The 56174-nt window shown below is 59.9% G+C and carries 52 protein-coding genes and 1 pseudogene; 24 read left to right on the forward strand and 29 right to left on the reverse strand.

Translation table 11 applies throughout. The features are described from left to right. Both ACVWXC_RS06300 and ACVWXC_RS06305 read right to left on the reverse strand, forming a co-directional pair. Positions 1–185: helix-turn-helix domain-containing protein (locus tag ACVWXC_RS06300; RefSeq protein WP_457391703.1), on the reverse strand; the 185-nt coding region annotated here is incomplete at its 3' end. A gap of 173 nt (positions 186–358) precedes the next feature. Continuing rightward, positions 359–985 carry a nitroreductase family protein gene (locus ACVWXC_RS06305; RefSeq protein WP_099812400.1) on the reverse strand — a complete coding sequence of 209 codons (627 nt, stop codon included), beginning with the start codon at positions 983–985 and terminating at the stop codon, positions 359–361. Positions 986–1292: 307 nt separating this feature from the next. Between ACVWXC_RS06305 and dapA the strand changes: the two genes are divergently transcribed. Both dapA and ACVWXC_RS06315 read left to right on the forward strand, forming a co-directional pair. Then, entirely contained in the window at positions 1293–2213 is a 921-nt protein-coding gene (gene dapA, locus ACVWXC_RS06310; RefSeq protein ID WP_011429525.1) for a 4-hydroxy-tetrahydrodipicolinate synthase, read from the forward strand. Between the two features lie 253 nt (positions 2214–2466). Continuing rightward, on the forward strand, positions 2467–4317 hold the full coding sequence (locus ACVWXC_RS06315) for a ribonuclease J (RefSeq protein ID WP_011429524.1): 1851 nt from the start codon (positions 2467–2469) through the stop codon (positions 4315–4317). 17 nt (positions 4318–4334) lie between these two features. Here the strand turns inward: ACVWXC_RS06315 and ACVWXC_RS06320 are convergent, their stop codons facing one another. After that, positions 4335–5252 carry an SGNH/GDSL hydrolase family protein gene (locus tag ACVWXC_RS06320; protein ID WP_240527273.1) on the reverse strand — a complete coding sequence of 306 codons (918 nt, stop codon included), beginning with the start codon at positions 5250–5252 and terminating at the stop codon, positions 4335–4337. A 262-nt stretch (positions 5253–5514) separates the two neighbouring features. On the opposite strand from ACVWXC_RS06320, the gene ACVWXC_RS06325 reads away from it, so the two are divergent. The 4 genes from ACVWXC_RS06325 (at position 5515) to ACVWXC_RS06340 (ending at position 11135) form a co-directional block, all read left to right on the forward strand. Then, a complete protein-coding gene (locus tag ACVWXC_RS06325; RefSeq protein ID WP_011429522.1) occupies positions 5515–6804 on the forward strand; it encodes an HD domain-containing protein in 1290 nt (429 codons plus the stop codon). A 66-nt stretch (positions 6805–6870) separates the two neighbouring features. Beyond that, complete coding sequence (locus tag ACVWXC_RS06330; RefSeq protein WP_414401712.1) at positions 6871–8061, forward strand: glycosyltransferase; 1191 nt, start codon at positions 6871–6873, stop codon at positions 8059–8061. Positions 8062–8171: 110 nt separating this feature from the next. Further along, complete coding sequence (gene purD, locus ACVWXC_RS06335) at positions 8172–9467, forward strand: phosphoribosylamine--glycine ligase (RefSeq protein WP_457391707.1); 1296 nt, start codon at positions 8172–8174, stop codon at positions 9465–9467. A 474-nt stretch (positions 9468–9941) separates the two neighbouring features. Beyond that, positions 9942–11135: an RNA-guided endonuclease InsQ/TnpB family protein gene (locus ACVWXC_RS06340; RefSeq protein ID WP_457391709.1), complete on the forward strand. Its 1194-nt coding sequence runs from the start codon at positions 9942–9944 to the stop codon at positions 11133–11135. Here ACVWXC_RS06340 and ACVWXC_RS06345 read toward each other — a convergent pair. The 11 genes from ACVWXC_RS06345 to ACVWXC_RS06395 form a co-directional block, all read right to left on the reverse strand. Continuing rightward, positions 11132–11632 carry a nitrate reductase associated protein gene (locus ACVWXC_RS06345; RefSeq protein ID WP_011431713.1) on the reverse strand — a complete coding sequence of 167 codons (501 nt, stop codon included), beginning with the start codon at positions 11630–11632 and terminating at the stop codon, positions 11132–11134. The two genes, ACVWXC_RS06340 and ACVWXC_RS06345, sit on opposite strands and share 4 nt — an antisense overlap. A 24-nt stretch (positions 11633–11656) precedes the next feature. Further along, positions 11657–13792 carry a molybdopterin oxidoreductase family protein gene (locus ACVWXC_RS06350; RefSeq protein ID WP_457391749.1) on the reverse strand — a complete coding sequence of 712 codons (2136 nt, stop codon included), beginning with the start codon at positions 13790–13792 and terminating at the stop codon, positions 11657–11659. A gap of 86 nt (positions 13793–13878) precedes the next feature. Continuing rightward, a complete protein-coding gene (locus tag ACVWXC_RS06355; RefSeq protein WP_099812404.1) occupies positions 13879–14475 on the reverse strand; it encodes a Uma2 family endonuclease in 597 nt (198 codons plus the stop codon). Positions 14476–14492: 17 nt separating this feature from the next. Further along, complete coding sequence (locus tag ACVWXC_RS06360; protein ID WP_099812405.1) at positions 14493–15335, reverse strand: ABC transporter ATP-binding protein; 843 nt, start codon at positions 15333–15335, stop codon at positions 14493–14495. A gap of 38 nt (positions 15336–15373) precedes the next feature. After that, the gene (locus ACVWXC_RS06365; protein ID WP_099812406.1) at positions 15374–17365 is read right to left on the reverse strand and encodes an ABC transporter ATP-binding/substrate-binding protein; all 1992 of its coding nucleotides are present in this window, start codon (positions 17363–17365) and stop codon (positions 15374–15376) included. Between the two features lie 72 nt (positions 17366–17437). After that, positions 17438–18397 (reverse strand): nitrate ABC transporter permease, encoded by a 960-nt coding sequence (gene ntrB, locus ACVWXC_RS06370; protein WP_099812407.1) that lies wholly within the window; start codon positions 18395–18397, stop codon positions 17438–17440. 145 nt (positions 18398–18542) lie between these two features. Continuing rightward, positions 18543–19865, reverse strand: a complete 1323-nt coding sequence (locus tag ACVWXC_RS06375) for a CmpA/NrtA family ABC transporter substrate-binding protein (protein WP_457391713.1) — start codon at positions 19863–19865, stop codon at positions 18543–18545. A gap of 61 nt (positions 19866–19926) precedes the next feature. After that, positions 19927–21474, reverse strand: coding sequence for a ferredoxin--nitrite reductase (locus ACVWXC_RS06380; RefSeq protein WP_457391715.1), 1548 nt, complete (start codon positions 21472–21474; stop codon positions 19927–19929). 192 nt (positions 21475–21666) lie between these two features. After that, entirely contained in the window at positions 21667–22815 is a 1149-nt protein-coding gene (locus tag ACVWXC_RS06385; protein ID WP_099884223.1) for a CAP domain-containing protein, read from the reverse strand. A 16-nt stretch (positions 22816–22831) separates the two neighbouring features. Then, the gene (locus ACVWXC_RS06390) at positions 22832–22987 is read right to left on the reverse strand and encodes a hypothetical protein (protein WP_168173315.1); all 156 of its coding nucleotides are present in this window, start codon (positions 22985–22987) and stop codon (positions 22832–22834) included. A gap of 267 nt (positions 22988–23254) precedes the next feature. Further along, the gene (locus ACVWXC_RS06395; RefSeq protein WP_099813246.1) at positions 23255–23740 is read right to left on the reverse strand and encodes an ureidoglycolate lyase; all 486 of its coding nucleotides are present in this window, start codon (positions 23738–23740) and stop codon (positions 23255–23257) included. A gap of 210 nt (positions 23741–23950) precedes the next feature. On the opposite strand from ACVWXC_RS06395, the gene ACVWXC_RS06400 reads away from it, so the two are divergent. Further along, positions 23951–24709, forward strand: coding sequence for a hypothetical protein (locus ACVWXC_RS06400; protein WP_457391718.1), 759 nt, complete (start codon positions 23951–23953; stop codon positions 24707–24709). Positions 24710–24917: 208 nt separating this feature from the next. Here the strand turns inward: ACVWXC_RS06400 and ACVWXC_RS06405 are convergent, their stop codons facing one another. The 9 genes from ACVWXC_RS06405 to ACVWXC_RS06445 form a co-directional block, all read right to left on the reverse strand. Next, positions 24918–25688 carry an RNA polymerase sigma factor SigF gene (locus ACVWXC_RS06405; RefSeq protein ID WP_457391720.1) on the reverse strand — a complete coding sequence of 257 codons (771 nt, stop codon included), beginning with the start codon at positions 25686–25688 and terminating at the stop codon, positions 24918–24920. A gap of 512 nt (positions 25689–26200) precedes the next feature. Next, complete coding sequence (locus ACVWXC_RS06410) at positions 26201–27391, reverse strand: tetratricopeptide repeat protein (protein ID WP_457391722.1); 1191 nt, start codon at positions 27389–27391, stop codon at positions 26201–26203. Between the two features lie 24 nt (positions 27392–27415). Continuing rightward, positions 27416–27721 (reverse strand): hypothetical protein, encoded by a 306-nt coding sequence (locus ACVWXC_RS06415; RefSeq protein ID WP_011429496.1) that lies wholly within the window; start codon positions 27719–27721, stop codon positions 27416–27418. 96 nt (positions 27722–27817) lie between these two features. Beyond that, the gene (locus ACVWXC_RS06420) at positions 27818–28642 is read right to left on the reverse strand and encodes a hypothetical protein (RefSeq protein ID WP_041438096.1); all 825 of its coding nucleotides are present in this window, start codon (positions 28640–28642) and stop codon (positions 27818–27820) included. A gap of 49 nt (positions 28643–28691) precedes the next feature. Then, positions 28692–30005 carry a histidinol dehydrogenase gene (hisD, locus tag ACVWXC_RS06425; RefSeq protein WP_011429494.1) on the reverse strand — a complete coding sequence of 438 codons (1314 nt, stop codon included), beginning with the start codon at positions 30003–30005 and terminating at the stop codon, positions 28692–28694. A gap of 232 nt (positions 30006–30237) precedes the next feature. Beyond that, positions 30238–31026 carry a hypothetical protein gene (locus tag ACVWXC_RS06430; RefSeq protein ID WP_457391725.1) on the reverse strand — a complete coding sequence of 263 codons (789 nt, stop codon included), beginning with the start codon at positions 31024–31026 and terminating at the stop codon, positions 30238–30240. 173 nt (positions 31027–31199) lie between these two features. After that, positions 31200–32399 carry an LL-diaminopimelate aminotransferase gene (locus tag ACVWXC_RS06435; protein ID WP_457391727.1) on the reverse strand — a complete coding sequence of 400 codons (1200 nt, stop codon included), beginning with the start codon at positions 32397–32399 and terminating at the stop codon, positions 31200–31202. A 34-nt stretch (positions 32400–32433) separates the two neighbouring features. Then, positions 32434–33018, reverse strand: coding sequence for a TolB family protein (locus ACVWXC_RS06440; protein WP_011429491.1), 585 nt, complete (start codon positions 33016–33018; stop codon positions 32434–32436). Positions 33019–33071: 53 nt separating this feature from the next. Then, complete coding sequence (locus ACVWXC_RS06445; RefSeq protein WP_011429490.1) at positions 33072–33356, reverse strand: DUF427 domain-containing protein; 285 nt, start codon at positions 33354–33356, stop codon at positions 33072–33074. 170 nt (positions 33357–33526) lie between these two features. Between ACVWXC_RS06445 and ACVWXC_RS06450 the strand changes: the two genes are divergently transcribed. From ACVWXC_RS06450 to ACVWXC_RS06490, 9 genes and pseudogenes are all read left to right on the forward strand, one after another. Beyond that, positions 33527–34957, forward strand: coding sequence for a DUF697 domain-containing protein (locus ACVWXC_RS06450; protein WP_457391729.1), 1431 nt, complete (start codon positions 33527–33529; stop codon positions 34955–34957). A 109-nt stretch (positions 34958–35066) separates the two neighbouring features. Continuing rightward, a pseudogene (locus tag ACVWXC_RS06455) lies at positions 35067–35312 on the forward strand (peptidase); the annotation flags it as partial. Positions 35313–35357: 45 nt separating this feature from the next. Continuing rightward, positions 35358–36344 (forward strand): glycine--tRNA ligase subunit alpha, encoded by a 987-nt coding sequence (gene glyQ, locus ACVWXC_RS06460; protein WP_011429487.1) that lies wholly within the window; start codon positions 35358–35360, stop codon positions 36342–36344. A gap of 147 nt (positions 36345–36491) precedes the next feature. Further along, a complete protein-coding gene (locus tag ACVWXC_RS06465; RefSeq protein ID WP_011429486.1) occupies positions 36492–37016 on the forward strand; it encodes a low amplitude/bright protein LabA in 525 nt (174 codons plus the stop codon). Between the two features lie 266 nt (positions 37017–37282). Next, positions 37283–39094, forward strand: a complete 1812-nt coding sequence (lepA, locus tag ACVWXC_RS06470) for a translation elongation factor 4 (protein ID WP_011429485.1) — start codon at positions 37283–37285, stop codon at positions 39092–39094. Further along, positions 39087–39728 (forward strand): bis(5'-nucleosyl)-tetraphosphatase (symmetrical) YqeK, encoded by a 642-nt coding sequence (yqeK, locus tag ACVWXC_RS06475; RefSeq protein ID WP_011429484.1) that lies wholly within the window; start codon positions 39087–39089, stop codon positions 39726–39728. Before lepA ends, yqeK begins: the two co-directional genes overlap by 8 nt. Positions 39729–39740: 12 nt before the next feature. After that, a complete protein-coding gene (gene rsfS, locus ACVWXC_RS06480; RefSeq protein ID WP_041438093.1) occupies positions 39741–40112 on the forward strand; it encodes a ribosome silencing factor in 372 nt (123 codons plus the stop codon). A 581-nt stretch (positions 40113–40693) separates the two neighbouring features. After that, entirely contained in the window at positions 40694–41014 is a 321-nt protein-coding gene (locus ACVWXC_RS06485; protein WP_457391732.1) for a hypothetical protein, read from the forward strand. A gap of 49 nt (positions 41015–41063) precedes the next feature. Next, on the forward strand, positions 41064–41975 hold the full coding sequence (locus tag ACVWXC_RS06490; protein WP_457391734.1) for a histone deacetylase family protein: 912 nt from the start codon (positions 41064–41066) through the stop codon (positions 41973–41975). Here the strand turns inward: ACVWXC_RS06490 and ACVWXC_RS06495 are convergent. From ACVWXC_RS06495 to speD, 3 genes are all read right to left on the reverse strand, one after another. Beyond that, positions 41972–43123: an NAD-dependent epimerase/dehydratase family protein gene (locus tag ACVWXC_RS06495; RefSeq protein ID WP_011429479.1), complete on the reverse strand. Its 1152-nt coding sequence runs from the start codon at positions 43121–43123 to the stop codon at positions 41972–41974. The two genes, ACVWXC_RS06490 and ACVWXC_RS06495, sit on opposite strands and share 4 nt — an antisense overlap. Before the next feature lie 99 nt (positions 43124–43222). After that, the gene (locus ACVWXC_RS06500; RefSeq protein WP_011429478.1) at positions 43223–44161 is read right to left on the reverse strand and encodes a spermine/spermidine synthase domain-containing protein; all 939 of its coding nucleotides are present in this window, start codon (positions 44159–44161) and stop codon (positions 43223–43225) included. A gap of 28 nt (positions 44162–44189) precedes the next feature. Beyond that, positions 44190–44648, reverse strand: a complete 459-nt coding sequence (gene speD, locus ACVWXC_RS06505; protein ID WP_099812417.1) for an adenosylmethionine decarboxylase — start codon at positions 44646–44648, stop codon at positions 44190–44192. Between the two features lie 481 nt (positions 44649–45129). Here speD and ACVWXC_RS06510 point away from each other — a divergent pair, with 481 nt between their 5' ends. The 3 genes from ACVWXC_RS06510 to ACVWXC_RS06520 are packed head-to-tail and all read left to right on the forward strand — an operon-like array spanning position 45130 to position 46845. Further along, the gene (locus ACVWXC_RS06510) at positions 45130–45672 is read left to right on the forward strand and encodes a DUF3110 domain-containing protein (RefSeq protein WP_011429476.1); all 543 of its coding nucleotides are present in this window, start codon (positions 45130–45132) and stop codon (positions 45670–45672) included. Between the two features lie 41 nt (positions 45673–45713). Then, entirely contained in the window at positions 45714–46439 is a 726-nt protein-coding gene (locus ACVWXC_RS06515; protein WP_041438088.1) for a hypothetical protein, read from the forward strand. 31 nt (positions 46440–46470) lie between these two features. Next, on the forward strand, positions 46471–46845 hold the full coding sequence (locus ACVWXC_RS06520; RefSeq protein ID WP_457391737.1) for a hypothetical protein: 375 nt from the start codon (positions 46471–46473) through the stop codon (positions 46843–46845). Positions 46846–46869: 24 nt separating this feature from the next. Here the strand turns inward: ACVWXC_RS06520 and ACVWXC_RS06525 are convergent, their stop codons facing one another. From ACVWXC_RS06525 to larE, 3 genes are all read right to left on the reverse strand, one after another. Beyond that, positions 46870–47151, reverse strand: a complete 282-nt coding sequence (locus ACVWXC_RS06525) for a DUF1830 domain-containing protein (protein WP_011429473.1) — start codon at positions 47149–47151, stop codon at positions 46870–46872. A 280-nt stretch (positions 47152–47431) separates the two neighbouring features. After that, on the reverse strand, positions 47432–49258 hold the full coding sequence (locus ACVWXC_RS06530; protein WP_457391739.1) for a DUF3769 domain-containing protein: 1827 nt from the start codon (positions 49256–49258) through the stop codon (positions 47432–47434). 47 nt (positions 49259–49305) lie between these two features. After that, on the reverse strand, positions 49306–50130 hold the full coding sequence (gene larE, locus ACVWXC_RS06535) for an ATP-dependent sacrificial sulfur transferase LarE (RefSeq protein WP_011429471.1): 825 nt from the start codon (positions 50128–50130) through the stop codon (positions 49306–49308). A 288-nt stretch (positions 50131–50418) separates the two neighbouring features. Between larE and ebsA the strand changes: the two genes are divergently transcribed. The 5 genes from ebsA (at position 50419) to ACVWXC_RS06560 (ending at position 55968) form a co-directional block, all read left to right on the forward strand. Further along, on the forward strand, positions 50419–50790 hold the full coding sequence (ebsA, locus tag ACVWXC_RS06540; protein ID WP_414401301.1) for a type IV pilus biogenesis protein EbsA: 372 nt from the start codon (positions 50419–50421) through the stop codon (positions 50788–50790). Continuing rightward, complete coding sequence (cimA, locus tag ACVWXC_RS06545; RefSeq protein WP_099812420.1) at positions 50780–52447, forward strand: citramalate synthase; 1668 nt, start codon at positions 50780–50782, stop codon at positions 52445–52447. Before ebsA ends, cimA begins: the two co-directional genes overlap by 11 nt. 99 nt (positions 52448–52546) lie before the next feature. Continuing rightward, positions 52547–53239, forward strand: a complete 693-nt coding sequence (gene coaE, locus ACVWXC_RS06550; RefSeq protein WP_099812421.1) for a dephospho-CoA kinase — start codon at positions 52547–52549, stop codon at positions 53237–53239. A gap of 91 nt (positions 53240–53330) precedes the next feature. Continuing rightward, the gene (locus ACVWXC_RS06555; protein WP_187147164.1) at positions 53331–53804 is read left to right on the forward strand and encodes a hypothetical protein; all 474 of its coding nucleotides are present in this window, start codon (positions 53331–53333) and stop codon (positions 53802–53804) included. A gap of 88 nt (positions 53805–53892) precedes the next feature. Next, complete coding sequence (locus ACVWXC_RS06560; RefSeq protein WP_457391742.1) at positions 53893–55968, forward strand: DNA polymerase III subunit gamma/tau; 2076 nt, start codon at positions 53893–53895, stop codon at positions 55966–55968. Positions 55969–56174: the final 206 nt, after the last annotated feature.

Genomic DNA, 56174 nt, shown 5'->3' on the forward strand with positions numbered 1-56174 from the left:
TTCAACACAGGCAGATGGCAGACTGTCAACGGGCAAGCGTGGCTGTTGCAGCGATTCTGCTCCCACCCGTTGAACCGTTCTGCCAGGCGATAGTTATACTGCCTACGTAGCAGCTGCAGCCATTGCTCCATTAGAGCTATCTGGCTAGTGGTAGGACGCAAGCGGTACTGGTAAGCGGTTCTCATGATGAATGCATTGTACCTGTTGAACGCTCCCGCCTCTCATCCTGACTCTGGCCGGCCCGCCCCCCTATATCCCCCCGTATACGGGGGGACTGGGGGGCTGGGGGGCTGGGATATAGGGGGGTACAGAGCGGGGCTTCCAGGACTACGTCCCGCTAGCGCGAACGGCGGATTAGCTAAAACTCCCGCCCTCGCCCAAAGGCCAGAACTTCATCCACCCCCAAGCGAGGCTTGCGCGGCAAGTTGCCGGGCGCAGGGTAGCCCACCGCCAGCAGCATCACCGGCACGTAGCGATCGGCAATCCCAAACTCTCGCTTGACCCCTTCAGGGTCAAAGCCGATCATCGGCCCGCTCACCAAACCCTTCGCCTGCGCCGCGATCATCAGTGCCATGGCCGCCAGCGCCCCGGAGCGAATCGCCTCGTCCCGCGCCAAGGTGGGGTTGTTGGCGTAGGTGGCTTGGGCCATGCTTACCCAACTTTCCGCCCGCTCAGGAGGGAGGATCCCGGCGGCAACGGCCCTTTGGGCGATCTCAGGCAGCTTCTCATAGCCCTTCAGATCCCCCAAGATGATAAACACCACCGCCGCATCCGCCACCTTCTGCTGGTTGTAGGCCAGGGCCTTGAGGCGCTCTTTATCTGCAGGATCGGCGACGGCAACAAACCGCCAATGCTGGATGTTGAAGGAAGAGGGGGCTTCCGTAGCATAGGCAACCAGCTCTTGGATCTCCATCTCCGATAAAGAGCGGCTGGGATCGAACTTGTCGGCGGAGATGCGCGCTTTTAGGGCGGCTAGGGCGTCCATCGCAATCCTCGAAGCTCAAAGGTCGAAAGCAAGAAGGCTGCTGACCCCACGACTGGAGGCAGAGTTGGTGAGCAGCCGTACATTCTGGGTTCAAACGGTCTGCCCTCTCTAGGTTATCTCCTTTTTAGCCGGTCTGAAGCAACCGGTGAGCCGGGCCTTGGCAAGCAGCCCCCTCGGCCAAACGGGATCCCTGGCCCAAAGGCAGCTATGATAAGGGGATAATCAAGGCTCTAGCCCGCAGCATTGGATTTTGCGGGGTCACAGACCGGCGATGGCGAGCGGTGTGGTTGATGGGGAGAGGCAACCTGTGAATTTCGGTCGCGTGCTGACGGCAATGGTGACTCCCTTTACACCTGAGGGGGAGCTTAACTACGAAGAAGCCGCTCGTTTGGCCGATTACTTGGTAACCCATGGCAGCGATGGTCTCGTGGTCTGTGGCACCACCGGCGAGTCTCCCACCCTAACCTGGCAAGAGGAGTACGAACTGTTCCGCGTGGTGCGAGATGCGGTGGCCGGTCGGGCTAAAGTTATCGCCGGGACGGGATCCAACTCCACCCGCGAAGCCATTGAAGCCACCAAAAAAGCTGCCCAATTGGGCTTGGATGGCTCTTTACAGGTGGTGCCCTACTACAACAAACCCACCCAAGCTGGCCTCTATCAGCACTTTAAGGCGATCGCCCAAGCCAGCGACCTGCCCATCATGCTCTACAACATTCCTGGTCGGACGGGGGTGAGCCTGCAGCCGGAAACTGTGGCGAAATTGGCGGAGTTGGAAACGATTGTCGCCATCAAGGAAGCTAGTGGTATAATGGACGCAGTCTCGGAAATTCGGCGGCTCACTCCCTCACATTTCGGCATCTACTCAGGAGATGACTCTCTGACATTGCCGATCCTATCTTTGGGAGGCAGCGGTGTGGTCAGTGTAGCTAGCCACTTAGTTGGGCCGCAACTGCAGGAATTGATTCAAAGCTACAGCAGGGGACAACACGACCAAGCCTTGACTTATCATTTGCGTCTGTTTCCGCTGTTTAAGGCTTTGTTTATTGAGACCAACCCTGTTCCGATCAAAGCAGCGCTAGAGATGCAGGGTTGGCTAGTGGGGCAGGTGCGCCCTCCGCTGGTGCCTCTCCAGGGCGGTTCTTTACAGGTTTTACGGCAAGTGCTGCAAGAAATGGGCCTCCTGGCTGAAGCGCAGGGATCCGAACGAAGGACGGCGAAGGCTTCATGATTCGATTATTTTCTTAGGTTTTACCTTTACCATGACGAGAGTTTTTTAAGGGTTAGGGGGTCTTCTGTGGCGTTTGAGCTGTGATTAAGACAGTTTTCCTTCTAATTTTTGCTTTTTCCCAACTGGGAAAGAGGTAAATTGCAACAGCGGAATCCGCCTTTTACCTATGACCTTGCGGGTAAGTTTGCTGGGATTTGTCTATACCAGTTTTCGTCTGTTGTTTGACTGTCACTGTTGAGGATCTAAAGCTAGTATGCCAACACCACCTACTTCGATCGCTTCCCGTCCTGCGGCTTCGGCAGCTAAGCCCACTTCCTCTCTGCAGATGATCCCGCTAGGAGGCGAGCGGGAGATCGGCAAAAACACCTGGGCCTTCCGCTACGAGGATGACATCATCCTGCTGGATGCCGGTTTGGCTTTTCCCGATGAGAGCATGCACGGCATCAACATCGTGCTGCCGGACATGACCTACATCAAGCAAAACCGGGACAAGGTGCGGGGGATGGTAGTTACCCACGGCCACGAAGATCACATTGGCGGGATCCCGTATCACCTACGAGAATTCGACATTCCGGTTATCTATGGCCCGCGTTTGGCGCTGGCGCTGCTGGAGGACAAGCTGCGCGAGGTGGGGCTGTTGAACCGCACAGAATTGCGCCCGGTCGGGCCGCGAGATATCGTGCCCCTGAGCAAGAACTTTTTTGCCGAATTCATCCGCAATACCCACTCTTTTCCCGACAGCTTCACGGTGGCTCTGCACACGCCGGTGGGTGTTGTCATCCAGACGGGCGACTTCAAGATCGACCACACACCGGTGGATGGGGAGCGCTTCGACCTGCAGCGGCTGGCCGAGCACGGGGAAAAGGGGGTGCTGTGTCTGATTAGCGACTCCACCAACGCCGAGGTGCCCGGGTTTACTCCTTCCGAAGCCTCGGTAGTGCCAGGCCTTACCAAGGCGATTGCGGGAGCCAAGGGACGGGTGATCATCACTACCTTCGCTTCTTCGGTACATCGCCTCAACTTGGTGTTGCAGATTGCTGAGCAGCAGGGCCGGGTGGTGTCTTTGCTGGGGCGCTCGATGTTGAACGTGGTGGCTCACGCGCGGCGCCTGGGCTACATCCGCTGCAAGGACGAGACGCTGCAGCCGATGCATGTCATCAACAGCCTGCCGGACGACAAAGTGATCATCCTCACCACGGGATCCCAAGGCGAGCCGCTGGCTGCTCTGACCCGCATTGCCAACGGCGAGCATCCGCAGTTGCAGATCAAGCCAGGAGACACGGTGATTTGGTCGGCCAACCCCATTCCCGGCAACACGCTCGCAGTAACGCGGGTCATCGACAAGCTGATGGAGCTGGGAGCCGATGTCATCTACGGCAAGGACAAGGGGCTACACGTCTCCGGCCACGGCTGTCAGGAAGACCAAAAGCTGATGATCGCCCTCACGCGCCCCAAGTTCTTTGTTCCTACCCACGGGGAGTACCGCATGCTCGTCAAGCACGCCGAAACGGCGATGAGCATGGGGATCCCGCGGGAAAACATCGTGATCATCGGCAACGGCGATGTGGTGGAGGTGAACCAGGAGCGCATTGCCATTGTAGACAAAGTGCCTTCTGGCCTGCAGATGATCGCCGCTTCCCACGATGGGGTGGTGATGGACGAGATGCTGCAAGAGCGCCAGCAGATGGCCAAAGATGGCATGCTGACGGTGGTGATCAGCTTGGATGGCAGGGGCCAGTTGCTCTGCACGCCGCAGGTGCAAAGCTTGGGCCTAGCAGGCGAGGGCACCTCTCTCAAGGGATCCGACCTGAAACCCCTGCTGGAGGACACCCTCAAGCAAGCTTGGCCGCGCTTTGCCCGCTCGCTGGAGCGGGGCAGGCTGGATATTGACTGGGCCGGCCTCAAGGCAGAAGTGGAGCGGGTGGTGCGCCGCTTTGTGCGGGAACAGTTGCCCGGCAAGCCGACGGTGCTGGTTTTTGTGCAATCGCCTGAGGAGGAGTCTGTACCTGTAACTGCTCTGCCCACAGGGGAGACGAAGACAGAACAGGAACGGATAGCCCTGGGGCGGCGGCGGCGCTCCTCGGCGGCGGTGGCGGCTTCGTAAGACCGGGTGGCTGGCGCTCAGGTCTCCTCCTTCTTCCCTGGGCCGGGGGGGTTGAGCTCTGCTGCCGGAAAGCTGCTGGAAGAGAGCTCTGCCTTGCCAAGGGCGGCCAACGCTTCGGGAGAAAGGGATCCCACGTCGCTAAAGGGCGGGCAGCGGTTTTGGGGCGGAACGGGCTGCTGCAGGGCTCTCAGGAAGGCCTCGGCCAGGTCGGCGTAGCCCCGGTCGTTGGGGTGGAAGCCGTCGGCCAGCGGGCCGGGAAAGAAGGATTCGCGGCGGTAGGAGCGGGGATCGCAGAGCAAGTCCACCACCGGGATCCCTTGCTGGCTCAAGGGGTTGATGGCCCGTTGGCTGAGGCCGACGGAGACCAGAGCCAGCAGTCGGCGCAGGCTGCTGGGCTGCTGCTGGCCCAAGGGGATCAGGGCAAAGTTGGGCAGGTTGGCCACTGCCAGGCGGGCTTGGGGGGCGCGGGCGTGCACCGCCTGCAGCAGGGTTTGGTAGTCGGCGGCAAATTGTTGGATCTGGCGCTCGACAAAGGGCAAGGGATCCTCCCCCTGCAGGGCCCGTTGGGCGGCGGCAAAAACAATGGCGTTGGTGTCGTTGCCGCCCACCCAGATGGTGATTAGGTCAGCATTGGGAGGGATGCGCGGCACTTGATCCTGGAGCAGGTTGGCCGGGATCCCTTCCCGCAGGGCTTGCATGGCCGGGCTGAGCACCGCTCCCGAGCGGCCCAAGTTGATGAGCTCCACCGGGCCGGGCAGCAGGCGGGCCAGGCGAGGGACATACCCCGTTCCATTGGGGCAGTCCAGGGGTTCTGAGCGCTGCGGACGGGTGCCGGCCGCGTTGGCCGGGCCATCGCAGGAGATGGAGGCGTTGAAGCCGACGGCATCGCTGGCTCCCAGGGCAACGTAGCGGGTGAGGGCGGGTGGGCCGGGCACAGCAGGCAGAGGGGATTTCGAAGCGGCAGAACAGGCGGCTAGCCCTGATCCGAGCAGCAAAATTAGGATTGAGAGGAGGAGCAGCCCAGCCGTCTGAGGGTCTGGAGGTCGGTTTTTTCGGTATCTGGACGCTTGCATCTGTCGGCAAAGAAAGCAGGTGCAAGGGGGTAGCTTTGGAAAGACTGGGCAGAGGTCGGGCGGGGCGGGAAGCCCCCCAGACAGGCTAACCAAAGATCGGCCAATCGGCGAGTATGGTGGGAGTATGGCGCTGCGCTTTTGCAAGTCCCGCACCTACCACGATCCCCTGCACGGCGCCATCAGCCTGGATGGCGGGGATCCGGTTGAGGCGCTGCTGATTCGCCTCATCGACACACCGGCCTTCCAACGCCTGCGCCGCATCCGCCAGTTGGACACCGCTTTTTTGACCTTCCACGGGGCCGAGGGATCCCGCTTTACCCACTCGGTGGGGGTGCTGCAGGTTACGCGGCGGCTGCTCGACAAGTTGGCCCGCCGCTACCCGGAGCTGCGCCCCTACCGCGCCGTTACCCTGGTTGCCGCCCTGCTGCACGACATTGGGCACCCTCCTTTTAGCCATGCAGGGGAGGAGATTTTTGGCTGCCGCCATGAGGTCTGGACGGCCCGCATTGTACGCGAGGATCCCCAGGTGGCGACTCTTCTGGCGGAGTTCGACCCGCAACTGCCCGCTCAACTGGAGCAGGTGTGGCAGAAACGCTTCCCCCTGCCGCTGGTGGGGCAGCTCATTGCCAGCCAACTGGACTGCGACCGTTTTGATTACCTCATGCGCGACAGCCTGCTCACCGGCGCCCAATACGGCCACCTGGATCTGGATCGCATCCTCACGGTGTTGGACTACGACCCGGAGACGGGATCCCTCTCCATTCCCGCCCGCAAAGGCCTGGGAGCCATCGAACATTACCTGGTGGTGCGCTACTTCATGTACACCCAGGTCTACCAGCACCCCAAGAGCCTCTGCGCCCGCTTCATTTTGGATCGCCTCTTCAAGCGGGCCCAGATCCTTTTGCAAAAGGGGGAGATCGAGTTGGATCCCATCCTGAGCGCCTGGTGCTGGGCCGCGCTGGCGGCGCAAAAGGGGGATCCCTTCGAGCTGCCTTTGCCCCTCTACCTGGCCGCTGACGATGTGATGTTCAGCTACCCTTTCCGCTTTTGGGCTATGGTGGGGAAGGATCCCATCTTGGCGGATCTGGCGCGGCGCTACCTGGAGCGGGATCTGTTCAAAGCCCGCAACCTCACCCGCTTGCCAGCCGAGCGACGCCAAGAGCTGGTGGCAACTCTAAGCCAGAAGATGCAGCGAGATGGCTTGGATCCAGAAAGCTATCTGGGAATCCGCTCCGCCCACGTCCAGGGCTACAGCTTTTACGACCAAGGGATCCAGCTCAAAACCGAAGACGGCTACGCAGAAATTGCCCAGCTCTCGCCGCTGGTGCGGGCTTTGGTGGAAACGCAAAGCCAGGTTTGGCTGATCTTTCCCCGCCCCTACAGCGATATCGTAGAAGGGGCGCTGTCTGCTTAGAGGATTGGGAGATCCTAGGGCCAGGGCATGGGCAAAGCCGTTCGTATCTAAGCGAGGGAAGCAAGCGTGGGGATCCCGGAGATCCTGGCGGGGGTGTTGGCGCCGACGGCCCTGGCCATTGCGTTGGTGGCGCTGCGGCTGTGGCGGGCGCTGCGGGCCTCCCCCTGGCTGAGGGATCCCTCGCCGGAGCAAGCGGCAGCAGTGGCAGCGGCCATGGAGCGGCTGGCGGTGATCGTGCCCGCCTACAACGAAGCGGAGAACGTGGTGGGCTGCCTGAGCAGCATCCTGGACAGCACCGCCGCCCCCTTGCAAGTGTGGCTGGTGGACGACGACTCCACCGATGCCACCTGGGAGCTGGCCCAGGGACTGGCCGCCAAGCGACAGGATCCGCGGCTGCACCTGCTCAAAGGGGATCCCCGCCCCCAAGGCCAGACCTGGGTGGGCAAAAACTGGGCCTGTGCCCAAGCCGTTGCCGCCCTAGCCGCCCAGCCTGATCCCCCCGACTACCTGCTCTTTCTCGACTGCGACGTGCGGCTGGAAAGTGGAGCCATCGAAGCCGCCTTAGGACATTTGCTGGCAAGCGGCAGCGGCCTGGTAAGCGTGGGGCCGCAGTTGGTGTGCGGCTGCCTGGCCGAGTGGCTGGTGCAGCCCATCATGATGGTCATCTTGGCGGCAGGCTACGACTTTGCCGCCGTGAATGATCCCAAGCGTCCCAAGGCCTTTGCCTTCGGGCCGTTCATGCTGTTTCGCCGCTCCGCCTACGAGCAAGTGGGCGGACACGCCGGCGTGGCCGAGGTGGTCATCGAGGATGTGGCGCTGGGACAGCGCATCAAAGCGGCCGGCCTCGGCCTGCAGATCTGCCTGGGGGGGCCGCGGGTGCGCAGCCGCATGTACGCCAATGGGGCCGCCCTCTGGGAAGGGTGGACGAAAAACTGGTTCCTGGGCCTGGAGCGCAACTGGGCCTTGGCCGTGTTGGCAATGGTCACGGTCTTGGGCCTCTGCAGCTTGCCTTGGCTGGGGTTGATCTTGGCCTTGGCCACCGGATCCCTGCAGGTCTTGGCGGCCAGCCTGGCCGGGATCCTGGGCCAAGGGGTCATCCGCCTGCTTCTGTGGCGTTGGGCCCACCTGCCCCTGCGCTACTGGTGGCTGACGGCGGTGGGAGGCTGGGTGACGGCGGCTATCATCTTGGCTTCTGCCATCCGCACCACCAGCGGGCGCAACTGGACTTGGCGGGGCCGTCCCCTGAGGTCAAACTAGCCTGGATCCTCTGAAACCCCTTGGGAACATGGTCTAATGGGGAATGTTCGGGAAGGATCCCAAAATAACCAAGCGGCGTTTACAAGGCGTTTACAAAGTGAGATAGCACAATGCAGGCTTTGGTCATCGGCTCCGGGGGACGGGAACACGCTCTGGCCTGGAAGCTGCTGCAGTCTCCCCAGATTACTCGGGTCTACTGGGCACCTGGCAACGGCGGCGCCCAGCAGATGCCCCGCTGCCAATCGGTGGCTTTGGCGGCCACCGACATCGAGGGGCTGGTGCGATTTGCTACCGTGCAGGGGATCCGCCTGACGGTGGTGGGGCCGGAGCTGCCCCTGGTGGAGGGAATTGTGGACGCCTTTCAGGCAGCGGGGCTGCCCATTTTTGGCCCCAGTCGCGCCGCCGCCCAACTGGAGGGAAGCAAGCTCTGGGCCAAGCAATTGATGCAAGAGGCGGGGATCCCGACTGCTCGCGCTGCCGGCTTTGCTGAGCTATCTGCCGCTGTGGCCTATCTCGACTCCCAGAGTTTCCCAGTGGTCATCAAAAAAGACGGACTGGCTGCCGGCAAGGGGGTAACCGTTGCCCAAAACCGGGAAGAAGCCGTGCAAGCTCTAGAAGCTGCCCTGGCCAAGCCGGGCGATCAGGTGCTGATCGAGGAGTTTATCCCCGGCCAGGAGGTGTCGGTTTTGGCTCTAACCGATGGCCAGATCTGTGTGCCGCTGCCACCTGCCCAGGACTACAAGCGCCTTGGCGAGGGCGATACTGGCCCCAACACCGGCGGCATGGGAGCTCATGCCCCTGCGGATCACCTGGTCACTCCAGAAGGGTTGGCCCGCATCCAAACCCAGATCCTGGATCCCACCCTGGAGGCTTTGCAACGGCGGGGCATCCGCTACCAGGGGGTGATCTATGCCGGTTTGATGATCACGCCCAGTGGGGATCCCTACGTGTTGGAGTACAACTGCCGCTTTGGGGATCCCGAAGCTCAGGTCATCCTGCCCTTGCTGGAAAACCCTTTGGACGAGGTGCTGCTGGCCTGTATAGAAGGACGGCTGGCCCAAATCCAGCTCAAATGGAAACCCGGCTATGCCGCCTGCGTGGTGATGGCAGCCCCAGGCTATCCCGATGCCTACGAGCGAGGGATCCCCATCTCCGGCTTGGATGCAGCTGCCACCACGGGGGCGTTGGTGTTTCATGCGGGTACCCGCCAGGCAGGCAAGCAGCTCCTGAGCGATGGCGGGCGCGTTCTCTGTCTTACCGGCCAAGGGGCAACCCTATCCGAGGCCCTGCGCCAAGCCTACGCAGCTGTGGAGCAAGTGCAGTTTCCCAAGGCCTACTATCGTTCTGACATCGGCAGCCACGCCCTGGGGCCTGCCGTCCGCCGAGGAGTGATCCCTACCCCATAAAGCCATCCCTTGCCCTCTCAGCTGCAGCCGGATGGAAGAAGCCCCAGAGGGGTCGCTCCTCCAGGGCCCATAAAGCAGCTTTGAAAAAAGCTTTGATGCTTAGACGATAGCGCTTTCGGTAACAAGACGGCAACAGTGATATCAAAAGCTCAACTTTACTTTAGATTCCTTAACAATAGCCCTCTGCTTTGACTAGGCACGGATATTGCCAAGGCCGAGCCTCCCCTGTCGAGAGGGATCCCGCATCAGCTCACTTGAGCCGTTGCAGTCGCAGACCTGGATCCCTTGGGGCAGGGATTTCCTCGCTCTCCTCTCCCCTGGTGGAAAAGAGGTTGGGGGTGGTCGCCTGTGGCAGCGCATGGCAGAGGAGACTATCTCTCTCAAATAGATTCAGCTAGAAATCGCAGGAGCCCCGCACTGTACCCGTAGGGTCAGTGCCGGGAGGAATGCGCTTTGATGAAGTACAATGAACTTATGAGCCAAGTCCTGACCGTCTCCTGTAAGCTCAAGGCGTCCCAGTCGCAAGCCGCCAAATTGGACGCGACGATGGAGGCTTTTGGCCAAGCCTTGAACTGGGTCAACCAGAACACGCCGGAGAAGATCGTCAACGCGGTCAAACTGCAATCCCTTTGCTACTACGAGATTCGAGCCCGGTTCGGCTTGTCCAGTAATCTGGCCCAGCAGGTCTGCAGACGGGTGGCAGGCGCTCGCAAAGTGGCGAGACAGCGCAACCGTCCAGTTAAAGAGTTCAAGCGTAGGTTCGTTACCTACGATGCACGTATCTTCTCGTTTCGCGAGAAAGACTGGACAGTGTCGCTTGCCACGGTTGATGGAAGAGAACGCTTTGAGCTAGCCATTGGCAACTACCAGAGGGGAATGCTGGCTGGCTCTAACCCCAAATCGGCCACCCTATTCCAGCGGAAGGATGGCTCCTACGACATCCAGATTTGCGTAGAGAAAAAACCACCCAAGCAACAAGATACCGACAAGGTGATCGGGGTGGACTTGGGAAGGACAGATATTGCCCATACGTCAGAGGGGGACAACTGGAATGGACAGCAGTTGAACAGAGTCCGAGACCACTACTCCCGGTTGAGGGCGGTACTCCAACGCAAAGCCAGTAAGGGCACACGCAGTTCGCGGCGCAGATGCCGTCAACTGCTGCAACGGCTGTCTGGCAAGGAGAGACGCTTTCAAGTGTGGGTCAATCATCGCATCTCCAAAGCTATTGTCTCTAGGGCAAAAGCTACCAACAGCGCTATCGCCCTGGAGGACCTGACAGGGATCCGGGAAAGAGTCAATCAACAGCCACGCAGCAAAACCGAAAGGCGTAGGGCTAACAGTTGGGCGTTCTACCAACTACGTCAGTTTCTGGAGTACAAGGCGAGGGTTGCAGGGGTTCCCTTGATTCTTGTGCCGCCTGCCTACACGTCGCAGACCTGCCACCGGTGTTTGCACATCCATCCCGACCCTGCGCAATCCTATCGCAGTGGCAAGTCGTTCAAGTGTGGGCACTGTGGATGGGAAGGGGATGCGGATTTGAATGGTGCGAATGTGATTGCGCTCTTGGGGGCTGTCGTAAACCAGCCTAGAGGTTCGGGCTTGTTTTGTTCTCTGGTAGAGCAGAACAGGCTCAGGGCTACTGAAAGCCCGCTCCGTACCGCTTAGCGGTCGGAGCCGGGTAGTTTACAGTAACTGCAATCACCATCCCTCGCCATCTTCAGGCCAAACTCTCGCAGAGCGGGCAAGAAATTTTTATTTTCGTGATGGGATCGGCTCAACTTCAGCAAGGCAAATCTCTGGATATCGTGCAAGTTTCTCCAGAAATCGAGGGCAAGCCGGATCCCCAGGTCTTGAGCTTTTTGTTGGACAGCCATTGGGATCTGGTTGGGATTTTGCCATTCAGGCTGGGGATCAATGGGAATCTCTTGCGCCTCTTCGTGGCAGATGGAGCGAACCAAATGGCGCAGATGGTTGCGGAGTTCTTCTAGATCCTGTGGAGATTCAGAGGGCCAATCAACACACTTCCGCCGCTCTTCTAAGGAAAACTTGGCCCATTGATGGAGCTTGAGCTTGATCCCGCACAAATCCAGCTTTAGGCGCAAGGTCATGGGGATGCATCGCAGAGAGTCGGCAAAATCTTGCTCAAACTGAAACAGAGTCATGGGAACCTCGATTAGGAACCAAATCTAGAGTTGAGGGGATTGCTTGAGCGGTGGGTCGGCTTTCTCAAGAGCAACGGCACAGGCTTTTAATTCCGGCTGTCCGGAATCGGGACAACTGATGTCATGGGTAAGGGCATTACACTCGGCTTGTTCTGCCCAGAGGGATCCCCAGTGCATGGGTACAAATAGCGTACCGGGAGCAATGTTGGCAGTTATCTTGGCCGGGAAATAGGCCCGTCCGCGGGCAGAACGCACTTGAACCCAATCTCCATCTTGGATGCCCAGTTTTTCCGCATCGCGAGGATGGATTTCAATAAAGGGTTGGGGGTGCATGTGCTTGATTTTTTCAATCCTGCCGGTGCGGGTTTGGGTGTGCCAATGGCCGTAAAGCCTGCCCGTGGTTAATATGTAGGGAAACTGGGGATCCGGCGGCTCTGCTAGGCCACGGGAATGGTGGGGGATAAAGCGGGCGCGGCCATTGGGGGTCGGGAAACGCCAATCTGTGTAGAGGCGAGTGGACTTAGGGGCCGAGGTTCTTTCTTTGGGATAAGGCCATTGCTGAGGGCCTTGTTCTGCCAAAAGGGCATGGCTGAGGCCGGAGTGATCGCAGAGGCGATTTGCGGTAAGGGCGGCAAATTCTGCATAAACCTCTGCCGCGGTTTGGAAGGAAAATTGCGCTTCAAAGCCCAACCTGCGCCCCACTTCAGCAAAGATCTCCCAATCGGGTCGGGCTTCGCCAGGGGGGTCTCGAAAGGCTTGACAAAGGGTAACCCTGCGCTCGGAGTTGGTCATCACCCCGGTTTTCTCGCTCCACTGACAGGCAGGCAAAAGCAAATGGGCATATTCTGCCGTTTCCGTAGGGTAATAAGCCTCTTGATAAACAGTAAAGGGAGACTTTTTCAGGGCTTTTTTGACCCGTTCCAGATCCGGAAAGCTCACCAAAGGATTAGTGGCCACAATCCAAAAGAACTGCAGGGATCCCGTCTCCAGAGCGGCAATCATCTCGGTGGCCGTCAGCCCTGGGCAGGGAGAGAGGGAACCGCTGGGCAAACCCCAAGCCTGCTCCACCTCTGCCCGATGCTGGGGATGGCTCACCAGCCGATATCCCGGCAGCAGATGAGATAACCCCCCTGCCTCTCGACCGCCCATGGCATTGGGCTGGCCGGTCAAGGAAAAGGGGCCCGTCCCCGGTCGGCCAATTTGCCCAGTTAGAAGATGGAGATTGATTAGGCTGGTGATCTTGGCGGTGCCCTCGCTGGACTGGTTTAGGCCCATCGACCAAAGGGATAGAACTCTCTGGGATCCCTGCCAAAGCTTGGCTGCTTCGATCAAATCCTCGGTGGCAATTCCGCAGCGCTGGGCTACAATCTGCGGTTCATAATCGGCCAGCAAAGCTGCATATTCAGCAAAACCTTGGGTGAAGCCCTCGATAAAATCAGCAGCAATGGATCCCCACTTTAACAACAAATGGGCAATCCCATTGAAAAGATCGATATCCGTACCGGGGCGAATTTTTAAGTGGAGATCGGCAGCTTCTGCTGTCTGAGTGCGCCGGGGATCCACGACCACCATTTTGAGGGGGGATCCGGGCTTGTGCCGCTTCTTCAGGCGATTAAAAAGAATGGGATGGCACTCGGCGGTGTTGGTGCCCACCAGAAAAGCCAGATTGCAGAGATCGAGATCCTCGTAGCAGCAGGGGGGGCCATCGGATCCCAGGGATTGGGTGTAGGCCGAGACGGCTGAGGACATGCACAGGCGCGAGTTGGTGTCAAAATTATTGGTGCCCAGGCAGCCCTTAATGAGCTTTTGAGCAACGTAATAGTCTTCAGTGAGCAACTGCCCCGATCCATACATGGCTATGGAGTGGGGGTTGTCTTTGAGGCGGCGCAGCCGAGAAACCATCTCCTCAAAAGCCTGATCCCAAGAAATGCGACGAAAGGGCTGGCCCAAGCTCTCCCGAAACAGGGGATAGAGCAGCCGATCCCGACCAACTGCCTCCAGAACCGTAGCCCCCTTTACACAGACCATCCCCAAGCTGGAAGGATGCTCCCGGTCGCCTCTCATTTTCCAGTCACCTGAGGCTGTCGAAACCGCCTCCAATCCACATCCCACACCGCAATAGGGACATAGGGTTTTGATGACAGCTTTTTCCGACTCCATCGCGGTCACCATGAGTTGGGATCCCTGTCAGGATGGATAAGTGTCTTGCATTTTGGATCCCGATAGGCCATCAGGTTAAGGATCTCTTAGCCGAGGAGATCGGCCACTTGGATCTCAAATCCGGGCAATACAACCTGGCTTTTGGCAGTCTCTTGTTCGGTTAGCCAAAGGTGGCGATCCTGAGTCTGGATAAAAATAAATTTGCTTTTGGGAAAAATCAGCCAGACTTCCAGTACATCGGAGCTGAGATACTCTTGGGCTTTTAGGAAAATATCTTCTCCACAGTCGGTTGGAGAGAAGATCTCCTCAACCAGAGGATAGCTCTGCAGTAGCGTGGCAATATCCTCTCCAAATTGCTGGATTAAATCTGGAGATGAGTAGGCAGCATCAGGTCTTCTGACTTTGCCTTTGGTTTGGCCGGGAGCCTTCACCAAAACCATACCCCCCAATGGCTGACATTCAACATAACCGAGCCAACGGAAGAGAAGTCGGGTTTGGAGCTTTGCATCCCCTAAAGTTTGCCCCACTTTCTCCACAATGTAGCCATCTACCCATTTGGTTTGGGCAACTGGATTGGCCAGATAGTCGGCAAGGGTTTTGGGCAGGGCAAGACCCGCTCCTCCATTGGGAGATCGGTTGGAACTACCTGAACCGGAGCAGCGGCCATCAACTTCCCTCTCCAAGTATTTTGAACCCTAGCTCAATCCCCTCCATGGGCAAAGCGGCGATAGAGGAAGTCAAGGGCGCGGTTACGCAATTCGTAGAACTCAGGCATTTCCATAATGCGGGAGCGGATGCGCGGTCGCTCAAAGGGAATGGTCAAGATCTCACCAATATGGGCAGCGGGGCCGTTGGTCATCATCACCACACGGTCTGACAAGTAGAGAGCCTCGTCGATGTCGTGGGTAATCATCAAAACTGTGCAGCGGTGATCCCGCCAAATGGCCAGCAGCTCATCTTGTAGATCTTCCTTGGTAATGGCATCCAAGGCCCCAAAAGGCTCATCCAAGAGCAAAACTTGCGGACGAACGGCAAGAGCACGGGCAATGGCTACCCTTTGCTTCATGCCTCCAGAAAGCTGCTTGGGCCGCTTGTGGGCTGCCTCTGCTAAACCTACCAATTCTAGGTGTTCTTCAACGATTTCCCTTTTCTCCCGCCGGGATTTGTTTGGGTAAACCTGATCCACCACCAGATAAATATTTTCAAAGGCAGTCAGCCAGGGCAAAAGGGAATAATGTTGAAACACCATCATCCGATCTGGCCCTGGGGAGGTGATGGGCTGGCCCTTGAGGGTAATGGATCCCGAAGTGGGAGTCGAAAAACCCGCCACCATGTTGATCAAGGTGGATTTGCCACAACCCGAGTGGCCAATAATGCAAACAAACTCACCGGCAGCCACTTCCAGATTGATATTTTCCAGCGCAACGAAGGGCCCTGCTGAGGTGAAGTAGGTCTTGCCCACATTCTGAAGACAAAGAAGGGGCAGTCCTGCAACCGGAGAAGCAGAAGATAGCGGTGAGGAGAACGTGCGGGAGCTGGTCATCATGGTGTTTTCCAATCGAGAGTTTAAGGTAACAAAAGCTAAACTTCGCTGAGCCGGTACTCCTGCAGCTTCAGATCCTGCCGGATGGCCACAGACTCCAGGTAAGCAACGGGATCCTCTCCGTCAAAGCGGGATCCATCGGCAAAGAGCAAAGCTCCGCGGTCATGGGCCCGATCCGGCAGGCCCAGTTCTCTAGCGGCTAGGGCGTAGGTTTCGCTGTCCAGAACTTGGTCGAGAACCGAAACCCAATTGCGGGGAAAAGGGCAGAGGCCCCAGCGAGCCATCTGCGTCAGGATCCAGAGGTGTTCCAACCTTTCGGGACAGGTGTTGCGCCCGTTGGCAAACTGGTGAAAACCGGTGAGGGCTTGGGATTCATCGGCAATTCCCCGCTGCAGAATACCCGTCCACCCCGGCTGCAGATCCTCCAGGGCCACGCCCACATACTGGGGCTGAGCCAGCCACTCCAAGATCTCAGAACGGTGCTGCGGCTGATCGCAGTAGTGACAAGCCTCCAGTAGTGCCTTGACCAGAGCTACATGGGTACGGGGGTAGTTTTGCGCCCAATCCTGGCGCACCGTCAGCACCTTTTCGATGTGGCTGGGTAAGATTTCAGGGGTGGTGGCGACGATAACCCCCACCTGTTCCCGCACGGCGCGGGAGTTCCAGGGCTCGCCCACGCAGTAGCCGTCGATGTTGTCGGCCTTGAGATGGGCCACCATCTGCGGCGGCGGGATCACCGTCAACGTAACGTCCCGATCCGGATCCACCCCCCCACCGGCCAGCCAGTGCCGCAACAGGAAGTTTTGCATGGAAGCCGGATGAACCACTCCCAGGGTGTGGACTGTGTCGGGGGTGTGGTTGAGGTATTGGCGAAAATCCGCCAGGCTTTGAACGCCTCGCTCCAAAAGTCTGCGCCCAAAGGTAATGGCGTTGCCGCCGCGGGAGAGGGTTAGCGCGGTAATCAAAGGCACCGGAACTCCCCCCACCCCCAACGTGGAGGCCAACGGGATCCCGGCCACCACCATGGCCGCATCCAGCCGACCGGAGCGGATCCCTTCCCAGATGGTCTTCCAGCCTGGCTCCCGCACCAGGGTGACCTGCTCCAGGCCATGCTTTTGAAACAGGCCTTTTTCCTGCGCCACCACCAGAGGCGCGCAGTCGTTGAGAGGCACAAAGCCAATCTCCAAATTGACCTTCTCCAGGCCGTGTTTGGCAATGGCCACGCGAACAGGCGTTTTTTGGCGAGCCCGCTTTTGCTGGTCGAGAAAGTAGATCATCTCTCCCCGCAGGCTGTAGTAGTCGGGGTGACGCACCACTTCCAAACGATGGCGGGGCCGAGGAAAAGGGATCCGCAAAATCTGGCCAATGCGGGCCTCCGGGCCATTGGTCATCATTACCACCCGATCCGAAAGCAGCAGCGCCTCATCCACATCGTGGGTAACCATGACACAGGTGAGCTGCTCCGCCTGGGCAATCTCCATCAGTTGCTCCTGCAGGTTGCCGCGCGTCAAGGCATCCAGAGCGCCAAAGGGCTCATCCAACAGCAGCACCCGCGGACGAATGGCCAAGGCTCGGGCAATGGCCACCCGCTGTTTCATCCCTCCTGACAGATGGGCCGGTCGCTTGTCGGCTGCCCCCTGCAACCCCACCTGGCGGATGTGCTCTTCCACAATCCGGCTTCGCTCTGCTTTGGGAAGGGATCCCAGCACCTCGTCCACGGCCAGGGCAACGTTCTCCCGCACCGTCAGCCAGGGCAGCAGGGAATAGTTCTGAAACACCACCATGCGATCTGGGCCGGGATCTGTAACTTGTCGGCCCTCCAGGAGAATGCCTCCGCGGGAAGGCTTTTCCAGGCCGGCGATGATGTTGAGTAGGGTCGATTTGCCACAGCCAGAGTGGCCGATCAATGAGACAAATTCCCCTTTTTGGATCTCCAGGTGGATGTCTTTCAGGACAGGGTAGATCTCTCCGTTGTCGAGGAGAAATTCCTTGTCGACATGATCCACTTCAATGTAAGGCTGGGTCTTCATGATTCCCCTGAGATGATTTCTGAGAGCATGGAGAAATTGTCAGCAACCAATCTAAAACTCGGCCAAGCTCATTTAGCGATCCTCAGCCACCACCAGCGAGCCAATCCAAGCCGTGATGCGATCCAGCAGAAGACCCACCATCCCGACATAGATCAAAGCCAGAATAATTTCGCTGATGCGGGAGCTATTCCAGGCATCCCAGATGAAGAACCCGATGCCCACACCGCCAATCAACATTTCCGCTGCCACAATGGCCAGCCAAGACAAGCCCACCCCAATGCGCAAGCCGGTAAAAATATAGGGCACAGTTGCCGGGAAAACGATTTTGAAAAAGTACTTCCAGCCGGACATGCGCACAATTCTGGCCACGTTGCGGTAGTCCTGAGGGATCTGCTGTACGCCGACAACAGTGTTGATCAAAATGGGCCAGAGGGCCGTAATGAAGATTACAAAAATGGCGGAAGGGTTGGCATCTCGAAAGGCAGCCAAAGAAATCGGCAGCCAGGCCAAAGGCGGCACCGTGCGCAGCACCTGAAAAATGGGATCCAAAGCCTCGTACAGCCAGCGATTGACCCCGATGATCATGCCGCCCACAACCCCCACCAAGCCGGCCAGGGCAAACCCAATGAACACCCGCCGCAAGCTGGCCCAAATTTGCCAGAACAGCCCTTTGGCATTGCCGCCATAGTCAAAAAAGGGATCTTTAATGAGGGGATCCCAGGTGTCCTGCCAAACTTGGAGAGGCGTGGGCAAATTGGCTCCGGGACGGCTGTAAATGATTTGCCAGAGAATCAGGACGAGCAAAATGGCCGTAGCGGGCAACAGAATGCGACGCAGCGCTTTGTGGATTTGGACTCTTTGCCGCCAAGCAGAAGAAGGTGCAGAACTGGCGGGAGAACCGATTCCGGTACTGGACTGAAGAATAGAACCTTGGCCGGTTTTCAGCAGCCAGTGGCCTAGGCCAACCAGTAGGGGAAGCAGGATCCGAAAGAGGTGGTAGCCCAACTGTAGGGCAGAGTGGAAAATCCTCATGGCTTGCTGGGAGTAAGGTTGAAGTCAACTTAAGAGGATCCCAAGAGAGAAGGGGTTTCAGTTGAACACTCTTTGTGGGGATTCGGGGATCCCTTCTCTCCTGGACAGAGGGTTTGCAGCTAACTTGCTGGGGAAAGTTGGGAAATTAGGCCAGCTTCTTAATCGCCAATTTCTCCAGGTAGGCGGCAGGATTTTCGGGATCGAACTGCACCCCGTCGAAGAAGGTTTCCACTCCTCGAGAGGTGCTGGGGGGAATGGCTGCCCCCTGACCAATGGCTTTGGCAGCTTCTCGCCAGAGTTCTTCCCGATTCACCCGCTCCACCAAGGCTTTGGTATCGGTGTCGGCAGGCAGATAGCCCCAGCGAATGTTTTCGGTCAAAAACCAGAGATCGTGGCTCTTGAAGGGGTAGGAAGCGTAGTTCTGCCAGAACTTCATCAGGTGGGGGCTGTTTTCAACGACCTTGCCGGTGCCGTAGTCAAAAGTGCCCCGAGAACGGCCCAAGATATCGGGCACAGGCACCCCCAGCCAGCGGCGGTCGCCGATGATGCGACACATCTCCTCTTTGTTTTCCATCTGGTCGCACCAGATCTGGGCTTCTAGCACCGCTTTCAACAGGGCAAGGGTGGCTTTCGGGTGCGCATCCACCCAGTCGGCCCGCAGGGCAAAGGCCTTTTCCGGGTGGCCGTTCCACAGCTCGCCGGTGGTGAGGGCAGTATACCCCTCTTTTTGGTTCACCAGCTGGGCATTCCAAGGCTCGCCCACACAGAAGGCTTCCATGGTTCTGGATTTCATATTGGCCACCATCTGCGGCGGCGGCACCACAATGACGGAGACGTCGCTAGTGGGATCGATCCCGCCTGCGGCCAGCCAGTAGCGCATCCACATGTCGTGGGTGCCACCGGGGAAGGTCATCGCACATTTGGGCTCTTTGCCGGCTGCTCGCAACTCGGCAAACTTAGCTTTGAGGGGGGAACTATCCAAGCCAATTTTCAGATCCCGATATTGGTTGGAAATGCTGATGCCCTGACCGTCCAGATTGAGACGGGCCAAAATGTACATAGGCACCGGCTTGCCATCGGTAACTTTGCCGGTGGTGATGAGGTAGGGCATGGGGGTGAGGATGTGTGCCCCATCGATGCCGCCGGCGGCGGATCCCAGCACCAAGTTGTCGCGGGTGGTGCCCCAAGAGGCCTGCTTGACCACCTCCACGTCTTTCATGCCGTACTTGTCAAAGAACCCCTTTTCTTTGGCGATGATCAGGGGGGCCGCGTCGGTTAGAGCGATGAACCCCAGCTTGGCGCTGGTGGTTTCGGGAGTATCGGCCTGCGCCACCCAGTAGCCTTTGCCCAAGGATTGCGATTGGGCGCGCGGGATCCCAGCCGTGGCCGCCCCAGCCGTGAGAGCAGCCACCCCGGCCAAAAATTGCCGACGGGAGACGGGAGAGGAAGTGCTGAACAGCTTAGACATCGAAACCTCCAAGATTTACAACGACGAAGAAAGAAAAACTTTCAGGACGGCAACAGAACCGCTAGCGGGTTACCAAAACAGAAGCCTGGGCAGCGGACGGATGCTGACGCGGCCTGGCCCCAAAGTGTTCAATGAGCAGCTCCACCAAGACCGGCTTGAGGTCTTCGCAAGGGATCCCTTTGCGCACGCATTCGCCCAGCTTGGCGTCTTTGCCCACCTCTCCCCCCATGTAGATGTCCACCGCCTCCACCGGCTTGCCGTCCTTGCGAACGGTGGTGCCCATGAGGCCAATATCGGCCACCTGGGGCTGGCCGCAGGAGTTGGGACAGCCTGTCCAGTGGATGCGCACCGTTTGGGGGATCTCCAGCTCCGCCTCCAGCTCCTCCATCAAGGCCACAGCCCGGTTTTTGGTCTCGATGAGGGCAAAGTTGCAGAACTGGTTGCCCGTACAGGACACCAACCCCCGCTGCAAGGGCCCTGGGTTGGGGGAGAACTTCTTCAAGAGCGGCTCTTTGAGGAGCGGGGCCACTCGGGAGTCGGGCACATTGGGGATGAGCACGTTCTGCTCCACCGTCAGCCGCAGCTCCCCGGAGCCGTACACCTCCGCCAAGCGGGCCAGCTCCATCATCTCCAGGGCGTTGAGCCGCCCCACCGGCACATGCAGGCCGACAAAGTTGAGGCCCGGCTGCTTCTGGGCATGCACCCCCAGCAGATCCCGCTTGTGCCAGACCACCTCATCTTTTTCCGCTGCCCTGAGCAGAGGGTGGCCTATCTGGCGCTCCACAGCCGCCCGGAACTTCTCTAGGCCCCACTCGTCAATGAGCCACATCAACCGCGCCTTTTGCCGGTTGGCCCGCAGGCCGTGATCCCGGTAGACCAGCAGCACCGCCTCGCACAGGGGAACTACATCGCGGGGATCCACCCAGACATCTAGGCCAATTGCCTCGGCGCAGCGGCGAGCAGAGAAAAAGCCGCCCACCAGGACGTTGAAGCCCAGGCGGCCATTTTTGAAGGCGGGCACAAAGGCCAGGTCGTTGATCTCGGCATGCACCGAGTTGTCGCGACAACCGCAGATGGCGATGTTGAACTTGCGCGGCAGGTTGCTGAAGGAAGGGTTGCCCTCGCCGTTGTTGGTTACCATGTCCTGCACTTTGCGGGTGAGGCCACGCACGTCGATCAGCTCATCCGGGTCGATACCGGCCAGAGGGGATCCCGTGATGTTGCGCACGTTGTCCATGCCTGACTGGATGCTGGTCAGGCCCACCTCCTTGAGTTGCCGCAGAACCTGAGGCATGTCCTCAATGGGAATGCCCCGCAGTTGCAGGTTTTGCCGAGTGGTGATGTCGGCTACGCCATCTTGGCCGTAGGGGCAGAGGATCTCGGCCAACTTGCGCATTTGGCCGCTGGTCAGGATCCCATTGGGCAGGCGCAGCCGCAGCATGAACTGACCCGGTGTGCGCTTGCGAAAGAAGATCCCCAGCCACTTGAGGCGGTGATCCCGGTCGTCTTCAGGAATGTTCTCCCAACCCATCCGGGCAAACGCCTCCAGCTCGGCCTTGACCGCCAGCCCATCCTTTTCGCTTTTGAGGCGTTCAAATTGGTTCGCCATGATCGCTGCCGTGGGGTGAACATTGGCTACCCTAGCGATGACGAACCGTTAACTTTGGTATTGGCAGTTACACTTTGTAACAGGTTATGCAGTTTTGTCATTCTCGAATTGCGCTTTATGCATAAAGTCAGGCTTCCAGGAGCAGCAGACCCCTCTTTCCCCTTTGGGAAAGGGGCTGGGGGTGAGGAAAAGCTAGTTGAGAGGGTTGAAAGAGTTGAAAGGCTCCATCTGCCAGAGCAGACGGGGCGGGATCCCCAGCCCTTCGGTGAGGGGTGCGGGCCGTTGGGAAGTTTGGGGATCGCAGTCGTAGAGAGCGGTGGTGTAGCGGTAACTGCGGGGGGGGCCACCGTTGAGGCGAATGCCGCTAATTTCAAAGGTGTAGTTGCGATTGGGCTGGATCGAACCCACGGAGTAGGTCAAAGTTTCCAGGCCAAAGGCGGGATCCCCCACGCGGAGATCTCCAACAGGCACCGGCTCGCCGCTGAGGGCATCGGTGATGCGGACTTGGGCTTGGCTGAGATCAGCCTTGCCGCCACGGCTGGGCACCGAGAAAGACCAGCGGTAGGCAGACAGGGGCTGGCCGGAAAACCCTTCTAGGCGGTAGAGGTAGCCGTCTTTCTCCGGGAAGGCGATGAACTCTGGATCTGGCACCGACTCGTCAAAACCGAAGATCCAGTTGGCGTTGGCCTGGGTCACCCGTCCAGCCCGTGGGTCAAAGACAATGCCGTAGGCCCCCTGGGCGTACTGAGGATACAGGTTCCAGCGGCGATGCCCCACATCCACAAAGTTTTCTCGACCTGGCTCGGCAAAATAGATGTCCACCTGCCGCGCCAACACCCGGCCTGGATCGGGGCCGTTCAGCTCTAGGATGGGCCCAACCGCCAGGTTGCTGAAGCGGGATCCCGCCTCCCCAGCAGGGGTAAAGCAGCGCCAAGAAGGGGGCGGCTGGTGGCTGAGGGCGCCATTGGCCACCTGCATCAGGGCCGCCTGCTGAGCGGCCTCCAAGAATTCGGGATTGAGCTTCACCGGCGGCAACTCGTGCAACAGCCGCAGAAAGTTGAGCCGATCCATCATCTTTTGGGCTGCTGCCGGGGTGAGGCGACCGGGATTGCAGGTGGCAGCCTGAGGCTGCTCGGCATAGATGGGGCCGGCAAAGCTGCGGGTCTGGCGATCCAACTGGCACAAGAAACCGGCGATGGGCAGCTCCCCTGCCGGAGGGGGCCCCACCGCAGTAAGGGATCCCTCCCCACCGCCGCAGGCTGCCAACAGAAAAAGGCAGAGCAGACTCAAAACCATCCCTGCCCAGACTTGCTGCAAACTGGGCAGCCGCTGCCAAGGCATGCAAGATCCTGTGGGCTTACCGACCAGCGGGGGTGGGAGTGGGCGTGAGGCTGGGGGGACTGACGGTGCTGCTGCTACCCTCGTCGCAGGCAGACAACAGTCCCAGGCACAGGAACAGGGCCAGAGCCCCCAAGAGCTGGCGGCTCACCTTGTTGAGTTGGAGTGCGGCCATCGCAACAAACCTCCAAAACGCTGCCAGGTTTGACCCTGTTCTATCACCTGGCCCAACAAGTTGCTGTGCCGAGACTTCTGTCGGCAAGGGCAGAACTCGAACCCCAGTCAAGAAATGCTCACCCAACTCAGCCGGATCCTCTAGGGCTAGAACCTGAGTTCAGCCTCTGCCCCTTCCTATAGCGTAGCTGCGGATCCCCGCACCTCTTTCCGCGCTCAAGCGTAAAGACTACATCGATTTTTTTGCCGAGACTGCAGGGATCCGCCTTCAGGGGACGATCTGAAACTCCAGGTTGTAGGTCTGGAGCAGGTTGATCGTCTCGTGGTCGGTGAGGTTGGTGTCGGCCAGCTCCAGATTATAGAAATCGATGAACTCCTCGTGGTCGAAGTAGGGGCCGGCATGCCAGGTGCCCATCTCCAGTTTGATAAAGCGATCGCCGGGCACCCGAAAAGCCTGAATCTCGTCCACTTGCAGCTCGTCGGCGGGCGGCGCGACGGCGATAAACCACTCCTTGCCGTGCAGGGATCCCAGACACTGGGTGCAGCGGGTGTGGTGGGTTATCTGGCTAAACTTGAGGCCGCGGCGGGGCAGGCGCATCAAGTAGAAGCGGGGCTGGCCCTGATTCAAAACCAACTGGGCATCTTGGCTGTCGAAGGGTTTGTGGTCGGGGACAGGGTAGATCACCTGTCCGTAGGGGGCAAAGTTTTCCGGTTCAGCGAGATGGGCCTTCAGTTGGCGCAGTTGGCTGCTCACCCTGCTTGTCTCCTCTTTCCCAAACCTGTACCCATTGCTGCTCCGCGAGCCGGTCTCCCGCTGCTGCCGGCGCAAGGGCGTGAAGACCCAAATAGCAGAGCAGATCTTATCTTATCCAGATTTGCCGGTAGTCTCCTTCCAGCAAGGGATCCCCAAGCAGGAAAACAATCTCAGTAGAATGGGGACAATTTGTAACACTCGGCAATGGCAATGCAGCGGGATTTACAGGAGCTGGTTATTTCCCCTATTCAAGTGGAAAATCTTTCTGGGGTACCTGTAGCTTGGCTGTACCGGCCTCGGCCCGTCCGTCACTGGAAAGACTGGCTACAGCAGTTCTCTGCTTTCTGGGATCTGCTGCGCCTGTTGCTGGTGCTGGATCTCTTCTGTCGTGCCTTTTGGGCAGGCGGATCCCTGCTGACCTTGGTGGGGCGAATTTTGATCCCTGGCCTGCGCAGCAGTTGGGAAAGTTGGCTGGTGGAATGGGGAATCCTGACAGCCATTGCCGCTTTGGGCCAAGCCTATTGGATTTTCCGCAGCCGCCGCATGCCGCTGCTGTTGAACTTGCTGGAAGAAGTAGAGCGTTACAACCGCATTATCCAGGCCATTCACATTAACGACCAATTGGTGGAGGCGGGCAATCCTGAGGCCAAGCTGCCTCAGCGTAAGCAGATCATCGAGGCTCTGAAGCTGACTCGCAGCGACCTAATCCGCGCCTTGAAAACTGAACGGATCTTGCGGCAGAACAAAGACTTTATTGAGCAGCAAAGGGAGTTCTTCGGCGACGAGCTGGCAGCTCTGACTGCGCTCCAGCTAAGAGAACAGGCCAGCGAACAGTCGCAGCTTTTGGATGCTGCTTTGCAAATTGCCTTGCAGGTGCGCTCCCAACTAAGCCAACTGCAGAACCGGGGAGCAAATTGTTCCCAAGACAAAGATCAAGCTTCAGACAAAGCTCGAGACAAAAAAGATTAAAGCGAAAGATTAAAGCGAAGACACAAGTTACAGCTATTTCGACCAGGATACTGCACTGATATTGAAGTAACCAAAGCCTTGGACTACGGGAAAGTCGTTGTGAGGCTCTTTGTCGCCTTGATCTCCACTTTGGGAGAGGGTTCAGATCTGCCTGGAAAAGCGCTGGAGACTGTCGCGAAGCCCAGGGATCTTCCTTCTCGGCAACGCCCTAAAAAATGTCCTGACTCAGCAGCTTAGCCAAGCGCTCCAGTCCCTTTTTGACCTGTCGGGAAACGGTAACGGCACTGATCCCCAGCCGCTCTGCTGTTTCTTTTTGGGTGAGGTCGTAGAAGAAAACAAATTCCAAAATCTGTCGGGTGCGCTCCTCCAGCTTGGCCAAGGCATTTTGCAGGCGGATGCGATCTTCTTCGGCCAGTTGAAAGCTGCGGTAGCGCTGATCGGGAATGGTATCCCCTAGAGCAACGCTGTCTTCTTCAACCTGTAGGGGAGCATCTAGGCTGAGCAAAAGGCTGTTTTGTTGGGCCAGCTGCAGCTCTCGCCATTCCTGCTCCGTCAGTTGTAGGGCTTCCCTCACCTCCGCCTCAGAAGGAGAACGGCCCAATTCTTGTCTCAGGCGCGCGATCACCTTCTTGGCTTGTCGCTGCAGCGTCGCCCAGCGGCGTGGGATCCGTATTGTTGGGCTTTTGTCTCGCAGGTAGTGTTGAATTTCTCCGCGAATGTAGGGCATGGCAAAGGAGCTAAAAGCCAGGCCGCGGCTGATATCGAAGCGCTCGATGGCTTGGATGAGCCCTATGCAACCCACTTGCACCAAGTCGTCGTATCCTTCGTCGCATTGGTTACGCCAGTGGTGGGCTTCCTTGCGCACCAAGCCCAGGTTTATTTCCACCAGCCGGTTGCGCAGGGCTGGATCCCGAGTCTGGTGGTAGAGTCGCAACAGTGCAGCAGTTTGAGCTTTAACATCTTCATATTTGGATGCCATAGACGCACCCACAGCTCCGGATCCAGAATCCCCAGCACCAGCTTTGGCAGAAAACAGGGGAGCCGCGGCTGTCGATGGCGCCGGCGACTCGGAGTCGTCGAGAGAAGGCTGCTGAGGAGCCGTTAGCATAGACAACTACTTTTTTTCTTTTTGAGCTGAAGCCATTCAAGGTTGGATTCAGCACCCAAACAACTCAAAGGCAGAGGATGCCAGGCGACCCCCATTCTCCCTAGGCCAGACTTCTGCTGGAACCAACCGCGAAGAAGCTTGCAGGCAGACAGTATCAGGTTGTAGCCGTGAAAATGCTACCAGATGTTAACAAGAACACAGCTTGCCTCCGAGATCTGCCAGGAGCTGGAGTGTTCTTAGTTTACTGGGTTTTCCGCCGCAAGCAACAGCATCCCTACGGAAAATCAGCAGCTTTCTTCAGCAAAAGAGCCGAATTTCTCTCCGTCATTTGGCGGAATCGCCGGATTGCTGCTGCTGGCTCACTTTGGAACCTCAGAAGAAATCTAGGAAGCAGAGGATGGAGCCGTTCGCGTCAGGGAGGTAGAGTTCGTGTCGGTTCCAAGGCCGGAGAGGGCTGTCAGGAAGGCCGTAAAGCTCGGCTCACCGCGAATGAGGTCGAAATAGGGCTCAGAGGCGAGCAAGGGGCGGTAGCGTTCCGGCTGCAGGCGCAGGGCTTGCTCCAAGGCTTGCAGGGCCTGGGGCACCTGGCCTTCCCAGGCGCAGCAGCAGGCTTTGGCGTAGTGGGCCTCGGCATCGTCGGGATCCATCTGCAGGGCTCGGTCAAAACTCTGGATGGCCAGCCCGTAGAGGTTCAAGTCCATCAGCACCAGGCCGCGCTGCACCCAGATCTGAGAACGCCGGGGATCCTGCTGCAGGGCGCGGTCGTAGCTGTTGAGAGCTTCCATCCAGTTGCCCAGGCGGTGGTGGGCGAGGGCGTGGCCGGCCCAGAGAGAGGCCGACTCCAATCCCAGTTGCAGAGCCCGTTCATAGCTGGCCAGAGCCTCGGCGTAGCGCTCCAGGTGCACCAGGGCCAGCCCGCGACTTTGCCAAACCCGGGGATCGCTGGAATTGATGGCCAGGGCCTTGTCGTAGCTGTTCACCGCCTCCTGCCACCGCTCTAAGGAGGCCAAGGTCAGCCCGTGCAGATGCCAGGCTTCCCCGCTGTCGGGGCGGAAGGTGAGAACCTGCTCGTAGGCGCGTAGCGCTTCTTGGTAGCGGCCCAGTTGCCGCAGCGTGTTGGCCTGGTTAAAGCGGGCCTCGAAAAAATCCGGCCTCAGTTGCAAAGCCCGCTCGTAGCTGGCCAGCGCCTCCTGGTGACGGCCGAGATCGTCCAGCAGAGAGCCGCGGTTGTTCCAGGCTTCGGGAAAATCCGGCTTCAGCTGCAGGGCCCGGTCGTAGCTGGCCAGGGCGGCTTGGGCCTGCCCCATTTGGTCGAGGGTGGTGGCGCGGTTGTACCAGGCAATGGGATCCCGCGGCCGATCTCCCACCGCCTGCTCGAAGGGCTGCAGTTGGGCCGCCTGTTCCGCCGTAAGGGCAGAGAGGTCAATCGCCGTTGCCGGCAAAACAGTTGTCGAGTCTGGGGGAGCAGCTCGCTGCTGTCGCCGCAGCCCCCAGGCCCAGCCTCCCACCAGGAGCAACAGGCCCACTCCCAGCAGCAGCGCGCCCAAGTCGGTCGAGGCAGTTGCCAACGCCATGACTCACTTCCCCTCTGCGCGCCTCTACATCATCACCAAAAACGGCAGGGGATCGCTGGGCCCTGCCGGCGAGATCAGCTCGATGCGCTTTTCGCCGGGGTAGGTGCTGGGATCGATCTCAAAAGTCACAGTCAGCGCCTCGGCAGTGGCCTGCACCGGCTCTTGGGAGCGCCCCAAGGGATCCCCGAAGCTAACCCGGATCCCCTTGCCCGCCGGGCTGATCCGGATCTCCGTCACCTGATCCAGATGGGATCCCTCCAGCGTACAGACAATAACATCGCCCACAAAGGCCTCTAAAGGCCAGCCGCGTCGTACTTGGGGTCTAGGCATGCTTACTCCCTCTCCCGCTAGGGGCTGCTCTAGATCCTCCCCTCGGCTCCTAAGCACCCCAAAGATCGGCGGCAGCTCCAAAACCCTGGGGAGGAACTACCTGATGTTTAGCCCAAAGTTGTTGGCATGACAAATGGGTACCGACCCTGCGAGGGTAGCGCTGGTCCAGCCCTTTTGCGGGAGAGGAGGCTCGGAGGTTGGCAGCGGTGCCGTCCCTCGCAACAGCAAGTCTTGACCAGGGCCAACGCTCACCAGCCGCGGCACCTCCTCCAGGCTATCGGCCACGGCAAACAGCACCCGCCCTCGCGCCTGGGGATCCCAGTCCAGCAGCTCGGCATACCCCAGGGCCGGCGGTGGCTCCCAAACCTGTACCGGTGGGATCCTGTTCGAGTCGGCGGGCAAGGGCCAGATCACCGCCCGATCCCAGCTCAAGTCGGTCTGGAACCAGCCTGCGTACTCCCGCGCCAGCAGGGTGTTGTCCTGCCAGGCCAGAGGCAGGATCATGGCAAAATCCAATGGCTCAACGGGGTCGTACACAGACGCCGCAGCTTGATAGATCACTTGCAAGGCTTGGGTACGAGTGTTCTTGGCAAACAACACACTGGTCAACCGACTGGTCTGAGGCGTGGCAACCAAATCCAGACGAGTGTACACCTGCCACTGGGGATCCGGGGCCGGCAGGGGCCGGCTGCGCAACAGGCCCACCAGCGTACACTGCCGTTGCCGCGCCTGCTCCTGCAAGTCGTATACCCACTCCCACGGGATGGGCAAGGCAGGAGAAGAGATTGCTTCGGGGGCAGCCGACATTATGTCTTTTATGTCCTTCGGCCAGGCGGCGCTCCCCTCCGCCCAGACGATCCAAACCGCCACAAGGGCTCCCCCCAGTTGCCCCAGCCAGTTTTGCCTGAGCCGGCTCCCCATCTGCTCCACCTTCCGTCTTCACTGCGGTTCAAGCCCTGTCTAGGCTAGGTTAGTGCTCCTCCGCCAGCCGTACCTGTACCGACTGGCCATGGGCGGGCAGCCCCTCGGCTTGCGCCAGAGCTTGGATCGCGCCGGCCACCTCCTGCAGGGCTGCCGAGCCGTACTGGATTAGGCTGGAGTGCTTCAGGAAGGTCTCCACTCCCAGCGCTGAGGCGTAGCGGGCCGCCCCCGCTGTGGGCAAGGTGTGGTTGGGGCCGGCCAGGTAGTCTCCCACCGCTTCTGGGGTGTAGTGTCCCAGGAAGATCGCCCCCGCGTGGCGAATGGGATCCAGCAGAGCCCAGGGATCCGCCACCTGCAGCTCCAGGTGTTCCGGCGCAAACTGGTTGGACAAGTTGACCGCTGTGGCCAGATCCGGCACCACCGCGATCAGGCCGTAGTTGGCCACCGCCTTCTCCACCAGCAGACGGTTGGGGTGGGCTTCCATCTGGGTGGTTACAGCCTGCTGCACCTGTTGGGCCAGCTTGGGATCGGGGGTCAGGAGGATCGCGGCTGCTAAGGGATCGTGCTCCGCTTGGGCCAGCAGATCGGCAGCCACGTAGAGGGGATTGGCGCTCTCGTCGGCGATGATCAACACCTCGGAAGGCCCCGCCAGCGAGTCGATCCCCACCGTGCCGTAGACCAGCTTCTTGGCCAGCGTCACATAGATGTTGCCGGGGCCGGTGATCACGTCCACCTTGGGGATGGTCTCGGTGCCATAGGCCAAGGCCCCAATAGCCTGGGCCCCGCCGACGCGATAGATGGTGTGGATGCCCACTTCTTGGGCGGCCACCAAAATAGCCGGGCTGATCCCCTTGCCCCCCAGCCCGTCGGATCCCGGCGGGGTCACCATGACAATCTCGGGCACCCCCGCCACCTTGGCCGGAATGGCGTTCATCAACACCGTGCTGGGATAGGCGGCCCGCCCTCCTGGAATGTAGAGGCCAGCGCGATCCACCGGGCGGTACTGCTTGCCCAAGACGATCTCGGGGCCGGGAAAGCTCACCCAACTGCTGGGCACCCGCTGCCGGTGAAAGGCTTCGATGCGCTGTTTGGCCAAGCGCAGGGCCGATAGCAGTTGCGGAGATACCGCCTGGTAGGCTGCCTCCAGCTCAGCCCCCGACACCTTTAGCTCGGCTACGCTCAGCTCCACCTGGTCGAACTCCGCCGTGTAGGCCAGGAGAGCGCGATCCCCCTGGCGGCGTACCGCTTGTAGGATCTCCCGCACGGTTGCCTCGCGGTGCAAGTTCTGGTCAGCCTGAGTGCGCTCCGAGATCCGTCTAAGCTCGGCTTCAGCCTCGGCTAGCTGGGTGACGATTCTCAGCATGGCAACTCCTTCGCTTAGCGTGCCGTAAGCAGATGGTAGCGAGGGATCCGGTGGCATCGCGGTAGCAAAGCAGATCCTCGCTGCACCGGTTCGCAGTGACCAGAGGAGCTACCCTCGGTCAGGGATCTTGTCTGCACCTGGCGCGATCCGGGTTGAGCATGGTCATAGCTTAGCCTGGATTTTCCTCGACCAAGAGCCGATAGCCCTACTCAGGAAAAAGACTGGCCCCTTTTCATAGGCGCAGTTCTGACGATTTGATCAAGTTGCGAAAATCGTGGATCACCTCTTCGCAGCGGCGGAAAAAAGCCAGCACCCAGTCCCGCAGCACCTTTTGTTGAGATTCGTCCAGCTCCTTGAGGGTGCCCTTGTAGTGGATTTGTCCGCTGCGCTCGATCTCGAACTGATGGAGCCACTCGGCTGAGGATCCCTGGCGTTCCACCACTTCCTGCCGCGCCGCCTTCCAATAGTTGACGATCACCGCCTTGCCCAAATAGCCGCTTGTGATCTGGCAAAGACGATTGAGAGATTGCACGAAGACATCCATCTCCATGCGGCTGCCTGTCGCTGCCGGCTGGGTCGCCTCCTCCCTTGGTGTGGGCTTGCCTTCTGCTAGGGTGGAGCTGGGTTGGGTAAGGTTCCGACCCGTCTCCGCCTGGCTGGTCAACAGGCGCAAGGTGGCCAGGCCCTTCGGCGTATCCCGTTGCAGCTCGGCTCGCAGGCGGTTCACGGCCAAGGTGTAAACCGGCATCACCAGCTCGTCATTCACCGCCACCAGCAGCGCCCATTCCGGCCCAAGGGGGTAAACGAAGACCCGCTGCTCGGCAAACTGAAAGTCAAAATAGTCAAGTCCTGGGGGCATGGTCTCCAAAACTTGAAACAGCCCTTCGGTGAGGGCTTGCTGCTGTCGGCTGTCCAAGTTCTGAAAAGAACGGTAGAAAAAAGGGCGGCCTGTCCGACTTAGGAGCGCCACCCCCATCACCCCGCGGATGGACAAAAAACTCTCGAGCGTTTCCTTCTCCATGCCCCTCAGGAGCCAACTGGGCCAACACAACTCCTATCCTGGCTCAGATTAGCCGACACCGGCTGGCTGCAGCTAATACTGGCAGCCTAAAAGGCCAGGACGGGGACAACAACCGGCCTCAGAGAAACATCTGTAGCCTGCCCCCTTGCTGCTTCTAAGCTGGCTCTATGCGACTAGGCCTGCCGGAGACCAGAAGTGCCTTTGCCCAAAAATTCCCCAATTCGTTCTATTGCCTCTTCCAGCCGGGATCCCTCTGCCACCAGCGCAAAGCGGACATAGCCTTCGCCGCCGGGGCCAAAGCCTGAGCCTGGCGACAGAGCCACCCCGGTAGCCCGTACCAAGTCTAGACAAAACTGGGCTGAAGAGCCGCGATAGAACTCGGGCAAAGGTGCCCACAGGTACATGGTGGCCTCCGGCAGGGGCACGGGCCAGCCGATGCGGTGCAGAGCGGCCACCGCAAGATCCCGTCGCTTGCGGTATACCTGCCGCCAGTGATCCAAAAAGCTGTCGGGAGCTGCCAAGGCCGCCGCCGCCCCCCGCAGGATGCCCTGGTAGGGGTGGAAGTCGATGGTGGACTTCACCAGGCGCAAAGCTCGGATCAGCTCGCGGCTGCCGATGGCATAGGCCACCCGGAACCCCCCCATGTGGTAAGACTTGGAGAGGGAAAAGAACTCGATGGTGCGGGTCTTGCCGGGATCCGCCAGCAGCGCCGAGGGAGCCACCTGGCCGTCGAAACGCCAGTCCACATAGGGAAAGTCATGGGCCAGGAAGATATCGTGCTGCTGACAAAATTGCAGCGTCTCCTGCCAAAACTCTGGGGTGACGGTGGCGGTGGTGGGGTTGTGGGGATAGCTCAGCACCAACAGCCGCGCCCGACGGCAGATCCCCGCCGGGATCTCATCCCACTGGGGCAGGAAGCGGTTTTCCGCCCGCAGGGGCAGATAGTAGGGGATCCCGCCCGCCAGATGGATCCCGCCCCCATGGGAGGGGTAGCCCGGGTCGGTGATCAAAGCAACATCCCCGGGATTGAGCAGGGCCAGCGGTAGGAGAGCCGTTCCCTGCTGGGATCCGATCAGCGGCAGCACCTCAGTTTCTGGGTCGATCTCCAGGCCGAACTTCCTGAGATACCATTGGGCGCAGGCGGCGCGAAACTCGGCCGTATCGTGGAACAGGGTGTAGCCATAGGTGGAGGGATCTGCCAGGGCCCTCTGAATGGCTGCCAGCGCTTCCGGGGGCGGGGGCAGGTCTGAGGAGCCCAAAGAAAGGTCGATGACATCCAAGCCCGACCGGCGCGCCTCCCACTTGGCCTGGTCTAGCTGGTCAAAGACATTGGAGTGCAGCGGCTCCAGTCGTTGGGCGAAGGCAGCGAGCATGCGACAAGTCCAGGTTGGCTATTCCTGAATCCCCTTAGGGATTGCTGCCGGCATTAGAAGAGCTGGGGGCAGAGGGCCGTGTGGCCGCTGCCGGGCCACGGTCGAAGATCTCGATGTTCCACTGGCCGCGACCGTTGCTCTCAAAGGCGATAAAGCGGCCATCGCCGCTGATGGTGGGGTTGCGCACATCTCCCGGTACCCGGCTGCTGATATTCTCAACGCGGCGGGTTTGGCGGTCGTAGAGAAAAATCTCCGATTTGCCCAGCGCATTGGACACGTAAACGATGTAGCGGCCGTCGGCGCTGATGTCGGGCGAGGTGGCGGCCACGTCGCTGGAATTCAGGCCGGGCAAGTCCACCAGCCGCTGTTCCACCGTGTCGTAGAGAAAAATATCCTGGCTGCCGCCGCGGGCGGAGGAAAACACCAGGTAGCGACCATCCCCGCTGAAGGAGGGCTCCCCATCGGGGAAGATACTGTTGAGGCCGCTGCCGGCCAGCGTGGGGCGCGGCGTGCGAAACCCTGCCGGGCCACAACCGAGCAACAGGAGGCTCAAGCCGGCCCAACACCACCTGCTTGCCCAGCGGGTTGGGCTGCGTGGAATCTGGCCATCGGTCAGCATCGCATTGCCCCTCCAATTCTTCTCCATCATACTCAGTTGGCAACTCGGCTCGGCTAGAGTTCTACCTCGACGCCCTTCCAGAAGGCCACGTAGCCGCGGATGTTGGCTGCAGCCGGCTTGGGATCCGGGTAGTACCAGGCGGCGTCTTTGTTCTCCTGGCCGTTGACCACCAGGGTGTAGTAGCTGGCTTGTCCTTTCCAGGGGCAGGTGGTGTGGGTGGAGCTGGGCTGGAAGTATTCCCAGCGCAGGGATTCCGGCGGAAAATAGATGTTGCCTTCCACGGTTTCGTAGCGGTCGGTCTCCGCCACAACCACCCCGTTCCAGATGGCCCTCGGCATGAAAAACCTCCTGTCGCAAACTCCCAGTTCTCAACGTTAAAGTTGCAGATCCCGGCAAGGCCAACTGCCTTTCTTTGAGATTAGCGTTTCTGCTTATCGTCATCGTTGTCGTTGAGGGTTGACACCCGCCCCTGCCGGGCTGTTCTCCACTGCTATTGAGCGTCACTGCCATGGCTCGCCGCAACACCCTAGAAGATGACCTCAACTACCAGCAAGCCAAGCGCAGCCTGCGCCAGTGGGTGGCTCAACTGGATCTAAGCCCCCAGGAGATGGCGGGTTTGGAAGGGGAGCTGGAGAGCCTGCAGACGCTGCTGGACAAGCTGGAAACCGAGGTGATCCACATCGCTGCCTTTGGCCTGGTGGGGCGGGGCAAATCTTCTCTGCTCAATGCTTTGCTGGGGGAGCCGGTCTTCCAGACGGGGCCCACCCACGGCATTACCCGCACCCAGCAAGCGGCAGCTTGGAACATCAGTTGGGAAACCCGCCCCCAATCCCCCTTCTCTGCAGCAACCCTGCAGGGATCCCGTCTGCCCCCTGCCTCGGTGCAGTCGGTTCAGGTTAGTCACTGGCAGGGATCCCGTCTGGAGCTGATCGACACGCCCGGCCTGGATGAAGTGGACGGCGAGGAGCGGGCACGGCTGGCCCAGGAGGTGGCGCAGCGGGCCGATCTGATCCTCTTTGTGGTCTGCGGGGATCTGACGCGGGTGGAGTTTGAGGCCCTGGCGGCCCTGCGGGAGGCGGGCAAGCCCATGCTGCTGGTGTTCAACAAGATCGACCAGTACCCGGAGGCGGATCGCCAGGCCATCTACGACAAGATCCGCAACGAACGGGTGCGGCAACTTCTTTCTCCCGACGAGATCGTCATGGTGGCGGCCTCCCCGCGCGTGCCGCGGCTGGTGCAGAGGCCAGATGGCAGCTTCGGCGTGGAGATGGAGATCGGCCCCCCCCAAGTGGACGCCCTGCGCCTGAAGATCCTGGAGGTGCTGCACCGGGAGGGGCGCTCCCTGCTGGCCTTGAATGCCCTCCTGTTTGCCGATCGCGTCAACCAACAGGTCATCGAGCGCAAGCTGCAAAGCCGCGCCCAGCAAGCCCAAGACCTCATCGCCGCCGCTGCCCGCACCAAGGCGCTGGCCGTTGCCCTCAACCCCGTTACCCTGCTCGATACCTTGGGAGGGCTGGCCCTGGATATTGCCTTGATCCTGCGCCTGTCCCGCCTCTATGGCTGGCCCATGAGCAGCGCGGGAGCCGCACAACTGCTGCAGAAGATCGTCCTCAGCATGCTCAGCCTGGGGGCAGGAGAATGGGTGGCGCTCTTGGGCCTGGGATCCCTGAAAACCTTGCTGGGGGGATCCCTGCCCTTCGCTGGAGGATTCTCCCTAGGGGCCTACGGTTCGGTGGCCCTGACGCAAGCGGTCTTGGCCGGGTTTTCCTGCTACGCCATCGGGGAGGCGGCCCGTCGCTACCTGGCCCAAGGAGCCAGTTGGGGGCCAGAAGGGCCCAAAGCCGCCATTGCCCAAATTTTGGCCGATTTGGACGAGACCTCCATTACCGCGCGCCTCCGGGAAGAGATCCGCAGCAAAATCGGTTCGGCGCTGCTTTGAGATCCTACAGTCGAGAAGCCGAGCCCCTTGCACCCATGACCTACTGTTTTGGCATCCTCACCCGTTCTGGCTTGGTGATGGCGGCAGATTCCCGCACCAACGCCGGGGTCTCCTCTCCATCGACTCCACCATGAAATCCAACATCTCCGTCGGCCCCCCCATCGACCTGGTGATGGTACAAGCGGATCAGTTCAAAGTCTCCCAGCGCCTGCGCCTGCGCACCGGGGATCCCTACCTGGCCAAGATGCGCAAGCTCTGGGAGAGCGCCCTCAAACAAGCCTTCGACCAAATGCCGCCCATCGAGTGGAACCACTCAGACCCAGCGGATGCCGATCAAGAAGAGCTGATCGACTGAGGGGGGGAGATTGGTAGGATAAGGTATCCCTGCTCAGCCCTTGGTATGTCAGCCCACACCTTTCAGGACTTGATCTTTCGCCTGCAGCAGTTTTGGGGGGAGCAAGGCTGCCTCATCCTGCAACCCTACGACCTGGAAAAAGGCGCCGGCACCATGAGCCCCCACACGTTTTTGCGCGCCCTGGGGCCGGATCCCTGGCGGGTGGCTTATGTGGAACCTTGTCGCCGCCCCACTGATGGGCGCTACGGCCAAAACCCCAACCGTCTGCAGCACTACTTTCAGTACCAGGTTCTGATCAAGCCCTCCCCCGACGACATCCAGGAGGTGTACCTGGAGAGCCTGCGGGCCCTGGGCATTGACCCGGCAGAACACGACATTCGCTTTGTGGAAGATGATTGGGAATCTCCCACCTTGGGGGCTTGGGGTGTGGGCTGGGAAGTGTGGCTAGATGGCATGGAAATAACCCAATTCACCTACTTCCAGCAAGTGGGCGGGCTGGATTGTCGCCCCGTTTCTGTGGAGATTACCTACGGCCTAGAGCGCCTGGCCATGTACCTACAGGGGGTGGACTCGGTTTTCGACCTCTGCTGGGGTGAGCACCCTTCCCTAGGCCGGATTACCTATGGGCAAATCTATTTCCAAAACGAGGTGGAGCAGTCCTACTACAACTTCGAGTATTCGGATCCCGAGATGCTGCTGGAGCTGTTCCGCCTCTACGAAGCTGAAGCCAAGCGCCTGATCGAAACCACACAGCAGAAGCTGCAAAAACAGGTGCTTCCCGATCGGCTGGCGGTGTCGCTGCTCCTGCCCGCCTACGACTATGTGCTCAAGTGCTCCCACACCTTCAACCTGCTCGATGCCCGCGGCGTCATTGCCGTAGCCGAGCGCACCCTCTACATTGGGCGCATCCGCAACCTGGCCCGACAATTGGCAGAGCTGTACGTTAGCCAAGCCGACCGCCCTGGATCCAGCTATGCCCTGCGGCAGCCGGAACCCACCCTGATCTCCAAAGGCGCCTGGGCTAATGGCTAGGGAAAAAGATCCCTGTTTTCGCTATGATGGGTGATTGGTATCAGCAGGCGCTGGCCTGCCGTGGCCACCCTTACCTTAGGATAATCGACACTCTCGTTTTCACCCTCTTTTCCTGACCAGTCCACCTTTATTCCGAGAAAAATCTTTATGTTTCGCCATCCCGTCACGCGGGTTTCCATCTTTATCGATGGGAACAATATGTTTTATGCTCAACAAAAAAATGGCTGGTTTTTCGACCCGCGCCGAGTCTTGGATTATTTTGTCAGGTCACAGCCCAACGTCGAGCTAGTCAACGCATTTTGGTACACCGGCATCAAGGATCCCAACGATCAAAGGGCCTTTCGAGATGCTCTGATCAGCTTGGGTTTTACGGTGCGCACCAAGATCCTTAAAGAGTATCGAGACGAAGACTCTGGCCGCTACTCCCAGAAGGCCAACCTGGATATCGAGATCGTCATCGATATGTTCAACACGGTTGGGCAATACGACAGGATCATCTTGTTTAGCGGCGATGGCGATTTTGAGCGGGCCGTTGAGCTGTTGCGCTCCAAAAACACTTTGATTACAGTCGTCTCCACTGAAGGAATGATCGCCCGCGAGCTGCGCAATGCCACCGATCGCTACATCGACCTCAACGACATTCGCCCCTACATCGAGAAGCTGGATAAGTAGGGCTGATCCCTCTACTCTCGAGCTGGCCCCACAGCTCCCCGGCGGAGTTGTCACAACCCACCTGAGGTCCTTCGGGTTTCTCCGCCTTGAGAGAAAGTCTGCTTGGTAAAATTGCTGCCACGCAAGCGACCCATCTGTTACACCGGCCATCGTCGGCGTTGCCGGGAAAAGCTGTCCCAGCCACTTTAACTTCTGGGCAACCTTGGCCCAGGCAGAGGGCCAAAGAGGCTAGCATTGTAAAAAATCTTTGCCCCAACCAGGTTTTTATGACCGACGTTCCCGTCTCCCGCATTCGCAACTTTTCCATCATCGCCCACATCGACCACGGTAAATCCACCCTGGCCGACCGGCTGCTGGAGGCGACCGGCACCGTTTCAGCCCGCGAGATGAAGCCGCAACTGTTGGACAACATGGAACTGGAACGGGAGCGGGGCATCACCATCAAGCTGCAGGCGGCCCGCATGAACTACCGCGCCCAAGACGGCCAAGACTATGTCCTCAACCTCATCGATACGCCGGGGCATGTGGACTTTACCTACGAAGTCTCCCGCTCCCTGGCCGCCTGCGAAGGGGCGCTGCTGGTGGTGGATGCCTCTCAAGGTGTGGAGGCGCAGACCCTGGCCAACGTCTATCTGGCCCTGGAGAACAACCTGGAGATCATCCCGGTCATTAACAAAATCGACCTGCCGGGGGCGGAGCCGGAGCGGGTGATCGCCGAGATCGAGCAGGTCATCGGCCTCGATTGCAGCGGAGCGATCTTGGCCTCTGCCAAAATGGGCATCGGCATCCCAGAGATCCTAGAGGCCATTGTGCAGCGGGTGCCCCCGCCGCGGGATACAGTGGCGGATCCCTTGCGGGCCCTAATTTTCGATAGCTACTACGACTCCTACCGCGGCGTGATTGTCTATGTGCGCATCATGGATGGGGAGGTGAAGACGGGAGATAAGATCTGCTTCATGGCCTCCGGTCGGGAATACGAAATTACCGAGCTGGGGGTGATGCGCCCTCATCAAGAGTCCGTTGCGTCTCTCCATGCTGGGGAAGTGGGCTACATTGCCGCCGCCATTAAAAGTGTCGAGCACGCCCGTGTCGGGGATACCATCACACTTGTCCATCGCAAGGCCTCTGAGCCTCTGCCCGGCTACAAAGAAGCCAAGCCGATGGTCTTCTGCGGCCTCTTCCCCAGCAACTCCGATCAATACGCCGAACTCAAAGAAGCTCTGGAAAAACTGAAGCTCAACGATGCCGCCCTCTACTTTGAGCCGGAAGTTTCCCCTGCGATGGGCTTTGGCTTCCGCTGTGGTTTCTTGGGCCTGCTGCACATGGAGGTGGTGCAGGAACGCCTGGAGCGGGAATACAACCTGGATTTGGTGATCACCGCTCCGACGGTGGTGTATCAGGTTACCCTCAACGATGGCTCTGTGATTCGGGTAGACAATCCCAGCAAGCTGCCTCCCCCCAACGAGCGCACCAGCATTGAGGAGCCGATTGTGAGGGTAGAGGTGATTCTTCCTGAGGAATTTGTCGGTACCGTGATGGAGCTGTGCGAGACCAAACGCGGCACCTTTAAGGACATGAAATACCTGGCGCAGGGTCGAACTACGCTCGTGTATGAGCTACCGCTGGCAGAAGTGGTCACCGACTTTTTCGATCAACTGAAATCTCGCACCCGCGGCTACGCCAGTATGGATTACCAAATGGTAGGTTACCGCGCCGACGACCTGGTGCGCTTGGACATCCTCATCAACGGCGACGTGGTGGATTCTCTGTCCACCATTGTGCATCGGGACAAAGCCTTTTATGTGGGCCGGTCTTTGGTAGCCAAGCTGCGCGAGCTGATCCCACGCCACCAGTTTGAGGTGCCCATTCAAGCAGCAATTGGCTCTCGGGTGATAGCCCGCGAAACTATTCCTGCCCTGCGCAAAAATGTCCTGGCCAAGTGCTATGGGGGGGATGTGACCCGCAAGCGCAAGCTGTTGGAAAAACAAAAGGAGGGGAAAAAGCGCATGAAGGCGGTGGGAACCGTCGAGGTGCCCCAAGAGGCGTTTATGGCGGTGCTGAAGTTGCAAAATGACTAGCCCGGTCTTACGGCGGGAAGAGGTGTTGGCCTGGCTCCAGGAGCAGGTGCCCCCCCCTCGCCTTCGCCACATCTTGGGGGTAGAGGCGATGGCCCGGCAACTGGCAGCTCACTATGGGCTGGATGAGCAAAAAGCTGCTTGGGCAGGGCTGATGCACGACTTGGCCAAGTCCTTCCCCCCGGAGCAACTGCTGCAGAGCGTCGCTCAGGAGCGGGAGTTGGACGAGATCGAGCGGGCCGAGCCCCACCTTCTCCATGCCGAGGTGGGATCCCTGCTGGCACGGGAGCGATTTCAGGTGCAGGATGCGGAGATCTTGGCAGCCATCGCCAACCACACCCTGGGACGGCCCGGCATGGATCCGCTCAGTTGTGTGGTTTTTGTAGCCGATGCTCTGGAACCCAACCGCGGCAACAGTCCGGAGCTAGAACATCTGCGACGACTAGCTTTTGTAGATTTATCTAAAGCTGTGGTGGGGGTTTGCGATCTCAGCCTGAGATTTCTGCTAAACCGGTATCAGGTGATCCATCCACGCACACTCATGACTCGGAATCATTTTCTGCTGCATCCTTTGGGTAAAAAAGGTTCGGAGGAGATTGTGTCTCCAGTCAATTCAGTCGTTTCAGGAGGGTTTTAGTTGCTACAGTCCATGCCTGTCCGTGCCAGGGATCCCATCTATCGCATGGCGTTGAGCGCAGCTCGCGCAGCAGAAGAAAAAAAAGGCGGCGACATTGTCCTGCTGGATGTATCCCAAATTTCCACGTTGGCGGATTACTTCCTTTTGATCAGTGGCTACTCGCTTACGCAAGTACGGGCCATTGCCCGAGCAATCGAGGAAAAGGTTTGGGAGGAGTGGCAACAGAGTCCGCGCCGCATCGAAGGTCAAGAGTCAGGCTCTTGGATACTGATCGACTATGCCGATCTCATCGTCCATGTGTTCATGCAGGAGGAAAGAGACTATTACGACCTGGAATCTTTCTGGATCCAGGCTCAGCGAGTCGATTTGCCAATAGCAGGCTAGACATAGTTTTAGATCCTTAGATCTTGGCAGCTTTTCAGAGCTTGTAGCCAGGCGAAGAGTTGCTCCGCTTAGCTCTTCAAGTGGGTGTCTTTGCCAAACGAAAGTGTTAGCCGATCGTCAAGAAATGTGTAAACTTCTTAATAGTCCCATAACTTCCTACATAGTTACGTGTTAGCGTATTGGAGGAGGAGTAGCTGGGTAAGTAAGATCTTCTTCCCTCTTGCGGTTGAGTTTCTATAGTCTTTGTTAAATGGCCTACCCTGTCCTTCTCAAAAAGCCGATAATTTTTCGTTGGTACCGGATACCAGCGAAGAGATTTTCCGGCTGCTGATTGTTGGCTGCTTTCAGCGGCAGAGGGGAGGGCAAACGGGGCAAATAGAGGGGGCTAAGGATTGGCCGCAGGGGAGATCTTAGCAGACAAATCCACAACCTCTTCCCGCTGGTGGACTGGATCTGCCGCCGGCTCAGCTATCCGGCCTGTAGGCAAGAGTCCGAGGCAAAGAGCGGCGAAGGAGGAAAGGAGAAAGTTGCACTTTTTGTTTAATGCCTGTTTTAAGAGCGACGGGGATTAGGAGGGACAAATGGAAAAGATGTTGGTTAATATCGTTGAGTACCTGGCTTTGGGAGAACTGGAAAATGTCCTCTGTACTGAGCACCCCCATCAGCAGGTTTTCTACGATGCCAGGGAGCGGGAAGCGCTGATGCAGCAGATCTTAAACCGGGTTCCTGCTGTTTATATGTGGCTGGCTGCCGATGAGTGTCCCAGCCGCGATCAGCTCAACCCTTCTGAGCTGGAATTGCTCCGCTCGGTAGTGCGGGAGGTGGTCAATCAAAAGCTGCAACAAGCTCCTTTTGGCGTTGATCCCTATGCGGGATCCATGTCGGAAGCCTTCTACGGGTAGAGGGAAGATGGGCTTAGGCTAGACTGCAAGAACGCTACCTTGCCCTGGTATGTTGCCCGTTTACTATTCTGAGACTTTTCTCCGCCACGACGCCGGGCCGTTTCACCCCGAGCGTCCGGCTCGCCTGCAGGCCATTGTCAAGGCGCTGCGCGGTGCCTCTTTCGCCGAGCATCTGGAATGGCGGGATCCCCCCTTGGCGGATCTTGCACAACTGGAGCGGGTACACCCGCGCTGGCACATTCAACGGGTGGCCGAGTTGGCTGCGGCAGGAGGGGGTCGCCTCGATGCCGATACCGCCGTTTCCCCAGCGAGCTTTGAGGCGGCGCGGCAGGCAGTTGGAGCCTGGATTGCTGCTTCGGCCTCGGCTTTGGCCGCGGCTCAGCCTGCTTTGGTGCTGTGTCGCCCGCCGGGGCATCACGCGGAGCCGGAACGGGCAATGGGGTTTTGTCTCTTCAGTAACGCCGCCATTGCCGCCCTCTGGGCCCTGGATCAGCCGGGGGTGAGGCGGGTAGCCATTTTCGATTGGGATGTGCACCACGGCAACGGCACGCAGGCGGTGGTGGAGCGTCACCCCCAACTGGCCTATGCCTCTATCCATCAGTTTCCCCTCTACCCTGGCACGGGCTTGGCCGAGGAAACCGGGATCCACGGCAACCTCTGCAACGTGCCTCTGCCTGCCAGGTCAGACTGGTCGGTCTACAAAAAAGCTCTCGATGAGAAGGTCTTGCCGTTTTTGCGGGCCTTCCAACCGGATTTGCTGCTGGTGAGCGCCGGCTTTGACTGTGCCAAAAGGGATCCCTTGGCCAGTATGCTGCTGGAGCCGGAAGACTTTGGCCGCATGGCCCACCTCTGCCTGGAGGAGGTGACCCGCAAGACCGTCTTCGGGTTAGAAGGGGGCTATGACCTGGAGAATCTGGCCCGCGGCTGGCTGAGCCTGGCCCAAGCTTGCCTGGAGAGCTAGCCCTTCCACTTCACCTTGGGCAGGATCTGCCGCACATCCACGCGGTCTTTGTACTTGAGGGCGAAGTTGAGCAGCGAGTCCAAAAGCGAGTCAGATAGGTAGTGGGGTTGTAGGCCCAGGTCTAGGAGCTTGGTATTTTTGGCGTTGTAGTAGTGCTCCTCCAGCTCGACACGGGGGTTTTCCAAGTAGTTGATTTCCACCTTCAGGCCCATGGCGGCTCCGGCCTTTTGCACCATCAGCGCCAGTTGCTCCACGCTAAATTGCTCGGTGAACTGGTTCATCACCCGGAACTGACCTGGCTCAGGAGGATTGGCGATGGCCAGCTCCACACAGCGCACCGTATCGCGGATATCCAGGAAGCCACGGGTTTGGCCCCCCTTGCCGTACACCGTCAGGGGGTGGCCCACTGCGGCTTGAACGCAAAAGCGGTTCAGGGCCGTGCCGAACACGCCATCGTAGTCGAGGCGGTTGATCAGCACCTCATCCATGCCGGTTTCTTCTGTTAACACGCCGTACACCACCCCTTGATTGAGGTCGGTAGCCCGCAGGCCCCAGACGCGGCAGGCGAAGTGGATGTTGTGGCTGTCGTGCACCTTGGAGAGGTGATACATGGAACCCGGCTGTTTGGGATAGGGCAGGGTATCCTTGCGGCCGTTGTGCTCGATGGTGATGTACCCCTCCTCGATGTCGATGTTGGGGGTGCCATACTCGCCCATGGTGCCCAGCTTCACCAGGTGGCAGTCGGGAAACTCCTCCTTGATGGCGTAGAGGATGTTCAGGGTGCCCACCACGTTGTTGACCTGGGTCATCACCGCATGTTCGCGGCTAATCATCGAGTAGGGAGCAGAGCGCTGCTCGCCAAAGTGGACGATGGCCTCCGGCTCAAAGCGACGCATGCAAGAAATGAGGGCCTCGTAGTTGGTGACGTCGCAAACGAAAATGGGAATATCCTTGCCGGTCAGCCCCTTCCAGCGATCCACCCGCTGCTCGAGCTGGGCAATGGGCGTCAGGGTAGAAACCCCTAGCTGCAGATCCCAGAGGCGGCGCACGTAGGAATCGAGAATGGCCACCTCATAGCCCCTGTTGGACAGGTGTAGGGCCGTTGCCCAGCCGCAGTATCCGTCACCACCAATAACCAGGACTTTCATCGGGGAAGCAAAATTCGGCTGCTCACGAATCTACCAAGTTATGGCACCGAAGACAAATACCCTGGGATCCCACTTTTAATCGCGGATTGGGCCGCCAGATTACTCGACCTGAGGAGGGTTGGCCAGGGTGTAGACGGTGGTCTCAGCAGCAATGGCACGGCGCAGGTGGGCGGGAACCTGGTAGAGTCCCAGGAGGGTGATGCCATCGATGAAGCGCAGCGCTCCGCGGTCGGGATCCAGGTGTTGGGCCAGGATCTGGTCGACCTGTTCGGGCTCCGGCCTGGAAGAGATGGGATCCTGGGCTGCCAGGGCAAACCCCAGCGGCCCGCCGTAGGTGGGGGCGTAGATAGCGTAGGGCTGCACAGCAGCAAACACCGTTTTCAAGGTGTGAACGATGCGAGTGTGCTGCCACAACTCCACTGGACCCGTCGGCCCAGCTTGGATGACAAAAGCCCCAGCGGTCTGCAACTTGGAGCGAACCTGGCGGAAAAACTCCTGGGTAAAGAGGCGGTAGGCCGGGCCGGCCTCAACGGGATCCGACAGATCGGAAAGGATCGCGTCCCAGATCGGCTCCGTCTGGCCAAGAAAGTCCAAGGCGTCGGCGATCACCACCTCTGCCCGCGGATCCGCAAAGGATCCTTGGTGCATTTCCGGCAGATGCTCTCGACAGGCTTCCACCACCTCCCCGTCGATATCCACCATCACCACTTGCTCCACCGAGCGCCAGCGCAGCACCTCCCGCAGCGTCGCCCCTTCCGCACCACCCAATATCAACACTCGCCGCGGGATCCCACCCGCCTGGACGACCTGCACCAGGGCCGGATGAACCAGAGCCTCGTGGTACAGGAATTCGTCCGCCGTGGTGGACTGCCAGTGGCCATCCAGCATCAGGCCCTTGCCATAGGCTCCCGTCTCGGCGATCAGCATCTCCTGAAAACGGGTTTTTCGGTAGGCCAGAATGCGCGTGATGGCACGGGCAGTGTAGTCCCAGGGGGTGAAGTACTCCTGCGCCCAGAAGAAGCTCTTTGGGGTGTTCATAGGACACCTGACAAAAAGTGGCGGGATCTCAGCGCCTTCGTCCGGCCGTTTCACAGCTTAGCGCTTCGGGAAAATCCGCCATCTCTTCAATGGGTGCCGCATCCGTGGTTCGGCGAGGTAGCTTGCGCAGCGAATACCGCCGCGCTTGAAACACCTGGATCAAGTATTCACAGGCTGCTTCGGGCCGCGTGTGGCGACCACAGGTGAACACATCCACCGCTGCATAGCCCGCTTCGGGCCAAGTGTGAATGGAGATATGGGATTCTCCCAAAAGGGCCAGAGCCGTGATCCCCTGTGGCTCAAACGGATGGCAAAGCTCGCCCAAGAGGGTGGAGTTGGAGCGTCTTGCTGCCTCCCGCAAGGCCTGTTGCACCAGGGAAACATCATCCAGAAGTTTGGCCGGGCAGTCGTAAAGCTCTAGGATGCAGTGGATCCCGATCAGAGCCAGAGACCTATCCCCTAATTGGCCAGATAGTGTGTGCAGCATACTATCCCCTAATTGGCCAGATAGACTACCGAAGCCGTGCGCACAAAAAGCACAGCTTTACCATCTTCTCATAGATGCAGCGGGATTACACCCCGCAACGGCTTTTTTCTTAACTGAGAATTAACCTTGACGTTGTCCGCAGCCCTGCCGGCTTGCTCTCACGCAGGGGGAGAGCGGCGATTCTTTCACAACTTGCAGTAGCTGCTGGCAGGCAACCCCCACTTGCTGTGCCACACCATCCTTTGCTGCTCTGCCCGATTTGCCTATCCAGTTGGCCAAGCCCGATATCTGCCCACCCCGCTGGCGGCATCTCGAACGTGGTGCAAGGGGAGTTGCTCAGCAGTTCGGCTTCCTACCCAACGACCGGCTGACAGCGCCAAGGAGCGGGGATCCCTGGAAGAGTCCCCCTCTCAAAGCTCCCAGAGCGGTTAGTCTAGACTGTGGACAGTGACGTTCCTCTCAATCCGAGCAGAGGCTGTCGATGGACACCGCCGAGGCCCTCCAAGTTCTCAACCTGCCGCCGGATGCCAGCGAACGGGAGATCCGGAGGAAGTGGTTTCGAGAATATCAAACCCTCAGTGCCGCCCTCTTGGAGCTGGAGGACGAACGGCAAAGGCCCTTGCTGGAGGCGCAACTGGCACGGCTCAACGAGGCGCGGGATGTGTTGCTCGGCGGCGGATCCCAGGCTGAGAAGGAGTTGGCTTGGGCTAGCCCGGAAGACTTGCCTTCCCAGGTCATCGTGCTGCTTTACCAAGCCAATGGCCAAGAGGGGATCTGCACACGCCAGATCGGGGGGCAGGACATTGTCATTGCGTTTGAGAGCGCCTTTGGGGCGAAAAAATATGCCCAAAGGCTGGCCCAGCAGGGGCTGCCCAAGCCGCTGGCCGAGCGCTTTGATACTCAGGAGATCGTCGATTTTTGTCGCGAAGGGGGCTATGGGTTGATGGTGGTTCCAGCCAGCGAGGTGCTGGAGCCGCTGGAGGAGAGTACGGAAGCCGCGCGGAATTGGCAGGGCAAATCCTAACGGCCTGGACTTCAACCCAGATTGCGTTGCGAGGGTCTTCGATGATCACTGCCGAACCAATCTCTCTAGAGGAGTTTCGCCAGATCATGGATGCGGATCTGGAGGCTTGCTGTGAAGCATTTGGCCTGAGGGAAGGGTACCTGCGTCTGCAACAACAACAACTGCGCTTCTGGGTTATGCTGGCCCTCTGCCTGTTGGTGGTTGCCCTGGTGATCTTTTTGGGGATGCGGGATCCCGGCTATTGGCTACTGTATACAGTGGCCGTCGTGTTGCTGGCGGTGGTTTTGCTGGGGCTCCTCTGGGCCAGCTTGGAGCTGCAGCAGAGCCTGCGCCGCATTCGCCAGCGCTGGCAGGAGGCCCACCTCCTAAATAGCCCTCCCAAGATCATGGAGTTTGCCAGCGATCTCGCCCGCAAGGTAAAAGAGTACAACCGCTGGGTGCAAGAGCTCCAACAATCGCTGGAGGGGGGCCAGTATTGGCGAGATTTTCGCCAACTGAGCGAGGCCGAGCAGCGGTATATCCAGTCGCTCTTTTTGCAGGTGCGGGCCCAGTTGATCACGGCTTTGCAGATGTGCAGAGCCTTGATCGAAGACCCACGGGTTCCCGTAGAGCAGTACTTTAACCAGATGGTTGCCCGGGATCAGCAACTGCTGGAGCAATTTATCGCCAAAAACTTGACTGCCAACCGCTACGCAGCCATAGCTCGCGAGCTATCTGCCCTGGAAGCAGATCTGCAAACCCAGCTCAGAGCCCTGGGATCCCGGTGATAGTCTGGTGTCGATGCTCGGCAGCTTGTTCATGAGAAGCAGAGGCACCGCAACGCTGTACATCCTGCTGGGGCTGGGCCTGCTGGGGTGCAGGGATCCCAATGTGCCGCTGACCCAACCTCCCCCCGATGCTTTTCGGGTCAGCACCCCCCGTCCGCCGCGCTTGGATCTGTACCCCACCCCACCACCAACGCCCACCCCTACTCCCACACCGCCCCCCAGCCTGCTGGAGCTCACGGCCCGTTGGCTGGGGATCCCGTGGCCGCCGCAACGGCGCGAGATCAGCCCGGTGCGGTTGAGCGCCCGTTTCCTTGAGATCCCACTGCCGCCCAAGCCTCGCCCCTCACCCCAACCTTCCCCTAGCCCGGAAAGAGAGGAGAGAAAGGAGCAAGGTCGCGAGACCTAGTCCACACCGCTGGCCTCGGGGCATCTAGGCGCCCACCGTCACCGGCTCCGTCTCTCGCACGCGCAGCTTTTCGCAAGGGATGATATCCGTCAGGATGGAGCTGGCCATCATGCCCGTGTGGATCTCCAGTTTGGCTCCCAGCACTGCCTCAAACAGCAGCCGCTGCCCTGGGAAGACCACCCGCTCAAAGTACCAGTTCTCGATATTTGTGATGCGAACCACCTGAACGGAGCTGGTCGCGTTGATGTAGCTACAGGTTATTCGCTCTACTCGTTTTTTGTCGGGGATCGCATCAAGTGTTTGCATAATTAGATCACCAGCCCACTCTGCTCAGCCTATTATCTACCCTAACACCGCCTGGGGATCGCTGCAGTAGCCTTTGATACGGCGATCCCAACCAGCAAAAATGAATCCTGGAAAAGTAATTTCTGTATTTTATCTTACCGTTTTGATTTTTCAGAATGGCCCTTCAAATCAGGAGGGATTTGGATTGAAATTTCTCCCTGCGGCGAGGCAATTTCTCACAGAGAATCTCCGCAGAGCAGTAGTTAAGATTACATTTTGAGTCCCCTTGGGAGTTTGGGGATCACGGCTCGTGGAGGCTCGCTCCGGTCGTCGGCTTCGGCGAGGACTGGCGGGGATCCCAGTTCAGGCCCTCCACCCGCAGCTCCAGCGCCCCCGACTGACGCACCGGATTGTATTGCAAGCTAAATCCATAGGTGCGGCGGTCGTAACCCAGGCGATAGGTGGTATCCACCTGCTGGCCGGATTGGAGATCCAGTGTGGTTTCGGCCCCCACCCGCAGCGGGCCGTACAGTTGCTGTAAAAAGCCCAGAACAAGCTGCTCCCGCGTGGTGATGCGGTCGAACAAAAACGGCGAGGCCCCCGCCAAAAAGCCATTGGAGTAGGTCACCCTCAGGTTGGTGTAGTCGAAGGTATCGGCCACGAAAGCCCCGATTACCGCGTCGAGGCCAATGCTGCCGGCAGTATAGCTTTGGGCACGGCCATTGGAGTAGAACGACTGGCTGCTGCTGAGGCCGGTGTTGAGCCAGATTCCCTGTTCGATGGGCAAAGCGGAAAAGCGGGGTGGGGGATCTGCTGCCGTCTTGGGGGGCCGCCAAATGGGAAAGGAGCGGCTCACGGTTGCCCCCAGTTGCAGTCGGGTGAGCTGGATGCGGTCGGTGGTCTTGGCCAGGGCTAGATTGGGATCGGTGTCGATGTCGCCGAGTTGTCCTAGGGCGTCGATGGAGTCGGCGGCTATGCGGTAGCTGAAATTCAAGCCGGTGTCGCCGAGAAGGAGGGTGGGCGAGTTGTAGCTGACACCGAAGCGATTTTCCACGATCTGAAACCCCAGCCGCCCGCTGAAAAAACGCTCCCGATAAGCATAGGTGTAGGTGACTTGGCCGCCGTCGCCGGTGGTAACGCGGTGTTCGACCTGCGCCCGCAAGCGCCGAGCAAATTCCTCGAAGACGATCCCGCGCAGCTCGGCAAACAGCGAGGTTTGGGCATTGGCTTCCGGTTGCCGCCAACGAAAATCCGTCCGCAGCCCAACCCCATCGCGGATCCCTTGGAGGCTCCCCCAGAGGCGCTGCGGATACAGTTGGGGGGAGAGCACCAAGCTGAGGTTGGGATCCTGCAGCAGCTCGATGTTGGCTTGCAGGATCAGGCCGCGCCGCAGTTCTTCCCGGTCGAAGTCATCGTAAAAAAGGCTGACCGGAGGCTGACGGTTGAAGGAGTCAAGACGCAGCCGAATGGTCAGGGGCAAAAAAAAGACCTGGTCGAAAACCAGTTGCCCCGCCTCGGCCATCAGCAGGCTGGAACCATCCGGCTGCAGGGCGGAGGTCACTCGCGGGCTGCGGATCTCCAGCTCTGGCGGATCTAGCGGGTCGTTGGTCAACTGCACTTGCTCTCCTTCCCAGTTGTTGGCAGCGAAGCGGATGCGGACGGCGCGAAAGCGCACCAGCCGCTGCGGCGAGAGGGCCGCTGCCGGGGATCCGGCGGCCTGCAACTGGCCGATATCCACCTGCCCGAAGGCCTCTTCCAAAACTCCCTGCTCCCGCTCAAAGTCGTATTCCAGGCGGGATCCCTGGATGCGCTGCCGATGCAGCTCCACCGAGACATTGCCCTCGGCCACGGCTCGCCGCTGTTGCAGCTCGATGCGCAGGCGGTCTGCCCGCAGCACAGAGCGGCCCAGCCGCATCTCCACATTTCCTTCCGCCTGGAAAACCTGCGCCCGTTGGTCGAAGGTTTGGCGGTCGGAGCGCAGCCGTAACGTGCGATCCGCAAGGGTATCGGGGGCACTCGTATCCCCAGGCTGAGCGGCTGCCACCTGGTCTTTCTGGGCTGAGGCAGGAGCAGCCGTTGCCAGGCCAAACACCCCCAAGCAAAGCCAGAGCCACCAAAACCCTTTCATACTCCCCCAAACCTGCGCAAAACTTCAGCCCAAGCCCCCGGGCTGGCTCAGCCCGTTGTCGGCGGGGGCGGGTTGAGGGCGCGGTTGAGCTTGCCGCTGCGGTAGCCCTCCAAATCGAGACTGACGTAGAGGTAGCCGAAGGATTGCAGAGCCCTGACCAGCGCTTCCAGATCGGTTTTTTGCACAAACTCTCGGATCTGGTGAGGGGGCAGTTCGATGCGAGCAGTATCTTTCTCGGAGCGCACCCGCACCTGGTGCCAGCCCAAGCTGCGCAAATAGCGCTCTGCCGCCCCCACTCGGCGCAGCTTCTCGGCAGTGATGGCCTCGCCATAGGGAAAGCGGGAGCTGAGGCAGGGCTGAGCCGGCTTATCCCACCAGGGCAGGCCCAGATGGCGAGACAGTTGCCGCACCTCCAGCTTGCTCATCCCCACCTCCGCCAGGGGGGAACGCACGCCCCGCTCTCGAGCTGCCTGCACTCCCGGCCGGTAGTCGGCCAGATCGTCGGCGTTGAGGCCATCCACCACGTAGTCGTATCCTTGGGCTTGCGCCAGCCGGCACAGCAGGTCATGCAAGTGGCTTTTGCAGAAGTAGCAGCGGTTAGCGGGGTTGGCGGCGTAGCGGGGATCCTGCAGCTCCTGGGTCTCGACGATCTGGTGGCGGATGCCGATGGATTGGGCTTGCCAGATGGCCTCCTCCAGATCTTCGGGCAAAAGGGCAGGGGAGGCGGCAGTGACGGCCAGGGCCCCCTCCCCCAACTGATCCCAGGCCAGCTTGGCCACCAGGCTGCTATCCACCCCGCCTGAGTAGGCCACCAAGACCCGCCCCATCTTGGCCAAGATCTGGGCAAGCTGCTCAAACTTTTGCTGCAGCACGGGATCCCACTCCGTCGCCAGAGCTGGGGCGGGGGAAGGGATGTTCCTGTCTTGGTTGGTGTCCATGGGTCCAGGACATGCCGAAGAGGGAGTCGCTTGGGGGGATCCCCTCTTTACTTCTCCTATTCTTCCGCAGAGCTTCTCGACTTTCCAACGCTTTTCTCCCAAAGAAGGTGCCGGATCCCTCCTAGAGCCCCTAACCCTTAGACCAGCAAGTCGTCGAGGCGGTAGGCTGGATTGCAGTTGGGGTTGTTGCCGTCCTTAACCGTTTTCTTCCCTTGACACGCCATGGCTCTGCAGCTCGAACCCGCCGGCCCGTCGGAAGTGTCCGTCTATCAGCCCTATTACGCGGTTGCCCGCCGGCAGTACCTGCCCCTGGCCGTGGGCCTTTACAAAAAAGGCAGCCTGGAAGGACAGAGGGCCATCGAGGGAGACAAGCCCGTGCGTTTCCTGGCCAGTTGGCACACGTCGCTGTTGCCCGCAGATCTGACCGTGGTGCAGGTGGTCTTCGATCAGGATGCCGAGCTCACTTACCAGCTCTCCATCGCCAACTACGAGTTTGTGGACTACCTCATCGACGTGGTAGCGCTGGTGCAGCGGGGGCAGCCGCCGGATTTCACCACCGCCTTTTACAAAAAGTTGATGCGGTATGAAGACTGAAGCAGATTCTCCGGTCGCCATCACCCTCTACGACACCACGCTGCGGGATGGGGCGCAGCGGGAGGGGCTGTCGCTGTCGGTGCCAGATAAGGTGCAGATTGCCAAGCTGCTGGATCGGCTGGGGATCCCCTTTATTGAGGGGGGCTGGCCGGGGGCCAATCCCAAAGATGGACAATTTTTCTGGCAACTGCGGGAAGAGCCGCTGGAGCAGGCGGAGCTGGTGGCCTTTTGCTCCACCCGCAAGCCGGGGCGGCGGGCAGCCGATGACCCCCTGCTGCAGGCCATCTTGGCGGCGGGAACCCGCTACGTGACGGTTTTTGGCAAGTCTTGGGATCTGCATGTTACGGAGGGGCTGGGCACCACGCTGCAGGAAAACCTGGCCATGATCCGCGACACCATCGCCTATTTGCGCTCCCAAGGGCGGCGGGTGATCTACGATGCCGAGCACTGGTTCGACGCCTACCGCCACAACCCCGACTACGCCCTGCAAACCCTCGTGGCGGCTGCCGAGGCAGGGGCGGAGTGGCTGGTTCTCTGCGATACCAACGGCGGATCCCTGCCCCACGAGATCGCCGCCATCACGGCAGCCGTCTTGGCCGAATCCCATCACCTGGGGCATTTGCCCTTGGGGATCCACACCCACAACGACTCTGGCACTGCTGTGGCCAATGCCCTGGCGGCAGTACAGTCGGGGGCGCGCATGGTGCAGGGCACCATCAACGGCTACGGGGAGCGCTGTGGCAATGCCGACCTGTGCAGCGTTATCCCCAACTTACAACTCAAGCTAGGCTACCGCTGTCTGCCCGAGGGAAAGCTGCAACACCTAACAGAGATCTCCCGCGCCATCAGTGAGGTGGTCAACCTGGCCCCGGACGACCATGCTCCTTTCGTGGGCCGATCCGCCTTTGCCCACAAGGGTGGGATCCATGTCAGCGCTGTTCAGAAAAACCCTCTTACCTACGAGCACATTGCTCCGGAGCAGGTGGGCAACTGCCGGCGCATCGTCGTTTCGGATCAGGCGGGGCTGAGCAATATCCTCAGCAAGGTGGCCGAGTTCGGGATCCGGCTGGACAAGTCGGATCCCCAGGCCCGCTTGATCCTAGAGCGGCTGAAGACCTTGGAGCTGCAGGGCTACCAGTTTGAGGCCGCTGAGGCCAGCTTTGAGCTCTTGGTGCGGGAGCTGTTGGGGCAGCGCTCGCATCCGTTTGAGGTGCTCAGCTTCCATGTCAGCGCCACCACTCGCTCCGACTGGAGCAGCAAAGACTGGGATCCCAGCGGCGAGGCAACGGAGGTGCAGTCCCTAGCAGCGGTGAAGATTGCGGTGCGGGGGCAGACGCGGGTGACGGCAGCGGAAGGCAATGGGCCGGTGGCGGCTTTGGATGGGGCGCTGCGCAAAGCCTTGCTGGAGTTTTACCCGCAACTGGAGGCCATTCACCTGGCCGACTACAAGGTGCGCATCTTGGACGGGCGGGCCGGCACCTCGGCCAAGACGCGGGTGCTGGTGGAGTTTAGCGACGGCCACCGCCGTTGGACCACGGTGGGAGTTTCCACCAACATCATCGAAGCCTCCTGCCGGGCCTTGGTGGAAGGCTTTGAGTATAGTCTCTTAACAGAACCTTGCCTTTCCCCACCCTCTGCCCAAAGGGCCTCGCCTTGAAGGGGATCTCCCCTCTCCCTCTGGGAGAGGGGCTGGGGGTGAGGGCCGGCGCGGAGCGCTTGGGCCTGTCTCCAACTCATTTGAAATCACCCAGCTCCCATGAGAATCATCGGCCTGACGGGCGGCATAGCCACAGGCAAATCCACGGTGGCCCGCCTCTTGGAACGGCACGGGATCCCGGTGGCCGATGCAGATCAGATGGCGCGGCAAGCCCTAGCGGTGGGATCCCCCATCCGCGAGCGGGTGCTGCAGCGCTACGGCCGGGCCATCCAGGATCCCTCTGGAGCGCTGGATCGCCGCCAGTTGGGGCGGATTGTCTTTGCCGATGCCGCCGAGCGGGCCTGGCTGGAAGCCCAGATCCATCCTTTTGTCAAAGCGCGGCTGCGGGAGTTTCTCGAGGCCCACGGGGCATCTGCGCCGCCTGAGGAAGCGACTGAGGCTCGACCCAGTTGCCAATGTCCTCACGGGGAAGGCCATCCCACCGTTTGCCTGATGATCCCGCTCCTGTTTGAGGCCCACATGGAAAACTGGGCCAGCGAGATCTGGGTGGTGACCTGTACCCCGGAGCAGCAGCGGCAGCGGCTGGCGCAGCGGGATCTGCTGACGGCGGCAGAAATCGAGGCGCGCCTGGCCAGCCAGTGGCCCCTAGAAGAAAAGGCCCGTCGCGCCCATGTAGTGCTGGACAATTCCGGATCCCTGGCGCAGCTGGAAGCCCAGGTTAGGCAAGCCCTGGGGGCTCACCCCAGAGAAGGAGGGGCCATTTGCCCCACCCCGCCGAGCCGGATAGAGTGACGGGGGAGGGATCCCTTTCTTTGCAGCTATGTCTGGATGGATCGAGAAAGAGGCGATGCAGGAAGCACTTTGTGGCAGCGGGAGAGAGTCTTTGTGGACCTCAGCGCTGGCGGCGCGGGAGCGGGAGATCCAGCTTTTGCGGGAGCGCAACCGCCTGCTGCAGAGCCAGATCGACCTGTTGGAGCTGCGCCAAGAAAAGCAACAGCGGCAAATTCGCAGCTACGAGGCCGAGATCGAGCAGCTCTACCAAGAAAAGCAGGTGTTGGAGCAGATGCTCCAGGAGCTGCCGGAGCTCTACCGGCGCAAACTTCAGGCCCGCCTGCAGCCCATCCGCGAGCGCATCGCCGCCATGCAGGCAGAAAATCGCCGGCTCAAGAGGGAACTGTACCAGCTCAGCTACCGGCTGCAGCACGTGGATCAACTGGATGCCCCCGGCTGGAAGGTGCAATTGCCGCAGATCCCTCCGCTGCGCCGCCGGGATCCCAAAGCTCTGCCCGCCCAGGGAGCGACATCTCCTCCCAGGCCCAGTATCGCTCTTGAGGGACAAAGGGAGAAGCCAGAATAGGGGAGCCCCCCTGGGATGCCTCAGCATTGCCCAGCAAGAGCGGTTTCGGCGGGGGCGCGCTTGCAAGGCGACTGGAGAGCTCGAAAAAATGGCCGTTGCTGGCAAGTACGAACCCCTTCATTTGAAATACCGCCCGCAGCGCTTTGCCGAGGTGGTGGGCCAAGGGGCAGTCGTGCAGACTTTGGCCAATGCCATCCGGCTGGGGCGGGTGGCGCCGGCCTACTTGTTCTGTGGGCCGCGGGGCACCGGAAAAACCTCCAGCGCCCGCATCTTGGCCAAGTCTTTAAATTGCGAGCAGGGGCCAACGCCGGATCCCTGTCAGGTATGCAGCCAGTGCCGCGCCATCACCGCCGGCTCTTCTTTGGACGTGATTGAGATCGACGCGGCCAGTAACACCGGCGTGGACAACATCCGCGAGCTGATCGAGCGGGCCCAATTTGCGCCGGTAAATAGCCGCTACAAGGTCTATGTCATCGACGAGTGCCACATGCTCAGCAATGCCGCCTTCAACGCGTTGCTGAAGACGCTGGAAGAGCCGCCTCCTCGCGTGGTGTTTGTGCTGGCCACCACCGACCCACAGCGGGTTCTGCCCACCATCGTTTCCCGCTGTCAGCGGTTTGACTTCCGCCGCATCCCCCTCGACGACATGGTGGCCCACCTGGGCCAGATCGCCGCCCAGGAAGGAATCCCCATTGCACCAGAAGCCTTGCACCTGGTGGCCCAACTGGCCCAGGGCGGGCTGCGGGACGCCGAGCGCCTGTTGGATCAGCTCAGCTTGCTGGAGGGATCCATCACCCCAGAAGCCGTATGGGACTTGGTGGGCGGGATCCCGGAGCGGCAGCTTTTGGATTTGACCGATGCGTTGCTGGCTCAGGATGTGCAGGCGGTGCTGGCCCAGACGCGACAATTGCTGGAGCGGGGCAGAGAGCCCCTGGTGGTGCTGCAGAGCCTGGTGGTTTTTTACCGGGATCTGCTGCTGGCCAAGACGGCCCCCCAACAGCGGCAGTTGGCGGCCGTAACGGATCCCACCTGGGCAGCTCTGCAGCAGCGGGCTCCTCGCTACTCGGTGGAGATGCTGCTGGCGGCCCAGAGCCACCTGCGCCAGTGCGAGCCGCAAATTCGCCAGAGCGGGCAACCCCAGCTTTGGTTGGAGATCGCCCTGCTGGATCTGCTGGGCCAGCTTCGCCAGAGTGCCGTCCCGCTGCCGTCAATAGAGGCCAAAGGCGGAGAGCCGCTCCCAGCCGTCGGCCCGCCAACGGTCGGAAAGACCCCTAGCCCCACCGTCCCAGCCAGCGAGGAGCTGACAGCTCCTACGACAACCCTTCCAGAGACCCCAGCCCCTTCCCCTGCTGCAACAGGGGGATCCCTCCCGCCGTCGCAAGCGGCAAAGCCAAGTCGGGAGAAGCCGGCCAGCCCGGAAAAAGCGAAAGATCCGCATCCCCTCAAGCTGCTGCGGCCCCGGTGGGAGGAGTTTCTTGAAAACCTTCGCCCCATCACCAGAGGCCTATTGGCATCCGGCTATTTGCAGCAGGAGTCTCTCGTTGGCTCTGACGGGACGGAGACCTTAGAGATTACCCTTGCTTTTCCCAATAAGGGCTTAGTGGACAAGGTGCGCAGCAAAGAAGCCGAGCTCTGCTCTGCGCTCCACAACCTGCTGCAGCGCCCGGTGCGGCTAAATTTGGTGGTGCAGCAGGGACCTTCGTCCCGCCATCGTGAGGGGAGTGCTGGCGAAACCTCAGGTCGCGAAAAGGCTCCACCCCTCGCCCCTGCAAAGTTGCAGAGCCGAACCCCCAGGGGCGACAACCTCCCCAAAGACTTATCGCCATCTCCCAAGGCGGGATCCCAAAGCTACGGTAGAGTCGGGCAACCTCCTCCTGCTGAGCCAGAGACCCCTGGCGAGAACTCCATCCCGCCAGCGCAAGCGGCAAAGCCTCCCTCCTACCACCTTGCCCACGAGCTGGCGGAGGTGGCCCGCCGCTTTGCCGACCATTTCAACGGCAGCCTGATAGATTTGCAAGGGATCCTGGCCTCGCCCGAGGAGGCGACGGCAGAACTGTCCGCTCTCGAGAGCCTGGAAGCAGAGGGATCCCCCGATCTGGGTGAAGCCTACGGCCCGCCGGCAACCCAGTCCCCCCTAGCCCCCGCAGAGGAGCTACCTTTCTAGGCGTTACTTTGGGATTGTCTTGACCCTTGGGCCCCATGATCTGATCCGCTTCTCGGCGCAGGCGCCGGACTGGGCGCTGGTTCTGCCCCTGCCACTTTGGCTGGCCCATCAAGGAACGCCTCTAGCGCTGGGATCCTTAAGGGCCAGCCCAGCTAGAGAGAGCGACCGCCTCCACCCGTTCCGTCAATTGAGGAGATATCTCCTGG

It is taken from the genome of Thermostichus sp. OS-CIW-20, from assembly GCF_054061455.1.

What these genes read in the sequence shown, in the direction of transcription:
- ACVWXC_RS06305 (WP_099812400.1), bottom strand. Translation starts at nt 985, where the DNA reads ATGGACGCCCTAGCCGCCCTAAAAGCGCGCATCTCCGCCGACAAGTTC.
- ACVWXC_RS06315 (WP_011429524.1), top strand. Translation starts at nt 2,467, where the DNA reads ATGCCAACACCACCTACTTCGATCGCTTCCCGTCCTGCGGCTTCGGCA.
- ACVWXC_RS06325 (WP_011429522.1), top strand. Translation starts at nt 5,515, where the DNA reads ATGGCGCTGCGCTTTTGCAAGTCCCGCACCTACCACGATCCCCTGCAC.
- purD (WP_457391707.1), top strand. Translation starts at nt 8,172, where the DNA reads ATGCAGGCTTTGGTCATCGGCTCCGGGGGACGGGAACACGCTCTGGCC.
- ACVWXC_RS06340 (WP_457391709.1), top strand. Translation starts at nt 9,942, where the DNA reads ATGAGCCAAGTCCTGACCGTCTCCTGTAAGCTCAAGGCGTCCCAGTCG.
- ACVWXC_RS06345 (WP_011431713.1), bottom strand. Translation starts at nt 11,632, where the DNA reads ATGACTCTGTTTCAGTTTGAGCAAGATTTTGCCGACTCTCTGCGATGC.
- ACVWXC_RS06350 (WP_457391749.1), bottom strand. Translation starts at nt 13,792, where the DNA reads ATGGAGTCGGAAAAAGCTGTCATCAAAACCCTATGTCCCTATTGCGGT.
- ACVWXC_RS06360 (WP_099812405.1), bottom strand. Translation starts at nt 15,335, where the DNA reads ATGACCAGCTCCCGCACGTTCTCCTCACCGCTATCTTCTGCTTCTCCG.
- ACVWXC_RS06365 (WP_099812406.1), bottom strand. Translation starts at nt 17,365, where the DNA reads ATGAAGACCCAGCCTTACATTGAAGTGGATCATGTCGACAAGGAATTT.
- ntrB (WP_099812407.1), bottom strand. Translation starts at nt 18,397, where the DNA reads ATGAGGATTTTCCACTCTGCCCTACAGTTGGGCTACCACCTCTTTCGG.
- ACVWXC_RS06375 (WP_457391713.1), bottom strand. Translation starts at nt 19,865, where the DNA reads ATGTCTAAGCTGTTCAGCACTTCCTCTCCCGTCTCCCGTCGGCAATTT.
- ACVWXC_RS06380 (WP_457391715.1), bottom strand. Translation starts at nt 21,474, where the DNA reads ATGGCGAACCAATTTGAACGCCTCAAAAGCGAAAAGGATGGGCTGGCG.
- ACVWXC_RS06385 (WP_099884223.1), bottom strand. Translation starts at nt 22,815, where the DNA reads ATGCCTTGGCAGCGGCTGCCCAGTTTGCAGCAAGTCTGGGCAGGGATG.
- ACVWXC_RS06390 (WP_168173315.1), bottom strand. Translation starts at nt 22,987, where the DNA reads ATGGCCGCACTCCAACTCAACAAGGTGAGCCGCCAGCTCTTGGGGGCT.
- ACVWXC_RS06400 (WP_457391718.1), top strand. Translation starts at nt 23,951, where the DNA reads ATGCAGCGGGATTTACAGGAGCTGGTTATTTCCCCTATTCAAGTGGAA.
- ACVWXC_RS06405 (WP_457391720.1), bottom strand. Translation starts at nt 25,688, where the DNA reads ATGGCATCCAAATATGAAGATGTTAAAGCTCAAACTGCTGCACTGTTG.
- ACVWXC_RS06410 (WP_457391722.1), bottom strand. Translation starts at nt 27,391, where the DNA reads ATGGCGTTGGCAACTGCCTCGACCGACTTGGGCGCGCTGCTGCTGGGA.
- ACVWXC_RS06415 (WP_011429496.1), bottom strand. Translation starts at nt 27,721, where the DNA reads ATGCCTAGACCCCAAGTACGACGCGGCTGGCCTTTAGAGGCCTTTGTG.
- ACVWXC_RS06420 (WP_041438096.1), bottom strand. Translation starts at nt 28,642, where the DNA reads ATGGGGAGCCGGCTCAGGCAAAACTGGCTGGGGCAACTGGGGGGAGCC.
- hisD (WP_011429494.1), bottom strand. Translation starts at nt 30,005, where the DNA reads ATGCTGAGAATCGTCACCCAGCTAGCCGAGGCTGAAGCCGAGCTTAGA.
- ACVWXC_RS06430 (WP_457391725.1), bottom strand. Translation starts at nt 31,026, where the DNA reads ATGGAGAAGGAAACGCTCGAGAGTTTTTTGTCCATCCGCGGGGTGATG.
- ACVWXC_RS06435 (WP_457391727.1), bottom strand. Translation starts at nt 32,399, where the DNA reads ATGCTCGCTGCCTTCGCCCAACGACTGGAGCCGCTGCACTCCAATGTC.
- ACVWXC_RS06440 (WP_011429491.1), bottom strand. Translation starts at nt 33,018, where the DNA reads ATGCTGACCGATGGCCAGATTCCACGCAGCCCAACCCGCTGGGCAAGC.
- ACVWXC_RS06445 (WP_011429490.1), bottom strand. Translation starts at nt 33,356, where the DNA reads ATGCCGAGGGCCATCTGGAACGGGGTGGTTGTGGCGGAGACCGACCGC.
- ACVWXC_RS06450 (WP_457391729.1), top strand. Translation starts at nt 33,527, where the DNA reads ATGGCTCGCCGCAACACCCTAGAAGATGACCTCAACTACCAGCAAGCC.
- glyQ (WP_011429487.1), top strand. Translation starts at nt 35,358, where the DNA reads ATGTCAGCCCACACCTTTCAGGACTTGATCTTTCGCCTGCAGCAGTTT.
- ACVWXC_RS06465 (WP_011429486.1), top strand. Translation starts at nt 36,492, where the DNA reads ATGTTTCGCCATCCCGTCACGCGGGTTTCCATCTTTATCGATGGGAAC.
- lepA (WP_011429485.1), top strand. Translation starts at nt 37,283, where the DNA reads ATGACCGACGTTCCCGTCTCCCGCATTCGCAACTTTTCCATCATCGCC.
- yqeK (WP_011429484.1), top strand. Translation starts at nt 39,087, where the DNA reads ATGACTAGCCCGGTCTTACGGCGGGAAGAGGTGTTGGCCTGGCTCCAG.
- rsfS (WP_041438093.1), top strand. Translation starts at nt 39,741, where the DNA reads ATGCCTGTCCGTGCCAGGGATCCCATCTATCGCATGGCGTTGAGCGCA.
- ACVWXC_RS06485 (WP_457391732.1), top strand. Translation starts at nt 40,694, where the DNA reads ATGGAAAAGATGTTGGTTAATATCGTTGAGTACCTGGCTTTGGGAGAA.
- ACVWXC_RS06490 (WP_457391734.1), top strand. Translation starts at nt 41,064, where the DNA reads ATGTTGCCCGTTTACTATTCTGAGACTTTTCTCCGCCACGACGCCGGG.
- ACVWXC_RS06495 (WP_011429479.1), bottom strand. Translation starts at nt 43,123, where the DNA reads ATGAAAGTCCTGGTTATTGGTGGTGACGGATACTGCGGCTGGGCAACG.
- ACVWXC_RS06500 (WP_011429478.1), bottom strand. Translation starts at nt 44,161, where the DNA reads ATGAACACCCCAAAGAGCTTCTTCTGGGCGCAGGAGTACTTCACCCCC.
- speD (WP_099812417.1), bottom strand. Translation starts at nt 44,648, where the DNA reads ATGCTGCACACACTATCTGGCCAATTAGGGGATAGGTCTCTGGCTCTG.
- ACVWXC_RS06510 (WP_011429476.1), top strand. Translation starts at nt 45,130, where the DNA reads ATGGACACCGCCGAGGCCCTCCAAGTTCTCAACCTGCCGCCGGATGCC.
- ACVWXC_RS06515 (WP_041438088.1), top strand. Translation starts at nt 45,714, where the DNA reads ATGATCACTGCCGAACCAATCTCTCTAGAGGAGTTTCGCCAGATCATG.
- ACVWXC_RS06520 (WP_457391737.1), top strand. Translation starts at nt 46,471, where the DNA reads ATGAGAAGCAGAGGCACCGCAACGCTGTACATCCTGCTGGGGCTGGGC.
- ACVWXC_RS06525 (WP_011429473.1), bottom strand. Translation starts at nt 47,151, where the DNA reads ATGCAAACACTTGATGCGATCCCCGACAAAAAACGAGTAGAGCGAATA.
- ACVWXC_RS06530 (WP_457391739.1), bottom strand. Translation starts at nt 49,258, where the DNA reads ATGAAAGGGTTTTGGTGGCTCTGGCTTTGCTTGGGGGTGTTTGGCCTG.
- ebsA (WP_414401301.1), top strand. Translation starts at nt 50,419, where the DNA reads ATGGCTCTGCAGCTCGAACCCGCCGGCCCGTCGGAAGTGTCCGTCTAT.
- cimA (WP_099812420.1), top strand. Translation starts at nt 50,780, where the DNA reads ATGAAGACTGAAGCAGATTCTCCGGTCGCCATCACCCTCTACGACACC.
- coaE (WP_099812421.1), top strand. Translation starts at nt 52,547, where the DNA reads ATGAGAATCATCGGCCTGACGGGCGGCATAGCCACAGGCAAATCCACG.
- ACVWXC_RS06560 (WP_457391742.1), top strand. Translation starts at nt 53,893, where the DNA reads ATGGCCGTTGCTGGCAAGTACGAACCCCTTCATTTGAAATACCGCCCG.